Below are 54,471 nucleotides of genomic sequence, written 5' to 3'. Positions count from 1 at the left end.
GCAGATGCGGACGTCGACCGCGCGGTGGCGCTCGCGCTTCTCGACCACGCCACCGGACCGGACATGCGGCTGACCCTTGTCGAGGGGGCGGATCACCGGTTCTCGGAGCCGGATTGCCTCGAGCTGATCACCGACAGCGTGGAGGAGGTGAGCGCCCGCGCCGCGCGCCGGCGTGGCTAGGGCGGTGGCCTGGGCGCTTCTTCTCGTCGCGACGGCGGCTGCGGCGTTCTGGTTTCTGGTCCCGCGCGAGACGGTGGCCGTTGCCGCGCCCGTGGCGCCCGAGGCGCTGGGCGATCTTGACCGGCATTTCGCCGATGCGGAGGCGCGCTTCGACGATATCGTGCCCGGCACGGAAAAGCGCGTGCTCTGGGCGGGCGCGCCGGGCGCGCGCACGGATCTGGCGATCCTCTACGTGCACGGGTTTTCGGCGACGTCCGAGGAAATCCGCCCGGTGCCCGACCGCGTTGCCGGGGCGCTTGGCGCGAACCTCGTCTTCACGCGGCTTCAGGGCCACGGCCGGGGCAGGGCGGCCATGGCCGAAGCCAGCGTCGCGGGCTGGATGTCGGACCTTGCCGAAGGCCTCGCGGCGGCGCGCGCCGCCGGTGACCGCGTGGTCGTGATCGCCACCTCGACGGGCGCCACGCTCGTCACGCTGGCCCTCGGCCGGCCCGAACTGGCCGAGGGCGTGGCCGGCGTCGTGTTGGTGTCGCCCAACTACGCCCTTCACGGGCGCTTCGCGGGTCTGCTCACCTGGCCCGCCGCCCGGATCTGGTTGCCCTGGCTTCTCGGACCGACGCGGGGGTTCGAGCCGCGCAACGAGGCGCATGCGCGCTACTGGACGCAGAGCTATCCGGTGGAGGCGCTCCTGCCCATGGCCGCGCTCGTCGCGCATGTGCGCAGGCTCGATCCGGGCGGTATCGGGGTGCCTGCGCTTTTCTGGTTCTCGGATGACGACCAGGTCGTGCGCGCGGACGCCACGCGCGCGGTGGCCGCGCGCTGGGGCGGCGCGGTAAGACTGCACCCGGTGTCCCCCGGCCCCACGGACGATCCCGCCGCCCATGTCCTCGCGGGCGATATCCTGTCGCCCGGACTGACGGACGCCGCCGCGACGGCGATCACGGCATGGATCCGCGCCTTGCCGGAGGGGTGAGCGCGGGCCTATGGCCCCTCCGTCCGGGGGCTGCTATCGAAACGGCCGCAGACAGGCGGGGGAACGGGATGAACGGGCAGACGGCGCAGGACGTCACGAACGGGCAGGCGGTGCATGGCTGAACCGCTCGTCCTTCTGCCGGAGTTCATGTGCGACGCGCGCCTCTTCCTGCCGCAGATCACCGCGCTCGGCCGCGATCGCCCTGTGACGGTAGCCCCGCTCGCGGGCGGGGAGCGGGTGGAAGAGATCGCCTCGCACCTCCTGCCGCAACTGCCGCAACGGTTCGCGCTGGGCGGTCTGGGCCTGGGCGGCATGGTCGCCATGGAGATCCTGCGCCGCGCGCCCGACCGGGTGGCGCGGCTGGCGCTCATGGACACCGAGCCGCTGGCCGAGACGCCCGCGCAGGCGGGCGAGCGCGATCCCCTCATCGTCCGGGCGCGCAGCGGGGCGCTCGACGCCGCGGTGGCCGAGGTGATCCGGCCGGATCACCTGGCACCGGGGCCCGGCCGTTTCGAGGTGATGGCGACGCTCGCCGAGATGGCGCGCGGGCTGGGCGTCGAGGCGTTCACGCGACAGATCCGGGCGCTTCAGCGCCGGCGCGACCAGCAGGCGACACTGCGCCGGTGCAAGGTGCCCACGCTGCTGTTGTGCGGGGCCGAGGACACGCTCATGCCGGTGAAGCGCCACGTCTTCCTGGCGGAGCTCATCCCCGGCGCCACCTTGCGGATCATCGACGGGGCCGGGCACTTGCCGCCTCTCGAGGTGCCGGAGGATACCACCGAGGCTCTGTCAGAGTGGCTGAGGGCGCCGTTCGTCCTGCGCTGAGCGCGCGACTCAACTGCCCGCCAGCAGGGCCTCCACCGGCTCGGTGATCCGGCCCGACATCGGCCGGGCGGTGGCGCCGAACGTCTCCACCACGCGGCCCTCACCATCCAGAAGCACCTTGTTGAAGTTCCACGACGGCTCGAACGTCGCGGTCTCCTTCAGCCAGGCGTAGAACGGGTGTGCCCCGCTGCCCCGCACGGGCGTGATGGTCGTCATCGGCATGTCGATGCCGAACGTGATCTCGCAGAACTCCTTCACCTCGTCGTCGGAGGCGAGTTCCTGGTTGAAGTCGTTCGACGGCACGGCAAGCACCACGAGGCCGGCATCGCGGTAGCGGTCGTAAAGCGCCTGCAAGCCCTCGTATTGCGGGGTGAAGCCGCACATCGAGGCCGTGTTGACGACAAGGACCGGCTTGCCGGCATAATCCGAAAGCCGGATCTGGCCGCCGTCGATGCTGTCGAAAACGAAGTCCTCGGCCGCGGCAGCGGTGGTGAAGACGGCGAGGATAATGGCGAGCAGCTGTTTCATGCGGGCCTCCCGTGGCTGATCGGAAAGATAGCTGCGTCATCCCCAAGTCAAGCGTCGCCGGGCTTGGCCCGAACCGGGCCGGCGCGGTATGCTTGATCTGCCATTCCGGAGGGACCCATGCCGCGCAACGATGAAGAGAAGCTGAACGGGCGCCTGCATGGCGCGCAGCCCCACGCGCCCAGGGAGTCCATGCCGCTGCGGCTGCTGCACGTGGTGCTCATCTGGATCATGCTGAGTCTGGCGCAGACCGTGCTGACGGTGGCCACGGTGATCCAGGCCGTGCTGATGCTGGTGAACAGGGGCGATCCCAACGCGCGGCTGGCGGAGTTCGGCACCGATCTCGGGATATGGATCGCGAAGGCCGCGCGCTTCCAGACCGGCGCCTCCGAGGTCAAGCCCTGGCCCTGGACGGAGCTTGACTGACCGGCGGGGAACGGGACGTCCGCGGGCAGCGCTGCCTTGACCGCGCCGCGCGTGGCGCCACGTTCGTGGCCCGTGCAAACAGAGGAGGATCCGATGTCCGACACCCCCGCCATCCCGCAGAAAGCCCCGTTCCCAGCCGAGGTATCGGCTGGCAAAAGCTATTTCTGGTGCGCCTGCGGGCGCTCGTCGCGTCAGCCGTTTTGCGACGGAAGCCACAAGGGCACCGACATCGAGCCCGTGAAATACACCGCCGAGAGCGACGGCCGCGTCTTTTTCTGCGGTTGCAAGCAGACGGCGCGCGGGCCGCTTTGCGACGGCACGCACGCAGGGCTCTGATCCGCGCGGCGCGCCCGTCCGGCGCGGCGCGCGGCAGATATCCTAGCCCTCCATCGCCTCGAGCTCGTCGATGAGCCCGGCGATCATGGAAAGTCCCTTGTCCCAGAAGGCCGGGTCGGAGGCGTCGAGCCCGAAGGGCGCCAGAAGCTCCTTGTGGTGCATCGACCCGCCCGCCTTCAGCATCTCGAAGTACTTCTCCTGGAAGTCGGGATCGCCCTCCTCGTAGGCGGCGTAGAGCGCGTTCACCAGCCCGTCGCCGAAGGCATAGGCGTAGACATAGAAGGGCGAGTGCACGAAATGCGGGATGTAGGCCCAGAAGGTCTCGTAGCCCTCCATGAAGGTGAAGGCGGGGCCGAGGCTCTCGCCCTGCACGCTCATCCAGATCTCGTTGATGTCGTCCGGCGTGAGCTCGCCGCCACGCCGGGCGTCGTGCAGCTTGCACTCGAAATCGTAGAAGGCGATCTGGCGCACGACCGTGTTGATCATGTCCTCGACCTTGCCGGCCAGCAGCACCTTGCGCTCGTTCTGCGTCTTCGCGTTCTCCAGAAGCCGCCGGAAGGTCAGCATCTCGCCGAAGACCGAGGCCGTCTCCGCCAGCGTGAGCGGGGTGCGCGACAGGAGTTCGCCCTGCCCGGCGGCGAGGCGCTGGTGCACGCCGTGGCCGAGCTCGTGGGCGAGCGTCATCACGTCGCGCGGCTTGCCGAGGTAGTTCAGCATCACGTAGGGGTGCACCTCGGTCACCGTCGGGTGCGCGAAGGCGCCCGGCGCCTTGCCGGGCTTCACGCCCGCGTCGATCCAGCCGCTGGTGAAGAACGGCTCGGCGAGCTCGGCCATCCGCGGGTCGAATTCCGCGTAGGCCGCGCGCACCGTCTCGCGCGCCTCGTCCCAGCCGATGGTGCGCGTCTCCTCCATCGGAAGCGGGGCGTTGCGGTCCCAGACTTCCAGCGTGTCGAGGCCGAGCCAGCGGCGCTTGAGCTCGTAGTAGCGGTGGCTGAGGCGCGGATAGGCGGCCACGACCGCGTCGCGCAGCGCCTCGACCACCTCGGGTTCGACGTCGTTGGCCAGGTGGCGCGCGGTCTGCGGCGTGGGCATGCCGCGCCAGCGGTCCATCACCTCCTTCTCCTTGGTCTGCGTGTTGTGCACGCGGGCGAAGGTGCGGATGTTCTCGGAGAACACTTCGGCGAGCGCCCGCGCCGCGGCCTCGCGCGTCGACCGGTCGTGATCCGTGAGCAGCGTGAGCGTCGATTCGAGCCCGAGCGCCTCGCCCTTCACCTCGAAGCTGAGCCCCGCCATCGTCTCGTCGAAAAGGCGCTCCCACGCGTCGCCCACGACGCCCAGGTCGTGCAGGAACTTCTCCAGCTCGTCCGAGAGCTGGTAGGGCTTCATCGCGCGGATGCGCTCGAACACGGGGCGATAGCGGGCAAGCTCTGCGTTCTCGCCGAACAGCCGCTCGAGGTGGTCGTCCTCCAGCCGGTTGAGCTCGAGCGTGAAGAAGACCAGCGGCGTGGTGAAGTTGGTGATCTTCTCCTGCATGTCGGAGAGGAACTTCGCCCGTCCCGCGTCGGTGGTCTGCTGGTAGTAGCGCAGCCCCGCATAGGACATGATGCGTCCCGCCACCGTCTCGATCCGCTCGTTGCGGCGTACGCAGTCCAGAAAACCCGCCGCGTCGAGTTCGCCGAGCCGGCCCTCATAATCCGCCGCGAAGGTGCGGCCCTCGGCCTCCAGCCAGTCGAGGTCGCGTGCGATCTCTGCCGCGTCGGGCGCGGCGTAAAGGTCCGAAAGATCCCATTCGGGAAGGTCACCAAGGCCCTCGGGGCCGGAAGCGGAACCGGCGCTGGCGTCGAAGACGGGGCGGGGGGCGTGGCGCATGGGGATCTCCTGCGAAATTGGATGCCTGCGAGAGATAGGCTGGCGCGGCGGGGCGGATCAAGGCCGCGCGCCGAGGCGCCGCGGGTGCCCCAGGGGAAGGCGGCGCGCTCAGGGCCGGCCGAAAAGACGCATCAGTACGTAGACCGCCGCGCCCGCGATCAATGCCACGACCGCCGCCTTCAGCAGAAACGAGGCGATGGGGATGATGATCATGAGCCCGAAGACGATCGCGGCGGTTACGATCGCGATCCAGAGCGAATCCTGCATGGGTAAATCCCGTGTTTTCCGGCCTCGGCCGATGTGTCGCCCAGTCTATCCGCGCGCGCCGGGAAAATCAGCCCTGCGCGTCCGTCTGTCCGTAAGCGGCGAGCATCTTTTTCAGATCGTCGAGCGTGTTGGCCTCGGCGGTGGGCTTGTCGCGGCGCCAGCGCGCCATGCGCGGGAAGCGCAGTGCGAGGCCCGACTTGTGGCGGGGGCTTTCGTGGATGCCCTCGAAGGCGATCTCGAACACCTGCTCGGGGCGCACCTGCCGCACGGGGCCGTAGCGCTCCAGCGTGTTGCGCCGCACCCAGCGCGTGATCTCGGCGAATTCCGCGTCGGTCAGGCCGGAGTATGCCTTGGTGAAGGGGACAAGGGCGTTGCCCGACCAGACCGCGAAGGTGAAATCGGTGAAGAGATTGGCGCGCCGCCCGTGCCCGGCCTGCGCGTAGATCATCACCGCGTCCACGGTCAGCGGGTCGAGCTTCCATTTCCACCAGTCGCCGCGCTTGCGGCCCGCGAGGTAGGGGCTTTCGCCGCGCTTCAGCATCACCCCCTCGGCGGCCCGCGCCCGCGCCTGCGCGCGTGCATCCGCGAGCGCGGCCCAGTCGTCGAAGTCCAGAAGCGGCGGAAGAACCAGCGGCGCCTCCGGCGGAAGATCGGCGAGCAGGCGTTCGAGCCGCGCGCGCCGCTCGTCGAAGGGACGGGCACGAATGTCCTCGCCACCCTCTTCCAGCAGGTCGTAGGCCGCGAGCGCGACCGGCGCCTCGGACAGAAGCTTCTTCGGCACGGTCTTGCGCCCGATTCGCTTTTGCAGCGCGTTGAAGGACAGCGGCCCGTCGCGCCAGGCCAGCAGCTCGCCGTCGATCACCGTGCCGGGCGGCAGGAAGTCGCGCGCGCGGGCGAGTTCGGGAAAGCGATCCGTCATCAGCTCCTCGCCGCGGGACCAGACGAAATGCTGGCCGTCGCGCAGGATAAGCTGGCCGCGGATCCCGTCCCATTTCCACTCCGCCCGCCAGCCGGACGGATCGCCCAGCGTTTCCGGCCCCGCGTCGAGCTGGTGGGCGAGGTAGAACGGGTAGGGACGCGAAAGATCCGCCGCGCCCGCCTCGGAGTGCACGAGCTCCTGCCAGCTCGTGGTCGCGGGATCCCAGGCGCCCATCAGCCGATGCGCCATCTCGGCCTCGTCCCGGCCGAGCGCGCGGGCAAGCGCGCGCGTCATCAGCTTCTGGCTCACCCCGATGCGCCAGCCCCCGGTCAGAAGCTTGTTGAAGAGGAAGCGTTCCGCGGGCTCCAGCGCGTCCCAGGCGTCGAGAATCGCGGCGCGCCGGTCCGGCAGCGGCCGGTCAGCAAGCGCCCTGAGCGTTGCGATCCACTCGGCCAGCCCGCGGTCGCGCGGGTGCGCGGGCGGCGGCAGGATGAGCGCGATGGTCTCGGCCAGATCGCCGACGATCCCGTAGCTTTCCTCGACGATCCAGAGCGGCAGGCCCGCGCGCTCCGCCGCCCATTCGCGCAGCTGTGTCGTCGTGATCGCGCGCCGCGGCCGCCGGCCCGAGAAAAGCGCCACGGTCCAGAGCCGGTCCGCGTCTGGCGCGGTCGCGAAATAGTCCGACAGCGCGTCCACCTTGGCCGATGTGCGCGTGGTCTCGTCGACCCGGGCGATGAGGCGGGCGAAGTCCTTCACGAGACCTGCGCGCGCCGGAGGTTGGAAGCTGAACGGCCGGGAATCGCGACGGACCTCCGGTTTTCCACAGCCATGTCCACAGGCGGACGGCGGCCGGGGCCCCGGTATGCGAGGATCAAGCCGCAAGTCGTTGACCGGACACGGATCATGGCGCCACCTCGGCCTCGTCTTCGGCCTCGCCGCCGAACTGCGTGGGCACGATGCGGGCATCGAATCCCTCCGCGCTCAGCCAGCGTGAGAATATTTCGGTGTAACCGTGCGTCACGAATATCTTTTCAGCACCCGTCCCCCGGATTGCCCACAGCAGCCCCTCCCAGTCCGCGTGATCCGAGAGCACGAAGCCGCGGTCGACGCCCCGGCGCCGCCGCACGCCGCGCAGGCCCATCCATCCGCTGGCCACGGCGGTGGACGCCGGGCCGAAACGTCGGGCCCAGGTGCTGCCAAGCGCGGCGGGCGGCGCGAGGACGAGCGCCCCCGGGAAATCCTTCGGGTCGAGCTCCGGCGTCACTTGCCGCGTCTCGGGCAGGGGCAGGCCGGCTTGTCGCAGCACGTCCGTGACGCCCTCGACCGCGCCGTGAGTGAGGATCGGGCCGATGCCGGTGTCGAGCATCGACAGCAGCCGCTGCGCCTTGCCCAGCGCGTAGGCGCCGAGCATGGCGGTGCGCCCGTCGCGCGCCGCGCCCGCCCACCAGTGGTTCAGCGCGCCGGCGACCTCGTCCTGCGGCGCCCAGCGGAAGACCGGCAGCCCGAAGGTGCACTCGGACACGAAGGCATGGGCGCGGAGCGGCTCGAACGGCTCCGACAGCCCGTCCGCCGCAATCTTGTAGTCCCCCGAGACGACCCAGACCTCGCCGGCGACCTCCACCCGGATCTGGGCCGAGCCCGGCACGTGGCCGGCCGGGTGGAAGGAGACGACCGCATCGCCGATCCGTCGTTCCTCGCCGTAGCGCATCGTTTCGAGCGCCACGTCGCCAAGCCTGTGGCGCAGGACCGGCGCGGTGCCGTCCGTGCAGAGGTAGCGGCGGTGCCCCGGACGCGCGTGGTCCGCGTGGGCGTGGGTGATGACGGCGCGGTCCACCGGCCGCCAAGGGTCTATGTGAAAGCCGCCCGCCGGGCAGCGAATGCCGCGGTCGGTGAAATCGAGAACCGGGGGCCGTGTCATGCGCGCCAGTATAGGGCCGGCCGGCCGCGTGGCCAGCTCAGGCAGGTGCGCCCGCCTGCTCGAGGAAGAAGGACGCCGTCACCCGAAGGATGCGGTCGCGTATCTCGGCGCGCTCCATCAGCACCTCGTGCTCCGCGCTCTCGAGCAGTTCGAGCCGGCCCAAGGGCCAGCCCCGCATCCGGTCATGGACGCGCGCCTGGTCGACGATCCGCTCCCGGCTGCCGAGCCAGGCGATGGCGGGCAGGTCCGGCGCGGGCCGGCGGGCGAGCGCGCGGCACTCCGCCAGCGCCTCGTGCAGCCAGTGGAGGCTGGGTCCACCCAGTTGCAGCTCGGGCCGCGCGTGCAGGTGGGACTGCATCGTCGCCCACATCCCGGCATCGGTGGTGAGCGTGTTGCCCTCGAAGGGGGCCGTCGCGATATAGGATTGCGGGCCGGTTCCCGGCGCCACGACATGGCCGAGGCCGAGGCGCGCGCCGCTCCAGCTGATCGCCCAGGCGGCGGGCCGCATCAGCGCAGAGATCCGGATTCCCCACATCGGCCCGGTGAAGGCCGCGCCCGCCACGTCGAGCCCGTCCATCAGCGCGCGCAGGCCGATGCAGCCGCCCATGGAATGCGCCAGCAGGAAGACGGGCGCCGGAAGGGCCTCGGCACGCGCGACGGCCAGCATCGCGGCCACGTCGCGCTGGTAGTCCGAGAAACGCCCGACATGGCCGGTAAGCGGCTCTCCCAGAAGCCGCTCCGAAAGGCCCTGGCCGCGCCAGTCGACCGCCAGGACGGCGAGGCCGCGGTCCAGAAGCCGCGCGGCCACATGCGCGTATTTCTCGATGTACTCGGTGCGGCCGGGAAACACGAGCACCGTGCCGCGCGCGGCATCGTCGGGTCGCCAGAGCCCCAGCCGAAGCCGCGCCCCGTCCTCGGCGTGCACCCAGACGGCCCGCGCCGCGGGCCAGCCGTTCACCAGGTCGTCGAAGAAGGGCGCATCTTCCATCAGCCCAGCGCGGAGCCGAGCTTCATCGCCATGCCCATGTCGCCGTCCACGCTCAGCTTGCCCGACATGAAGGCCGAGGTCGGGTCCATCTCGCCGTGCAGGATCTGCTGGAACGTGTCGGCCGAGGCGGTGAGCGTCACGTCGGCCTCCTCGTCGGCCGCACGCACCCCCCCGGCGTCGAGCATGATCGCGCCCTCGCCCTCGATGACGAATTTTGCAATCCCGTCAAATCCGCCCGAAAGCTTCTCGTTCAGGGCGTTCACGGCCTCGTTGATCATGTCGCTCATCACATCGCTCCTTCGAAACGCCACGCGCCTCTGGATTCGGCGCGGGTAACAGCTATTCTAGGATTTATGGTCACAAGCGACTTCCCGATCAAACATCTCGTCGCGGCATTCGCCGCAGCTCTCTCCTTCGCGCCGCCCGCGTGGTCCGAGGACGGCGCGACGGACGAGATGCTTGGCGAACTCCGCTCTGCCTCTCCGCAGCAGGCCGAACAGGTCGCCGGCGAGATCCGCAATCTCTGGTCGAAGTCGGGCTCGTCTGCGATGGACCTTCTCCTGCGCCGCGGCCGCGACGCGCTCGAGAAAGAGGATTACGCGGTCGCGGTGGAGCATTTGACCGCGCTGACGGATCACGCGCCCGATTTCGCGGAAGGATGGGCCGTGCGCGCGATGGCGTTCTTCCGGCAGCAGGAATACGGCCTCGCCCTTGGCGATCTGCGCCGCGCGCTCGCGCTCAACCCGGACCACTTCGGCGCGCTCTACGGCCTCGGCGTCATCATGGAACAGCTCGAGGAGCCGCGCCTGGCCTGGCGCGCCTACGAGGAAGTGCTTGCCATTCACCCGCATCATCCCCAAGTGGGGCCGGCGATGGAACGGCTCGAGCGCGAGGTTCTCGGCGCGGAACTCTAGCCGCCGCGCCCGGCCGCGGGGAGTAGCGAATGACACGGCAAGGCAGGACCCTCGCGGTTCTGGGCCCCACCAACACGGGCAAGACCCACTACGCGATCGAGCGGATGCTGGGCTACCGGACGGGGGTGATCGGGCTGCCGCTCCGGCTTCTGGCACGAGAGGTCTATGACCGGATCGTCGCCGTGCGCGGCCCGTCCGTGGTGGCGCTGGTGACCGGCGAAGAGCGGATCGTGCCCCCGCGCACGCAGTACTGGGTCTGCACCGTCGAGGCGATGCCCGAGGGCATGGGCGCCGATTTCGTCGCCGTGGACGAGATCCAGCTTTGCGCCGATCCCGAGCGCGGGCACGTCTTCACCGACCGCCTGCTGCGGATGCGCGGCCAGCACGAGACGATCTTTCTGGGCTCCGACACGATGCGCGCGCCCATCGCCGCGCTGGTGCCCGGGGTGGAGTTCGTGCGCCGCGAACGCATGAGCGAACTCACCTACACCGGCTCGCGCAAGATCAGCCGGATGAAGCCGCGCAGCGCCATCGTGGGCTTCTCGGTCGAGAACGTCTACGCCATCGCGGAGCTGATCCGCCGCCAGAAGGGCGGCGCCGCGGTGGTGATGGGCGCGCTCAGCCCACGGACGCGAAACGCGCAGGTGGAACTATATCAGAACGGCGACGTGGATTACCTCGTCGCAACCGACGCCATCGGCATGGGGCTCAACCTCGACATCGACCATGTGGCCTTCTCGGGGGTGTCGAAATTCGACGGGCGGCGGGTGCGGCCTCTGGCGCCCAACGAATTGGCGCAGATCGCCGGCCGCGCCGGGCGCGGCATGGCCAACGGCACATTCGGCGTCACCGGGGAGGCGCCGCCGCTGCCCGACGAGGTCGCGCTTGCCATAACCGAGCACCGCTTCACCCCTTTGCGCCGGCTGCAATGGCGCAACGCGGCGCTGTCCTTCGGATCCGTCGAGGCGCTCATCGCGTCGCTCGAGGCCCCGCCGGAGAGCGAGATCCTGGCCCGCGCGCGGGAGGCGGACGATCTTCGCGCGCTCCGCGCGCTCTCCGCGCAGGCGGAGGTGCGCGCCCGCGCCTCGGACGGGCCGTCGGTGCGGCTTCTGTGGGATGTCTGCCGGATTCCCGATTTCCGGGGCATCAGCCACGCCGAGCACGCGAGCCTTCTCGAGGCGATCTACGGCCACCTGCACGAGCGCGGGCGCGTTCCGGACGAATGGCTCGCTCGCCACGTGGCGCGCATCGACCGGACCGAAGGCGACATCGACACGCTCTCGCGTCGGCTGGCCTTCATCAGGACTTGGACGTATGTGGCGCAACGCGCCGGCTGGGTGGCGGACGAAACCCATTGGCGCGAGGCCACCCGCGCGGTAGAAGACCGCCTGTCGGATGCGCTGCACGCGCGGCTGACGCAGCGTTTCGTGGATCGGCGCACCTCGGTGCTGATGCGCCGGCTCAAGCAGAAGGAGGCCCTGTTGGCCGAGGTGAACGAGAAGGGCGAGGTGGCCGTCGAAGGCGAATTCGTCGGTCGGCTGGAGGGGTTCCGGTTCCGTCAGGACCAGGCGGCGGCCGGGCAGGAGGCCAAGACGCTGAAATCCGCGGGTCTGCAGGCGCTTGCGCCGCATTTCCACCTGCGCGCCGACCGGTTCTACAACGCGCCCGACACCGAGATCGACTACACAGAGCAGGGCGGCCTGATGTGGGGCGACCAGGCGGTGGGCAAGCTGGTCGCGGGCGATGAGCCGCTCAAGCCCCGGGTCAAGGCTTTCGTCGACGAGGAGGCGGGTGCGGAAGTCGTCCAGAAGGTCGAGCGCCGCCTGCAGCATTTCGTCGATCGCAAGATCGCCACGCTCTTCGAGCCGCTCCTGGCCATGAGCCGCGACGAGGCGTTGACGGGCCTCGCCCGCGGCTTCGCGTTCCGCCTTGTCGAAGGGCTCGGCATCCTGCCGCGCGGGCAGGTCGCCGCCGAAGTGAAGGACCTCGACCAGGCTGCCCGCGGCGCGCTGCGCAAGCACGGCGTGCGGTTCGGCCAGTTCACCGTGTTCATGCCGGCGCTGCTGAAGCCCGCGCCCACGCGGCTTCGCCTGATGCTGTGGAGCCTCGCGCAGGGCCTCGACACCTTTCCCGAGGCGCCGCCGCCGGGCCTCGTCACCGTGCCCGTGGATCGAAGCGCGCCGCGCGGCTACGATGCCATGGCGGGCTATCGCAACGCGGGCGAGCGGGCGATCCGCCTCGACATGCTGGAGCGCCTCGCAGATCTCCTGCGCGCCGAAGATGGCCGCGCGGGGTTCGAGGCCAAGCCCGAGATGCTGTCCATCACCGGCATGACGCTCGAGCAGTTCGCGGACCTGATGCAGGGGCTCGGCTACCGTGCCGAGCGCGGCGAACGGCCCAAGGCGAAACCGGCCGCGGCGCCGGCGGGCGCACCGGACGCCGCCGGGGTTGAGGCTGCGTCCGCGCCCGAGGCCGGAACCGACGAGGCGAGCGCGGCAGAGACGCCACCGGCGACAGGGCACGACGCGGCGCCCGCCCCGGATGCGCCGGCCGCCGCGACCAGCGAAGAGACGGTGCCCGGGGCCACCGACGAGGCCGTGCCCGATACCGGCGACACGGCTCCGCCCGACGATGCGGCAGCGCCCGATGCCGCAACGCCCGAAGGCGCCGAGACCGAGGTCTTCTATACCTTCACCTGGATCGGACGGGGCGCGCGGGCGGGCAATCAGCGCGGCCGTGGCGCGGGCGCCGAGGGCCGCGGCAAGCCGAAGGGCAAGGGCAAGCCCAAGGCGAAGGGCAAGCCGCGCCGCGAGGAGGGCGAGAAAACCTTCAGCTCCGGGCCCCGCAAGTCGGACCGGATCGATCCGGACAACCCGTTCGCGGCCGCGCTCATGGGCCTCAAGACACGGGACTGACGGCGTGAACGGGCCGCGGCCGACCCAGCGCCTCGACAAGTGGCTCTGGCAGGCGCGTTTTTTCAAGACGCGCAGCCTGTCGGCGCGGGAGATTTCCGCCGGGCATTGCCGGGTGAACGGCGCCCGGGTGACCAAGCCCGCCACCGGCGTGGGCGCGGGCGACGTGCTGACCTTTGCGCAGGGCCGTCGCATCCGCGTGGTGCGCGTCGCGGCCCTGCCCGAGCGGCGCGGGCCCGCCGCCGAGGCGCAGACGCATTATGACGATCTCGACCCGGTCGGGCCTGACGCCGAGGACGCGCCAGGAGCCGCCGCCGCCCCGCGTCCAGAGCCGGGCGGGCGCCCCACCAAGCGGGCACGCCGCGCCTTCGACCGGACGCGCGGCCCCGGCGCTTGAATGTCCCCCCCGGCTGGATTAGCTGGGAGCCGGAAGAGACAAAGCCGGAACCGCCCCATGACCTATGTCGTCACCGACAACTGCATCGCCTGCAAGTACACCGACTGCGTGGAAGTCTGCCCGGTGGACTGTTTCTACGAGGGCGAGACGATGCTGGTGATCCATCCCGACGAGTGCATCGACTGCGGCGTCTGCGAACCCGAATGCCCGGCCGATGCGATCCGCCCCGACACCGAGCCGGACATGGACAAATGGGTCGAGTTCAATCGCAAGTATTCCGACCTCTGGCCGGTGATCATCACCAAGAAGGACCCGCTGCCCGAAGCCGACGCGCGCGACGGCGAGGAGGGCAAGCTCGACAAGTATTTCACGGAAGCCCCCGGCGAGGGCGGCTGACCGGCCGATTCGCCCCTGCGGTCGCGTGGCGGCCGCCTATGGGACACGAAGTTTCCACGTTAAGTATTTGACGTGGCGCTGCTTATTCGATGCTGCACATGCACGCGCTGGAATTCTGCGCCCAAAGGTGCTATATTTCTGTCACATTGAGTTGCCCGGCCTGCGCCCCGCAAGGGTTTTCAGTAGGTCACGGCAGCGCATATGACGCTTCGGGCTCGGGAATATACCCATATTTCCGACCGTTTTTTGTCGCTCGTTGCCCGGGCGGCGCGCGAGGAAGGACCGCATGAGCAAGACCAAGAAAATCGAATTCCGTCCCAACGATTACGTCGTGTATCCCGCGCATGGAGTCGGGCAGATCCTTTCGATCGAGGAACAGGAAATCGCCGGCCTCAAGCTTGAGCTTTTCGTGATCTCGTTCGAGAAGGACAAGATGACCCTGCGTGTGCCGACGAACAAGGCCACCGAGATCGGGATGCGGTCGCTGTCGACGCCGGATGTCGTGTCCAAGGCAATGTCCACGCTGAAAGGCAAGGCGCGGGTGAAGCGGGCCATGTGGTCGCGCCGCGCACAGGAATACGAGCAGAAGATCAATTCGGGCGACCTTATCGCCATCGCCGAGGTCGTGCGGGACCTTCATCGCGCCGACGATCAGCGTGAGCAAAGCTACTCCGAGCGCCAGCTCTACGAGGCGGCGCTGGAACGCCTGACCCGCGAAGTGGCCGCCGTTGCGGGCGGCGACGAGGTGGCCGCCGCGCGCCAGGTGGACGAGGTGCTGCTTTCGCGCGCGGCCTGACCAGGCCTTGCAGTGCACGTCGAGGGCCGCGGGAGACCGCGGCCCTTTTTCGTGCCGGGGCGACGGAAGGCGCGGGGCCGGTCAGGCCACGTCCTGCTTGGGTTCGAGCAGTTCCGTGAGCTGGGTTTCTAGGTCGCGCTCGAGCTCGCGCGCGCGGGCGATGTAGGCCTCGTTCTCCGACGGCGGGATATCCGGATCCCAGACCTTGGCGAGTTCCCGCACCGCCTCGCGGTCGTGCCGGTAGAAGGTCTTCTCGGCTTCGGCCGCCTCGAATTCGGTCAGGCCGATGTTTTCCAGCACGTAGCGCCCGGCCCGCAGCGAGCCGTCGAACATCTCGCGCACGATGTCGTTGGCCCCGGCGCGGTAGAGGTGGAAGACGTGGGTGCGGTCGCGCGCACGGGCGATGATATGCAGGTCCGGCCGCTCGCGCCGGGCATAGGCGACAAGGCGCGTGGATGCCTCCGGATCGTCGAGCGCCGCGACCAGCACCTTGGCGTTCTTCAGCCCCGCGGCATGCAGAAGCTCGGGCCGGGTCGGATCCCCGAAGAACCCCTTGAAGCCGAAGCGCCGCATGAGTTGGATCGTCTTCATGTCGTGATCGAGCACGACGGTGTTGTAGCCGGTGGACTGCACCAGCCGGTTCACGATCTGCCCGAACCGTCCGATCCCGGCGATGATGACCGGCCCGCTCTCGTCGATCTCGTCGGGTTCGACCGGCTCGCGCCCCTCGGCATGGCGTTTCGCCAGCCAGTCATGGAGGAGAAACAGAAGCGGCGTGGCCAGCATCGACAACGCGATCACCAGCAGCACCTGTTGCGAGAGCGTCCGCTCCAGCACACCCGTCTGCACCGAGAAGGAGGTCAGCACGAAGCCGAATTCCCCCGCCTGGGCGAGGCTCAGCGTGAAAAGCCACTGCTCGCGGCCCTTGAGGCGAAAGGCGAGGCCGAGGCCGTAAAGCACCGCGCCCTTCAACACGATCAGGCCCAGCGTGAGCCCCAGAATGAGCGCGGGCGCGCCGAGCAGGACCTCGAAGTTGATCCCGGCCCCGACGGTGATGAAGAAAAGCCCCAGCAGCAGGCCCTTGAAGGGCTCGATATCCGACTCGAGCTCGTGGCGGAATTCCGAGTTGGCGAGCACCACGCCGGCAAGGAACGTGCCCAGCGCAGGCGACAGCCCCACGAGCGTCATGAGCGAGGCGATCCCGACCACGATGAGAAGCGCCAGCGCGGTGTACATCTCGCGCAGTCGTGCGGCGTGGATGAAGCGAAAGACCGGCCGCGTCGCGTAGACGCCCGTGAGGATGATCGCGCCGACGGCGCCCAGCGTGACCAGCGTCGATGCCCATCCGGGCAGGTCGGCGACGAGAGACATGCCGCCGGCGTGTCCGAGGGCCTCGCCATGCTCGACCGAGGCGTGCTCCGCCCCGCCTGCGGCGCCCTGCAGTGCGAGAAGCGGCAGCAGCGCCAGCATCGGGATCACCGCGATGTCCTGCATGAGCAGGACCGAGAAGGCCGAGCGCCCGCCCGCGGTCTGGATCAGGCCCTTCTCCGACAGCGTCTGGAGCACGATCGCGGTGGAGGAGAGCGCGAAGATCATGCCGAGCGCGATCGCCACGTTCCATGCAAGGCCCGCGGCCATCGCGCCGCCCGCGACCAGCGCCATGGTGATGGCGATCTGCAGCCCGCCGAGCCCCAGAAGCTTGTGGCGCATGTTCCACAGCGCCCTCGGCTCGAGCTCGAGCCCGATGAGAAAGAGCATCATCACCACGCCGAATTCGGCGAAATGCTGAAGCTCCTCGGTATCCGCCCCGACGAGACCCAGCGCGGGTCCGATCACGATGCCCGCTGCGAGGTAGCCCAGCACGGAGCCGAAACCGAGCCGAGACGCGATGGGTACCGCGATGACCGCCGCGGCAAGGTAGATCGAGGCCTGGAGCAGGAAGTGTTCCATTCGGGTGCGGGTCCCGTTGCGGTTCTCAGGTCGGTAGCGGCGCGTCGCGCTTCAGCTGGTCCATGACGATCTGGCTGCGCACCCGTGCCACGGCGGGGTGGGCGAGAAGCACGTCGTGGATGAGTCGGTTCAGCGCGTGAAGATCGGGGCAGTATACCCGAAGAAGGTAGTCCGCTTCGCCGGTCAGTGTCCATGCGCTCACGATTTCGGGCCGGGTGGAGACGAGGCGCGCGAAGCCCGCCGACTGCTCGGGGCCGTGGCGGGCGAGTTCCACCTGCACGAAGGCCTGCACGATCAGTCCCAGCCGTTCGGCGTCGAGACGAGCCGCGTAGCCCCGAATGTAGCCTTCCGCCTCCAGTTTCTGGCGCCGGCGGCCGGCCTGGCTGGGCGAGAGGTTAAGCCGTTCGCCGAGCTCCTGCGCGGTCAGGTGCGCGTCGGACTGAAGCGCGTCGAGAAGGCGTAGATCGGTTCGGTCCAGCATATGCGTGGCCCCTGCATTTCAAGGCAGCATAATGCGGGTTTCGCGCGAAATGAAGGCGCGAGAACTGGCAGAATGCGCAGAAGCGGCGTTCGTGGTGCGATACTGTGCGACGAAACGCGACAGGATCGATCGAGGAGGAGACGCAGATGGGACCTTTCCCGCACGACGCGCCCAAGGCGCAGATCACCGAGGCGAACCCTGCCGGCACCGACGGGTTCGAGTTCGTGGAATTCGCGCATCCCGACCCGCAGGCGCTTCGCGACCTCTTCGCGAAAATGGGCTACGCGCTCGTCGGCCGGCACAAGTCGAAGAACATCGAGCTCTGGCAGCAGGGCGACATCACCTACATCGTCAACGCCGAGCCCGGCAGCTTCGCGTCGCGCTTCGTCGAGGAGCACGGCCCCTGCGCCCCCGCGATGGGCTGGCGCGTGGTGGACGCGCAGCACGCCTTCGAGCACGCGGTGAAGATGGGCGCCGAGCCCTACGAGGGCCGCGACAAGACGATGGACGTGCCGGCGATCAAGGGCATCGGGGGCTCGCTCATCTACTTCATCGAGGATTACTACGAGACCTCGCCCTACAACGCGGAATTCGAGTGGCTCGCCCCGTCGAAGCCGCGGGGCGTGGGCTTCTACTACCTCGACCACCTGACCCACAACGTCTACCGCGGCAACATGGACAAGTGGTTCGAGTTCTACGGCAAGCTCTTCAACTTCCGCGAGATCCGCTTCTTCGACATCGAGGGCAAGTTCACCGGCCTCTACAGCCGCGCGCTGACCTCGCCCGACGGCAAGATCCGCATCCCGATCAACGAGGACCGCGGCGAGACCGGGCAGATCGTGTCCTACCTCAAGAAGTACAACGGCGAGGGCATCCAGCACATCGCCGTGGGCACGGAGGACATCTACGGCTCGACCGACGTCATCGCCGAGCGCGGCATCCGCTTCATGCCGGCGCCGCCGGACACCTACTATGACCTCAGCCACGACCGCGTGCAGGGCCACGAGGAGCCCGTGGACCGGATGAAGACGCACGGCATCCTGATCGACGGCGAGGGCGTCGTGGACGGGGGCGAGACGAGGATCCTGCTGCAGATCTTCTCCAGGACCGTGATCGGCCCGATCTTCTTCGAGTTCATTCAAAGGAAGGGCGATGACGGCTTCGGCGAGGGCAACTTCAAGGCGCTCTTCGAGTCGATCGAGCGCGAGCAGATCGAGTCCGGCGAGATCCAGGCGGCGGAATAAGCCGCCGGAGCACCGACCTTGCGGGCCGCGTTCCTTCCGGGGGCGCGGCCCTTTTTCGTGCCGGCGCGAAGCCAGGGTCTGGCTCACCCCCCCCCTCGTGACGCTCCAGCCGGCGGGCGCCGGAAGCCGCTCGCCGGCGTGGAGTGTGCAAAAAAATGCAAAACAGTTGTGCAAGGCTTGCGCGTCGGACGTATTAATGCACTATAAAGCATAATTCGATTCTGCGTCAGACAGGGAGGAGAGCCATGTCAGCTGCGGATTTCGCCGAGGTGGTGGGCCGGGTCGCCCGCGACATCGAGGGTCGCCCTCTGGACGATGCGCTCGCCGCATATCTCAACGAAACCTATCCCGCCGGCGGCGAGACCTTCGCCCGGCTCAAGACGCTTTGCGCCGAGGGCGAGGCCGAAGGGTGGCTGATGGGGCGCGAGGCCGGCGGTATCAAGTTCGGCCGCGCGATCCGCCCCGGCGCCGAGGCGGGCGGCTTCTCGGTGGACGTGGTGCGCATGAAGGACGTGAAGGGCCCCCACCACGTGCACCCCAACGGAGAGATTGGCGCGGTGATGGCCATCGACGGCGCGCCCGCCTTCGATGGCTGGACCGAGGGCTGGTACGTCTACGAACCGGGCACCGACCACCATCCGACCGTCCGGGGAGGCGACGCGCACGTGCTTTACCTCCTGCCCGAGGGCGCGATCGAATTCACCGGAAACTGACGCGCCCGTCATCCGGGCGCCGCATCGGCAGGGGAGGGCCGAGGCATGAGCGCAAACGAGAACGCCGCAAGCTGGTTCGTGGACCGGCACGTGACGGAGGGCCGCGGCGCGAAGACCGCCTTCCGCGAGGCCTTCGGCACGGGGCGCAAGCTCAGCTATGGCGATCTCGCCGAGGCGTCGGGGCGGGTCGCGGCGGCGCTCTCGCGCGCCGGACATCGCCGCGAGGAGCGGGCCGCCATGCTGGTCCTCGACCAGATCGAGTTTCCGCAGATCTTCTGGGGATGCCTCAAGGCGGGCGTGATCCCGATCCCGCTCAACACGCTGCTTGCGCCGGATGTCTACAACGTGATCCTGCGCGATTGCCGCGCCTCGGTGCTCTTCGTCTCGGCCGAGCTTCTGGAGACGGTGTCGCCCGCGCTCTCCGGCAATCCCTACCTGCGCCATCTGGTCGTGCTGGGTGATGCGCCCGCCGGGGTGGAGACCGGCCCGGCCCGGAGCGAGTCCTGGGACAGCTTCCTCGGCGATGCCGCGCCGGTGCCCGCGGTGGAGGCAGACGCGGACGAGGTCGCCTTCTGGCTCTATTCCTCGGGCTCCACGGGCCAGCCCAAGGGCGTGCGCCATGTCCATCACAGCCTGCGTTACACCGCGGATACCTACGGCGCCGAGGTCCTCGGGATAGAGGAGGCCGACACGGTCTATTCGGTGGCCAAGTTCTTCTTCGCCTACGGGCTGGGCAACGCGATGACCTTCCCGATGTCGGCGGGCGCGACCACGGTGCTTTTCAACGGCCGCCCGACGCCGGAGGTGGCGGTGCGCATCCTCTCCGAGGAAAAGCCCACCGTCTTCTGCGGCGTGCCCACGCTCTACGCCGCCACGGTCGCGCATCTGGAGGGGCAGGGGGGCGCGCCCGAGGTGCCGCTCCGGCGCTGCATCTCCGCCGGCGAGGCGCTGCCCGAGGAGATCGGCAAGCGCTGGCGCGCGCTCTTCGGGGTGGACATCCTCGACGGCGTGGGCTCCACGGAGATGCTGCACATCTTCCTGTCGAACCGCCCCGGCGACGTCGTCTACGGCACCTCCGGCCGGGCCGTGCCGGGATACGAGCTCAGGCTCGTGGACGAGGACGGGCGGGAGATCACCGCAACCGGCGAGATCGGGGAGCTTCTGGTCTCCGGGCACTCCGCCGCCGAGGGCTACTGGAACAAGCGCCGCAAGTCGCGCACCACCTTCGAGGGCGAGTGGACGCGCACCGGCGACAAGTACGAGGTCACGTCGGAGGGGCGCTACGTCTACTGCGGGCGCACCGACGACATGTTCAAGGTATCGGGCATCTGGGTCTCGCCTTTCGAGGTGGAACAGGCGCTCGTCGCGCATCCGGGCGTGCTGGAGGCCGCGGTGGTGGCGGGGCGTGACGAGAACGGGCTGGAAAAGCCCCGGGCCTTCATCGTGCCGAAGGCCGGGCAGGACGGCGCCGCGCTCGCCGAGGAGCTCAGGGAGTTCGTCAAGGCGCGCATCGGCAAATGGAAATACCCTCGCTGGATCGAGGTGGTGGAGGACCTGCCCAAGACCGCGACCGGCAAGATCCAGCGCTTCAAGCTGAGGGAGGTGGCGTGATGGCGGATTGGACGCGCGGGCCCGCGACGCTGGAGGCGGGCGGCAAGCGGCTGGAATACGCCTGCTGGGGGCCGCCCCCCGGCGAGGCGCCCACCATCGCGATGCTGCATGAGGGCCTGGGCTGCCTCGCGCTCTGGCGCGACGTCCCCGAGGCGCTGGCCGCGCGGACCGGCTGGGGGGTGATGGCCTGGTCGCGGGCGGGCTACGGCCAGTCGGACCCGGCGGATCTGCCCCGCCCGCTCGACTACATGACGCGCGAGGCGCAGGACGTGCTCCCGCAGGTTCTGGACGCCATCGGCTTTCGCGAGGGCGTTCTGCTGGGCCACTCCGACGGGGCCACCATCGCGGCGGAATACGCGGGCGGGGTAGAGGATTTCCGCGTCCGGGGCCTTGTCCTGATGGCGCCGCATTTCTTCACCGAGGAGCCCGGCCTGCGTGAGATCGCGCGCGCGAGGGAGGCGTTCGAGACGGGCGATCTTCGGGCGCGCATGGCCAAGTATCACCGCGATCCCGACGCCGCCTTTCGCGGCTGGAACGACGCCTGGCTCGATCCCGGTTTTCGCGCGTGGAACGTGGCCGAGTGCATCGATTACCTGCGCATTCCTGCCCTCGCGATCCAGGGGCGCGAGGATCCCTATGGCACCCTCGCCCAGATCCGCGAACTCGAGGAGCGGGCCTATTCGCCGGTGGACACGGTGATCTTGGACGAGTGCCGCCACGCCCCGCATCTCGAGCGGCCCGAGGCCACGCTCGACGCGGTGGCCGAGTTCTGCGCGCGGCTTGCGCGGATCGAGGCCGCCGAGGTCGAGACGGCCTGAGGCCATGCGGCCCGCGCACGCCTATGTGCCAGGCGAGACGCCGCGGCACCCAGAGGGCGCGTTCGACGCGATCCGCGACAGCGTGATGCCGGGCCTCGCGCCCGAGGCCCTGGCCGCGACCGAGGCCTGGCGGACGGGTCTGCGCTGGCTGGAGGAGGGCTATTACTGGGAGGCCCACGAGGTGCTGGAGCCGGTCTGGATGGCTGCGCCGCCCAACGCGCCCGAGCGGCACCTGGTGCGCGCGGTGATCCAGTGCGCGAACGCGCGTCTGAAGCGGCGGATGGGCCGGGAGAACGCGGCGCGGCGGCTCGAGGCGCTGGTGGCGGGGCTTCTCGACGAGTGCGCGCTCTCGGGCCGGTCGCGGGTGATGGGGCTCGATCTCGCCGCGGCGCGGGCGACCCTGCTCGGCGGCGGACGATTCGATCACGAATATGCAATATAGTGCACTTATAGGAGTAATAAAAATCAGTAGATTGGTAAAATGCTGATTCAACATGACTCTTTTATACGCATTATAACGCATAAAGCTGTTTACCAAGTGGCAGACGCGCAGTATGTTGCATTCCAACCTCGAGGAGACCGAGCGTGACCAAGCTGATCGACTTCCAGACCGACCCTTCGAAATACCGCCACTGGCGGGTCGAGTATGACGGCCCGGTTGCCTATGTCTCGATGGACGTGGACGAGGATGGCGGGCTTTTCGAGGGCTACAAGCTCAAGCTCAACTCCTACGACCTCGGCGTGGATATCGAGCTCAACGACGTCGTCCAGCGCATGCGCTTCGAGCATCCCGAGGTGCGCGCCGTCGTGATGCGGTCGGGCAATCCGGTCGTGTTCTGCGCGGGGGCCAATATCCGGATGCTTGGCGGCGCCTCGCACACGCACAAGGTGAACTTCTGCAAGTTCACCAACGAGACCCGCAACAGCTACGAGGCGGCCGAGGCGGACTCCGGGCAGACCTGGATCGCGGCCGTGCGCGGCTCCTGCGCGGGGGGCGGCTACGAGCTCGCGCTTGCCTGCAACCACATCATGCTGACCGACGATTCGACGTCGAACGTGGCGCTGCCCGAGGTGCCGCTTCTGGCGGTGCTGCCAGGGACGGGCGGGCTGACGCGCGTGACCGACAAGCGCAAGGTGCGCCGCGATCTTGCCGACGTCTTCTGCTCCATCGAGGAGGGGGTGAAGGGCAAGCGCGCCGTCGAGTGGCGGCTCGTGGACGAGGTGGTGCCGAACTCGAAGTTCGACGAGGCCGTGCGCGAGCGCGCCCACGAGATCGCCGCGCGGCATCCGAGAGAGGGGGCGACGGGCATCGCGCTCACCCCGCTGGACCGCCGCCTCGGCGAGGACGGGTCCGTCAGCTACTCCACCGTCGAGGTGGAGGTCGACCGCGCCCTGCGCCGCGCGACCGTCACGGTCAAGGGCCCCGAGGAGGACGCGCCCGGCGCGATGGCCGACCTGCACGCGGAAGGCGCCCAGGGCTGGATGCTGCGCGCCGCCCGGGAACTCGACGACGCCATCCTTCACCTGCGGCTCAACGAGCCCGAGCTGGGCCTTCTGGTGCTCCGCACCCAGGGCGACCCGGAGAAGGTGACCGCGCACGAGGCGCTTCTGCTCGCCCACGAGGACGAGGACTGGCTCGCCGCCGAGATCCTTCACTACTGGAAGCGGGTGCTGAAGCGGCTCGACGTCACCTCGCGCTCGCTGGTCGCGCTGGTCGAGCACGGTTCCTGCTTCGCCGGAACGCTGGCGGAGATCCTCTGGGCCGTGGACCGCTCCTACATGATGGAAGGCGAGTTCGAGGGCGACAACCGCCCGCTCGCGACGGTGACGCTGGGCGCGTCCAATTTCGGCCGCTACCCGATGGCGAACGGTCTCAGCCGGCTCGAGACGCGCTTTTGGGGCGCGCCCGAGGCGGTGGAGGCCGCCCGCGGACATGCAGGCAAGGCGCTCGAGGCGGAAGAGGCCGATGATCTGGGCCTCGTCACCTACATCCTCGATGACATCGACTGGGAGGACGAGGTGCGCATCTTCATGGAGGAGCGCGCGAGCTTCAGCCCCGACGCGATGACGGGGATGGAGGCAAATCTGCGCTTCGCGGGCCCCGAGACGATGGAAACGCGGATCTTCGGCCGGCTCACCGCCTGGCAGAACTGGATCTTCCAGCGCCCCAACGCGGTGGGAGAGGCCGGCGCGCTGAAGCGATACGGCACCGGGCATCGCGGCGAATACGACATGGAGCGCGTGTGAGTACACGCGGGAAACGGAACAAGGGCGGGCCATACCGCGCGCCCGGACACCTGGGAGGACGGACCCCATGCTGGATCTCATAAACGTAAGCTACGACACGCAGATCCCGAACAATGTCGGGCTCAGCTCGGACAAGCGGGTGCTCAAGGCGCTCGAGAAATGGCACCCCGGCTACATCAACTGGTGGAACGACCTGATCCCGGAAAACTTCCAGAAATCGCTGGTCTATCTGCGCACCGCCGTCAGCGTGGACCCCAAGGGCTGGGCCAAGTTCGACTACGTCAAGATGCCGGAATACCGCTGGGGCGTGCTTCTCGCGCCGGAGGTCGAGGGCCGCACCATTCCCTGCGGCGAGCACGCGGGCGATCCCGCCTGGCAGGAAGTTCCGGGTGAATACCGCAACATGCTCAAGCGCCTCATCATCATCCAGGGCGACACCGAGCCCGCGAGCGTCGAGCAGCAGCGCAGCCTCGCGCTGACCGCGCCGTCGCTCTACGACATGCGCAACCTCTTCCAGGTGAACGTGGAGGAGGGGCGCCACCTCTGGGCCATGGTCTACCTGCTGCACAAGTATTTCGGACGCGACGGCCGCGAGGAGGCCGACGACCTGCTGATCCGGTCCTCGGGCTCGGAAGAGGCGCCGCGGATGCTGGGCGCCTTCAACGAGGAGACGCCCGACTGGCTGTCGTTCTTCATGTTCACCTACTTCACCGACCGTGACGGCAAGATGCAGCTCGAAAGCCTTGCGCAATCGGGCTTCGATCCGCTCAGCCGCACCTGCCGCTTCATGCTGACCGAGGAAGCGCACCACATGTTCGTGGGCGAGACCGGCGTGGGCCGCACGATCGAGCGCACCTGCCAGGTGATGAAGGAGAACGGGATCGAGGATCCCTACGACATCGACAAGATCCGCAGCCTGGGCGTCATCGACCTGCCGACGATCCAGAAGAAGCTGAACCTGCACTACACGCTCAGCCTCGACCTTTTCGGGCAGGAGGTGTCGACGAACGCGGCCAACGCCTTCAACGCGGGCATCAAGGGCCGCTACATGGAAAGCCGCATCGACGACGATCACAGGCTGCAGGATGCCACCTACGAGGTCACGACCATCGAGGACGGCGAGATCAGGCGCATCGCGGCGCCCGCGCTCACCGCGATCAACATGCGCCTGCGCGACGATTACACCCGCGACGCGGCCGGCGGCATCAAGCGCTGGAACAAGATCATCGAGAAGGCCGGCGTGCAGTTCGAGCTCAAGCTGCCGCACGAAGGCTTCAACCGAAAGATCGGTGTCTTCGCCAACCAGCTGATCGACCCCGAGGGCAAGTTCGTTTCGGGCGCGGAGTATGACGCCAAGGTCAATGACTGGCTGCCGACCCATGCCGACGGCGACTTCATCCAGTCGCTGATGACGCCGGTCTACGAGCCCGGGCAATACGCGGGCTGGATCGCGCCGCCGAAAGTGGGCATCGACAACAAGCCCGGCGACTTCGAGTATGTGAAGCTGCACATGGCCTGACGGGCCTCTCCGGGCCGGGGGCACCCCCGGCCCGCGTCAACAGGGAGAGAGACCATGGAAATCGAACGCAAGGCAGGCGCGGCGCCCCGCACGGCGGCCCTTTCGAAGACGCTTTCGGCGGTGCAGGGCCCCTGCGTCGGCTGCCATAACTGTCGTGGGCTCTGCGCCGCGATGATCGAGGCGATGACCGTGCCCGACATCGTGCTGGGCCAGCGACAGGCCCGCTAGGAGTTGCGGTCGCCTAGGTTCAATAGGCGCGAGGCGGCTTTTCTCGCGCGAGCGGCATCCGAGCGTCGCGTTGTAACTTATGGCGAATTTGCAAAAGAGTTTGGGCGCGCAAACCAAGGCTGCGGTCAGATCCTTACCGAAATGGGCGAACGCCTTCGCCAGGAAAAGTTGCCGCTGCTGCCTGTCCTAGTTGTGAACAAGGAAACCGGTGTTCCTTCGGAGGATGCCGACTTCTATCGCAGGCTTGGGCTGGATCGCGACGGCATAGAGCTGGAGCAGCAAAACTGCTTCGAGCATGACTGGACAAACGCCCCATTCTGGAGCGACGAGCGATGAACAAACCCTTCAAGCAGCACCTGATCGACCCCGAGATCTGCATCCGCTGCTACACCTGCGAGATGACCTGCCCGATCGGCGCGATAGAGCACAACGACGACAATGTCGTGGTGGATGCGGACAAGTGCAATTTCTGCATGGACTGCATCCCGGTCTGTCCCACCGGCTCCATCGACGAGTGGCGGGTGGTGAACGAGCCCTATTCCCTCGAGGAACAGTACGAGTGGATGGAGCTGCCCGAGCAGGCCGACATCGCCGTGCCCGAGGGCGAGGACGCGAGCGTGGAGGCGCTCGACGAGGCGATGGCGGCGCTGCTGGCCGAGGCTCATGCCGGCACGGGCGGCAAGCCCAGGGCGCCCGCCACGGCGGCCAAGCCCAGCGTGAACCTCTACAATCTGGGCAAGCCGGCCGAGGCCACCGTGCAGGGCAACTACCGCCTGACCGCCGAGACGAGCGACAGCGACGTGCGCCACATCGTGCTCGATTTCGGCGGCCAGCCGATGCCGGTGCTCGAGGGGCAGTCCGTCGGGATCATCCCGCCCGGCACGGACGCCGCGGGCAAGCCGCACCTGCCGCGGCTCTATTCCATCTCGAGCCCGCGCGACGGCGAGCGCCCCGGCTACAACAACGTGTCGCTCACCGTGAAGCGCGAGGAGCGGGGCATCTGCTCGAACCACCTGTGCGATCTGAAGCCTGGCGACAAGGTGCAGGTCACGGGCCCCTTCGGCGCGACCTTCCTGCTGCCATCCGACCCCGAGGCGCATCTGATGATGATCTGCACCGGCACCGGATCGGCGCCCTTCCGCGCCTTCACCATGCGCCGCCAGCGCGAGATGCCCTCGCGCGAGGGCACGCTGACCCTGGTCTTCGGCGCCCGCCGACCCGAGGAGCTGCCCTATTTCGGCCCGCTCAAGAAGGTGCCCGAAAGTTTCATGGCCAAGCATTACGCCTTCTCGCGCGACGGCGATCGGCCAAAGCAGTACGTGCAGGACAAGCTCCGCGAAGAGGCCGCGGCCGTGGCCCGCCTTCTGAAGGATCCCCGGGGCCACATCTACATCTGCGGGCTGAAGGCGATGGAGGCGGGCGTCGAAGAGGCGCTTACCGAGGTCGCGGCCGAGGCGGGGCTCGCCTGGCCGGAGGTCCGCGACGCGATGCGCGAGGACGGGCGCTACCACGTGGAAACCTACTGATGAAGGACCGCGCGGCCGGCGCCGGGGTCTTCGAGCACGAGATCGCCGTGCGCTGGGGCGACTGCGACCCGGCCGGGATCGCCTATACCGCCCGGCTGCCGGCCTTCGCGCTCGACGCCATCGACGCCTGGTGGGAGCGCCATCTCGGCGGGGCGGGCTGGTATCAGCTCAACCTCGACCGCAATCTCGGCACGCCCTTCGTGCGCATGGCGATCGATTTCCGGTCGCCCGTCACGCCGCGCCATCGCCTCGTCTGCCGGACATGGCCGGCGCGGCTCGGGACCAGCTCCATCGACTTCCGCGTGGATGCCAGTCAGGACGGGGAGCTTTGCTTCGAGGGGCGCTTCACCTGCGTCTTCGTCGTGGCCGACCGCTTCGCCAAGACCCCGCCGCCCGAGGACATCCGCACCGTGGTAGAGGCGCATCTGCGGCCCGATGAGGCAACATAGTGCGGCGCTTCTTGGTGACGCGGCTTGAAAAGCCGTGCGATCCGGACAAGTTTCTTGCACTATTGTTCATGTTGCGAGGCCGGGAAGGGTGCGCGGTCGGATGGGCGAGATCACCAATTTCCGGGGCGAGGCCACCGGGGCCGAGGCTGTCGATGGCGATGGTCCCGAGGCGCTCATCGCGCGGGTAGGCGAGCGTGTGCGCCGCGCGCGCGAGCGCAAGGGTATACCGCGCCGGGTGCTTTCGGACATCTCCGGCGTTTCGCCGCGCTATCTCGCGCAGCTCGAATCCGGCGCGGGCAACATCTCCATCGGGCTCCTGAGCCGGGTGGCCGCCGCGCTCGATCATCGCATCGAGTGGCTGATCGGCGAGGAGGATCCGTGGAACTCCGACGCGCTGCGGGTGGCCGACCTTTTCCGGCAGGCCGACGGCGCGACCCGCGCCCGCGTGCTGGAAGTGCTCGCGCCCGAGGCGGCGGGCGTCGCGCGCGCGCGACGGATCGGCCTTGTCGGTCTGCGCGGGGCGGGCAAGTCCACGCTCGGCGAATTGGCCGGCGCGGCGCTCGACCTGCCCTTCGTGGAACTCAACCGCGAGATCGAATCCGCCTCGGGGATGCCGGTGGACGAGGTCATGGCGCTGTACGGACAGGAGGGTTATCGCCAGCTCGAGGCGCAGGCGCTGGAACGGATCGTCGCGACCCATGACGCGATGATCCTCGCCGTGGCCGGGGGGATCGTCGCCGAGCCGGAAACATACCGCACACTCCTTTCCAGATTTCACACGATCTGGCTCAAGGCCGGGCCGGAAGAGCACATGGCGCGGGTGCGCGCGCAGGGGGACGAACGCCCGATGGCCGGCAACCCGGAGGCGATGGCGCAGTTGCGCACGCTGCTCACCGCGCGCGAGCCGCTCTATCGCCGCGCCGAGGCGGTGGTGGACACCTCCGGCAAGACGCGCGAGCGCGCGCTCGATGAACTTCTGGCCGTGATCCGCGACCGCGGCTTTCTCCACTGACCCCCGTGACCGGTGCAAGCGACCGCATCGGCGGCGAGAGGCCGGACGCCGCGGCGCGCGACGCCGCGAAGGCGCATCTCGCGCGGGCCGAGGCCGCGGCGCGGGCCGAGCCCGCCATCGCCGCAGGGGGCAAGCCCGCGCTGTCGCGGGTCGCGGTGGCCGGAAGCGGCCCGGCCGCGGTGTCGCTCGTCGGCGCGCTCGTGTCGGCGGGACATGCGGTGCTGCTCTTCGACCCCGATCGGGACGACGCGACGCGCGCCTTCGACATGGCCCGGCGATTGCTGGGGCACCTCGGCGCGGACGCGGACGGCGCGGCGTGGCGTGTCTCCTCCGATCCGGCGGCGCTTTCGGATGCCGGGATGCTGCTCGATCCAGGCGAGATCGAGGGCGGTGTGTCCCCCTTCGCCGCGGAGCTGCCGCCGGGCGCGATCTTCGCCATCGCCGCCTTCGGGCCGGAGCTCGCGGCGCGGGCGGCCGGCCTGCCCGATCCGGGCCGCGTCGTGGGGCTGGAGTTCGAACCGCCGGCGCACGCCACGCGGCTGGCCGAGATCGGCCCGGCGCCGGGCTCCGCGCCCGAGGCGCTCGCCGCGGCCTACGCGCTCGCCGCGCGTCTCGGGCGGATCCCGGTGCCCGCCGGTGGCGCGCCGCTCGGCGAAGCGCTGATGCTCGCCACTCTCGCCGCGGCCGACGAGATGCTGATCCGGGGCGCGCTGCCGTGGGAACTCGACGAGGCGATGGTGGCGTTCGGCTTCGCCACCGGCCCGCTGGAGGCACAGGATCTTTCGGGCCTCGCCCGCACGCAGGCGGCACGGGCGCGCGCCGGCGCGGCCCAGCAGCCGATCCAGCCCCGCATGGTGGCCGAAGGGCGGCTCGGCAAGGCGGCGGGCGTGGGCTGGTATCGTTATCCGGGCGGCGGCGGCGCGGTCGTCGATCCGCTGATCGAGGACCTCATCCGCGAAGAGGCGTATTTCGCCGGAATCGCCACCCGAGACTGGTGCGCCGCGGAGATGCGCGAACGCATCCTGCTCGCCCAGATCGCAAAGGCCGCACGGCTGCTGGAGAGCGGCGCGGCCCGGCGCGCCGCCGATCTCGATCTGGTGAGCGTGCACGGGCTCGGCTTTCCGGCCGCCCGCGGCGGGCTTTTGCACTTCGCGGACAGCGTGGGGCCAGCGCGCATCGTCGCGCGCTTCGCCGCGCTGGCCGAAGCGGACGGACGTCGCCCGGAGATCCCGCCGCTTCTGGCCCGCCTCGCCGAAACCGGCGGGCGTTTCGGCGCCCCGGGGTAGGCGCGGCTTCGCTTTCCGCCCGTCCCGCGCCGCATTCGTCCCTGCGCCGGGCGCCCGTGTCTGGCATCATCCCGGAGCATCGCCGCTTTCGGAGAATCGTCCATGAGGCTTTATCCCGCCATCGAGTTGCAGAATGGCCGCTGCGTGAGCCTGCGCCGCGGCCGCCTCGACGAGCCGCATGTCTGGCACGTCGACCCGGTCGAGAAGGCGCGCGCCTTCGCCGCCGCCGGGGCAGAGTGGATCCATGTCACGGATTTCGACGCCGTGGCGGGCGTGGGCGACAACGCCGAACTGATCGAGCGGATCATTCGTGCCGCCCGGATCCCGGTGCAGGTGGGCGGCGGCATCCGCTCCGTCGAAGCCGTGTCGCAGTGGATGGATCGTGGCGCGGGCCGTGTCGTGGTGGGCACCCTCGCCGTCGCCCGGCCCGACCTGGTGAAGCAGGCGGCGAAATACCATCCCGATGCGGTGGTGCTCGCCGTCGACGTGTTCGAGGGCTTCGTGACCTCGGACGGGTGGCGCCAGCCGAGTTCCTTCCGCCCCCGGGACTTCATCGCCCGGTTCGAGGACGATCCGCTGGCCGCGTTCCTCGTCACCGACATCGGCGCCGACGCGGGCGACGTGGAGGAGCCGCTCTCGCTTGTCACCGAACTCGCCGGGCTCGCCCGTGCCCCGGTGATCGGCTCGGGCATGGTGCACACGCTCGACGACCTGTCGCGGCTGAAATACGTCCCCGACGTTCACGGCGCGCTGGTCAGCCGGGCGCTCTTCGCGAAGACCTTTACCATCGAGGAGGCGCTCGCGGTGGCCGGCGAACCCGAAAGGGAGCGGGCCGCGTTCATCTGACGGCGGTCTGATGCCGGGTGAAGCGGTCCCACAGCCCGTCTGGCCGCTCGCGCCGTTCGTAGCGATAGGGCGATGCGTTCCAGCAGGTCAGCTGCGGCGCAAGGTTGTCGAGCACCCAGGTGCCGTGTGTCGTTTCCGCAAGCAGCACGGCATGCGCGAAGAACCGTTCCCTGTGGTGGACGATCGCCATGGTGAGCGACGCGCCGGGCAATCCCAGGGCCACGAGGCGGCGGCGCTTCTCGAGCGCGAAATCCTCGCAGTCGCCCACGCCTTCCCGGGGGAAGTCCCAGAGATCCTCGAGGCCGAGGCACTCCTGATCTGCGAGAAGGCGGACCTGCGCGTTGACCTCACGATTGACCCGCGCCAGCGCGGCACGGGTCTCGGGCGTCCACTCGAGCCGTGCCGCGCCGCCGAGGCGACAGGCGTCCGGGTGGTGCCCGCAGAAGGCCGCGTATTGCGAGGGCGGAGGCTCGGTTCGTGCCACCGCCAGCGCGAGCGGCGGGCAGCCCCGCGCGTCCGACCCTGCGGCGGTGGAGCAGGCCGCCAGCAGCGCGGCCGTCGCGGCGGCGCGCCAAAGGATCACAACTCGATCGGCGCGAGCACCTCGGGCTCGATGACGTCGACGCCGGGTAGAGCATCCACGAGCGCCTGGGCCGATTGTTCGAGGATCGGAAACGTCTTGTAGTGGCAGGGGATGACCGTCTTGAAATCGAAGAAGGTTCTCGCCGCATAGGCCGCGCGCGCCATGTCCATGGTGAAGTGCCCGCCGGCGCAGAGGATGCCGATCTCGGGCGCGTGCAGATCCTGGAAGACCTTCATGTCGGCCATCACGTCTGTGTCGCCCGAGACGTAGATCGTGCGCCCGCCATGGGAGATCATGAAGCCCGCCTCGGTGCCGGTGTAGACCGGCCGGCCCTCGTCGTCGGCGAGCGAGGAGGAATGCGTGGCCTGCACCATCGTGACCGCGACGTCGCCCAGCATCACGGTCCCGCCCTTGTTGAAGCCCACGGTCTCGATCTTGTCGCGTTTCTCCAGCCAGCTCGCGAGATCGAAGATCGTCACCAGCGGGATGCCAAGTTCCCGGGCCACGCCGGGCGCGTCGTTGACGTGGTCGAAATGCCCGTGGGTGACGAGCACATGCGTCGCGCCGGCGATCGCCTCGTCGCGCCGGTCCTCGGGGAACATCGGGTTGCCGGACAGCCACGGGTCGACGAGCAGGATCTGGTCCCCGATCTCGATGCGAAAGCCTGAATGGCCGAGCCAGGTGAGTTTCATCGGTCTCCTCCGCGCGTTGAATGTGTTTAGCGAGCCTAGCATCGCGGGCGGCGAGGGAAAGCGCCGCGTGTCAGGGCGGAGCACGCGCGTGGCGCGCGCGGCCATGCGGGCCTTGGGGGCGCTGCCCCCGCCCGCGCCCCGGGGGCGCGGCCTCCCCCGGAGTATTTCTTCCAAGAAGAAGGGGGTGTGCGCGGTTGGACGCGGGAGGCGCCGCGCTTAGCTTGCCACGGTGACGGCGGCGGAGGGACGGGCATGGACTGGACACGGCAGATCGACGCCTACTGCGAGCGGCTCGACGCGGGCTACTGGGCCGAGCCGGTGAACGCGGTCACCAACGCGGCGTTCCTGGTCGCGGCCTTCGTGATGTGGCGGCGTGTTCGCGGGGAGGGCCTGCCGCTCGCCATGGCGCTGGTCTGGGTGCTCGCGGCGATCGGGGTCGGGAGCTATCTTTTCCACACCCACGCGCAGGCCTGGTCGGCGCTTGCCGACGTCGTTCCTATCCTGCTCTTCATCCTGATCTACATCTACGCGGCGAATCGGCATTACTGGGGGCTGTCGCGGCTCTGGTCGGGTCTCGGGGTGGCGGCCTTCTTTCCCTATGCCGCCGCCACCGTACCGCTCTTCCAGATGGTTCCAGGGCTCGGCTCCTCGGCGGGCTACGCGCCGGTGCCGGTGCTGATCCTGGCCTATGCCTGGGCGCTGCGGCGCCGCGCGCCGGAGACGGCGCGCGGGCTGACGCTCGGCGCGGGGGTGCTGGTGCTGTCGCTCGGCTTCCGCACGGCCGACATGGCGCTCTGCCCGGCGGTGCCCGTGGGCACGCATTTCATGTGGCATGTCCTGAACGCGGTCATGCTGGGGTGGATGATCGAGGTCTATCGCCGGCACATGCTTGCGGGCCACCGGGCCCCGCGCTAAACGGCGGGGCAGTCCGAAAGGGAGCGCCGACGATGTCCATCGACACCCGCACCGCCGCCCATGTGGCGCATCTGGCCCGCATCCGCGTCGAGGAGGAGGATCTGCCGGCGCTCGCGGACGAGTTCAACCGGATCCTGCGCTTCATCGAGGAGCTGGGCGAGGTCGATGTGGAGGGCGTGGAGCCAATGGTGAGCGTCACGCCCATGCGGCTGAGGCGTCGCGAGGACGCGGTGACCGACGGCGGCATGTCCGAGAAGGTCCTCGCCAACGCGCCCGACGCGCGCGAAGGGTTCTTCGCCGTGCCCAAGGTGGTGGAATGATGACGGATCTCAACGCGCTGACGATAGCGGAGGCCCGCGACAAGCTGCGGGCGGGCGAGGTCACGAGCGTCGCGCTCGCCGAGGCGTGTCTTTCGGCGATGGAGGGGGCGGGTGCGCTGGGCGCGGTGGCGCACATGACGCCGGAGATCGCGCTCGAGCGGGCGCGCGCCGCGGATGCGCGCCTTGCCGCCGGCGAGGCGCCAGCGATGTGCGGCGTGCCCGTCGGCATCAAGGATCTCTTCTGCACCGAGGGCGTGGCCAGCCAGGCGGCGAGCCGGATCCTCGACGGATTTCGCCCGGAATACGAGAGCACCGTGACGGCGCGGCTGCGCGAGGCCGGCGCGGTGATGCTGGGCAAGCTCAACATGGACGAGTTCGCCATGGGCAGCTCCAACGAGACCTCGGTCTACGGGCCCGCGGTGAACCCCTGGAAGGTGGACGAGCGCGAGCTCACCCCTGGCGGCTCTTCGGGCGGGTCCGCGGCGGCGGTGGCGGCCGATCTCTGCCTCGCGGCCACCGGCACCGATACCGGCGGCTCGATCCGCCAGCCTGCGGCGTTCACCGGGATCGTGGGCCTCAAGCCCACCTACGGGCGCTGCTCGCGCTGGGGGATCGTGGCCTTCGCCTCCTCGCTTGACCAGGCCGGGCCGATGACCAAGACGGTGCGCGACGCGGCGATCATGCTGCAGGCCATGGCGGGGCACGATCCGAAGGATTCCACCTCGGCCGAGCGCGCGGTGCCCGATTTCGAGGCGATGCTCACGGGCGACGTGAAGGGCAAGGTGATCGGCATCCCGCGTGAATACCGCATGGAGGGGATGCCGGAGGAAATCGAGGCGCTCTGGGCCCGCGGCGCGGAGATGCTGCGCGACGCGGGCGCGGAGGTGCGCGACATCACGCTGCCGCACACGAAATACGCGCTGCCCGCCTACTACGTCATCGCCCCCGCCGAGGCGTCGTCGAATCTCGCGCGCTACGACGGTGTGCGCTACGGCTACCGCGCCAGGCTCGCTCAGGGCGACGGCATCGTCGACATGTACGAGAAGACCCGCGCCGAGGGCTTCGGCGCCGAGGTGAAGCGCCGGGTGATGGTGGGCACCTATGTCCTTTCGGCGGGCTTCTACGACGCCTATTACAACCGCGCGCGCAAGGTGCGCACGCTCATCAAGCGCGACTTCGAGCAGGTCTTCGACGCGGGCGTGGACGCGATCCTGACGCCGGCCACCCCGTCTGCCGCCTTCGGCATCGGCGAGATGGCCGAGGCGGATCCGGTGCAGATGTATCTCAACGACGTCTTCACGGTCACGGTGAACCTGGCCGGGCTTCCGGGCATCTCGGTGCCCGCGGGCCTCGATTCCAAGGGGTTGCCGCTCGGGCTTCAGCTCATCGGGCGGCCCTGGGAGGAAGGCGAGCTTCTGAACGCGGCCTTCGCGCTGGAGCGGGCCGCGGGGTTTGTGGCGAAGCCGTCGAAATGGTGGTAGCGTCGACGCCGGCGAGATGAGGCAGGGCTGATGATGGTGCGTGCGTTTGCAGTCGCGCTGGGGCTTTCGGCCCTTGCGGCGTGTTCCCCGGCGGTGCCCGACAGCGGACCGGGTTTCGACGATTACGATGTCTACGAGGCGCGGCGCGCAGCGCGCGACGCGGCGCTGGAGGCGCCCGTCACGGTGCGTCCGCCGGCCGCCGCCGAAAGCCCGCTCGACGCCGCAAGGGCCGCGCTGGCCGAGCCCGGCGCATCCGGGGAGGCCGCCGCGGCACCGCCGCGCAGCGCGCGCGAGGATCCGATGCAGGCGTCTCCGTCGAACCCGCCGCCGGTCGTCGTGAACAATCCGGGGCTATCGGACGAGAACGACTTCGAGGCCGTCTCGGAACGCCGCGGCATCGAGAGCGACGCGGAGCGGCTTGCCCGTGCGCAGGCCCAGTATCAGGTCATCCAGCCCGAGGCGCTGCCGGAAAGACCGGGCGCGCGTGAGCCCAATGTCGTGGCCTTCGCGCTGCAAACCACCCATCCCGTGGGCACGCGCGTCTGGAGCAGGGCCGGGATCAATGCCGAGGCCCGGTTCCGGCGTAACTGCGCCGAGTACGCCTCTTCCGACAGGGCGCAGGCGGACTTCCTCGCCCGGGGCGGGCCCGAGCGCGATCCGCGCGGGCTCGATCCCGACGGTGACGGCTATGCCTGCGCATGGACTCCCGCGCCGTTCCGGGCGGCCGTGCGCGACTGAGCGCGCCGCGCTGGCATCCGTCGCCCAATTTCGGGCCGCGCCGCGATGGCGCGCGGCCCGACATGGTGATCCTGCACTACACGGCGATGGAGGGTGCCGCGGCCGCGCTCGAGCGGCTTTGCGAGCCGGGGCCGGAGGTTTCGGCGCATTATCTTCTCGGGGCGGACGGCGCGGTCTGGCAACTCGTGGCCGAGGAGGCGCGGGCGTGGCATGCGGGCGCGGGGGCCTGGGGCGACGTGGATGACGTGAACTCGCGCTCCATCGGGATCGAGCTTGCCAACCGGGGCGATCATCCCTTCGCCGCGGCCCAGATGACGGCGTTGGAGCATCTTCTCGCGGGGGTGATGGCGCGCTGGGCGATCCCGCCCGAGCGCGTGTTGGGCCACTCCGACATCGCGCTGGGGCGGAAGATCGATCCGGGCCCGAGATTCGACTGGCGGCGGCTGGCGCGCGGGGGGCTCGCCGTCTGGCCGGCGCCGGCCGCGCCCGGCGATTTCCTGGCCGACGCCCGGCGCGCGGGCTACCGCTGGGCCGGCACGACCGAGGACGCGGAAACGCTTGTGTGCGATGCCTTTCGTCTGCGGTTCCGGCCCTGGGGGCGCGGACCCGTCGGCGCAGCCGACCGCGCGATGATGGCGGGGCTCGCCGCGGGCTGGCCCTGCCTGGGTGGGGATTGACCGGCGGCGCGCGCGTGCCTATTTCCACGTGGCGCGGAGGGCCGGATGGCCGCGGCCCCTCGGGGTCGAGGAAAGTCCGGACTCCAGGAAGCGACGGTGCCGGGTAACGCCCGGGCGGGGCAACCCGACGGATAGCGCCACAGAGAACAGACTGCCCGCGTCCGACGCGGGTGAGGGTGAAACGGTGGGGTAAGAGCCCACCGGGCCTCCGGCAACGGCGGCCGCATGGCAAGCCCCACCGGGAGCAATGCCGAATAGGGACCTCGCGCGGGGCGATCCCCCGCAGGGCGCGCTTCGGCCCAGAGGTCCGGGTTGGCAGCTCGAGGCGCGCGGGCAACCGCGCGTCCAGATGAATGGCCATCCAGGGGGCGCTCGCGCCCCTGGACAAAATCCGGCTTACAGGCCCTCCGCGCAAGTTTTCCGGCCCGATGTCCCGGCTGTCGTCAGGCGCCGGGATTCCGGTTGACACGACGGGCCGCGCCGGTAAAAGGCGGGCTTCAGGAATTCCACGGGGGCTCGCCCTCCGTTGCAGGAGTAGGACCATGGCGAAGCCGACGACCATCAAGATCCGCCTGAACTCCACGGCGGGGACCGGGCATTTCTACGTCACGAAGAAGAACGCCCGCACCATGACCGAGAAGTTCACCATCCGGAAATTCGATCCGGTGGCGCGCAAGCATGTCGAATACAAGGAAGGCAAGATCAAGTGATCTGAGCCGACCACCGAAGAGACCAGGGGCCACGCCGCGCGCGTGGCCCTTTTCGTATCAGCCCCGTCGCGATTGAGTTGCAGTAAAGACAGCGATGCCGAAGGAAGGTCACTACGTCACCCGGACCGGCTGGTTGCGCGCGGCGGTGCTGGGCGCGAATGACGGCATCGTCTCGACCGCGAGCCTTCTCGTGGGCGTGCTCGCGGCCGGCATGGACCGTCCCGCGGTTCTGTTGACGGGCCTCGCGGGGCTTACGGCGGGGGCGTTCTCGATGGCGGCGGGCGAATACGTGTCGGTCGCCGCGCAGTCGGACTCGGAGGCCGCCGATCTCGAGCGTGAACGCCGCGCGCTGGCGCAGGATCCCGACTACGAGCTGGAAGAGCTTGCCGGCGGGCTCGAGGCGCGCGGCGTGGCGGAGGATCTCGCGGTGGAGGTCGCGCGGCAGATGACCGATCACGACGCGCTCGACGCCCATGCGCGCGAGGAACTGGGCCTGAGCTATTCGGCGCCGCCCGAACCGTTGCGTGCGGCTGTGGCGTCGGCGGCGGCCTTCGCGATCGGGGCCGGCCTGCCGCTCGGGGCCGCGGTCCTCGCGCCTCAGGGCGGTGCCGCGCTGGGCATGGTGGCCGCGGTGACGCTTGTCGCGCTCGCGCTTCTCGGCGCCGCGGGCGCCCTGGCGGGCGGTGCGCCAGTGGGACGGGCGGTGATCCGCGTGCTGCTCTGGGGTGGGCTGGCGATGGCGGTCACGGCGGGCGTCGGGCGGATCTTCCACATGGCGGTGTGACGGCGGTCCCGCCGCGCTCGCGGCACGAAAAAGGGGCCGGTCTGATGACCGGCCCCTCGCGCGTTTCCGTTAAACGATCGGGCTTATTCCTGCTGGCCCATGAACATGAGCAGGAACTGGAACATGTTCAGGAAGCTGATGTAGAGCGCGAGCGCCCCGTCATAGGCCGCCTTGTCCAGCCAGTCCTGATCGCCATGCGCGGCGTGCGCGACGTAGGTGCTCTTGATCTCCTGCGTGTGGAACGCCGTCAGGCCGGCGAAGATCAGCACGCCGAGCGCCGAGATCGCGAACATCATCGCGGGCGACTGCAGGAAGATGTTGATGACCATGGCCACGATCAGGCCGATCACGCCCATCACCAGGAACGATCCCCAGCCCGACAGGTCCCGCTTCGTGGTGTAGCCCCAGAGCGAGAGGCCCGCGAAGGCGATCGCGGTCACGAGGAAGGTCTGCGTGATCGAGTAGGACGTGAACACCAGGAAGATCGAGCTGAGCGACAGCCCGATCAGTGCAGCGAAGCCGAAGAAGGCCAGTTGTACCGCCGCCGCGGGCGCGCGGCGCAGGAGCGAGCCCCAGCCGAAGAAGATGAATGCCAGCGGCGCGAGCATGATGACCCAGCGCAGCGGCGACATGTAGATCGCCTGCCCGAGACCGGTCAGGTACTCGCCCTCGCGGAGCATGACGCCCGTCGGCTCGGTCGTCGTCGCGAGACCCGAAATCGCCCAGGCGGCCAGCGCGGTGATGAGCATGCCCACGGACATGGTGCCGTAGACCTTGTTCATGTGGGCGCGCAGCCCCGCGTCGATTTCCGCGCTGCGGACACCGGTCGCCGTCCGCATCGTGTTGTATTCAGCCATTTTCCGTCAAGCCTCCGTCCAAGATCCCTGCTGAGACGCAACCGCATGCACGCGGGCAGCGGTCCTCACGGAGAATATCGGTAGGACAGGGGCAGTTTTCAAGGTTTTCCGGTGCTGGATCGCGCGATATGCGACGCCGTGCCCCGTTTCAGCGCCGCCAATACGCCGGCACGTCCCAGATCGGGCGGCAGGCCTCCGCCAGCGCCTCATCGCGGGTGAGGCCGATGTCCCTCAGCCGGCTTGCGTCGAGCTTGGCCAGCGCGCGGCGCTGACGGGCGAGTGCGAACATGTCGCCAAGCCGGGCCAGGCGGATGCGCGGGGCGGGACGCGCACGCCCCAGCGTGGTTTCGGAGTGCATGAGTGTCATCCTTGTTTCGTGATCAAAGGGGTCGGTGTGATTTCAAGGGTTGATGTAGGGGCGCCCAAAGAATATTGGAAACGAATGTTTTTGAATAATCAGATCAACAGGAGTGATTGATGCGGAACCTGGACATCGGCGTTCTGCGCTCCTTCGTCGCGGTGGCCGAAACCGGCGGCGTGACACGGGCGGCGGGACTTTTGAACCTGACGCAATCGGCCGTCTCCATGCAGCTCAAGCGCCTCGAGGAGGTTCTGGGCCTTGCCGTCCTAGAGCGGTCGGGCCGGGGGGTCGCGCTGACCGGTGCGGGCGAGCAGCTTCTGGGCTACGCGCGGCGCATGGTGGAAACCAATGACGAGGCGTTCAGCCGCCTGACCCACAAGGCGTTCGAGGGCGAGATCGTGCTCGGCGTGCCGCTCGACATCGTGAACCCGGTGATCCCGCAGGTGCTGCGCCGGTTCGCCACCGATTTCCCGCGCGTGAAGGTGCAGCTTCTGTCGCTTTACACCGATATGCTGAAGGACATGCTCGCGCGCGGCGCGTGCGATTTGATCCTGACGACCGAGGCGCGGGCCGACGCGGGCGCCGAGACGCTGCGCGAGGTTCCGTTGCGCTGGGTCGGCGCGCCGGGCGGCAGCGCGGCGCGGTCGCGGCCGCTGCGGCTGGGCTATTGCCGCCACTGCACGTTCCGTCGTGGCGACATCGCGCGGCTCGACGCGGCCGGCATCCCCTGGGAGATGGCGGTGGAGTCGGATTCCGACCGCACGATCGAGGCCACGGTGAGTGCCGATCTCGCGGTGACGACCATGCTCGAGGGCACCGAGCCCGGGCACCTGGAATGCCTGCCCCCGGGCACGCTGCCCGATCTCGGCGTGCAGAAGATCAACCTTTACCGGAACCCGACCGCGACCCCCGAGGTGGCCGACGCGCTTTGCGAGCTCCTGCGGCAGGGGTATGGCGGGCTCTAGCCCGGCGCGTCGCCGATGCGCACCACGACCTTGCCCGTGGCGCGACGCGTGCGCAGAAGCTCCAGCGCCTCGCCCGCCTCGCAGAGCGGCAGGACATGGCCGACATGCGGGGCGAGCCGTCCCTCGCCATGCCAGCGCAGGAGTTCCGCGAGGCTCGCGGTGACCGCCTCGGGGCGGAAACGGAAGTAGCCGCCCCAGTAGAAGCCCATCACCGACAGGTTCTTGACCAGCAGATGGTTGGCGCGGATCTCTGGCATCTCGCCGCTCGCGAAGCCGATGGAGAGGATCCGCGCCTCGGGCCGCGCGGCGCGCAGCGCCGCCGCGAAAAGCGGCCCGCCCACCGGGTCGTAGACGACATCCGCGCCGCCCAGGGCGTGCACGCGCTCGCGCAGCTCGCCCGCCTCGCTGTCCACCAGATGCGCCGCGCCGGCGCGGCGCGCGATCTCCAGCCGGTCGGCGCCGCGGGCGCAGGCGACGACCTCGGCGCCCATCAGCGCCCCGATCTCCACCGCCGTAAGCCCCACGCCGCCGGCCGCGCCCAGCACCAGCAGCCTTTCGCCCGGTTCGAGCCGCGCGCGCCGCGCGAGCGCGAGGTGGCTGGTGCCGTAGGCCACGAGAAAGCCCGCCGCGGTCACGTCGTCCATCGAGCCGGGCAGGGGAACCGCCCGCTCGGCCGGAAAGCAACCCAACTCGGCAAGCCCGCCATGGCCGCCGAAGACGGCCACGCGGGTGCCGGGGGCGGGCCCGCGCGTTCCGGGCCCGAGCGCCTCGACGCGGCCCGCGACCTCCATCCCCGGTGTGAAGGGGGCGTCGGGCATGTCCTGGTAGGTGCCGCGCAGCATCAGCAGATCGGCGAAATTCAGTCCGCAGGCCGAGATGCGCACCAGCACTTCGCCCGGGCCCGGCCGGGGCCGGGCGATCCGGACGAGCCGGGGCGTCGCGCCCTGCGCCTCGACGCGGAAGGCGCGCATTTCGGTGTCGTCTGCGCTCATGTGTCCCGTCCTTTCGATCCTGCCGCCGCTTCGCAAGCCGTCTTGTGGTTTACCCAACGTCAAGAAAAAAACGACTCCTCCAAGAATCGGGATTTGCTATATCGCGCCGCTATCTGCGGTCCCGGCCGTGATCCACCTCGAACGACCCGCGTGTGCGAGCGAGGCGCCGGGTCCGCGAGGTGGTCAGACGAGACTGTGACGAGTGGTCCTTCCTGTCGGAGGTTTTCATGGTTCATCCCGTTGACGTTCATGTTGGCCGACGGATCCGCCAGCGGCGTTTGCTGATCGGCATGACGCAGCAGCAACTGGCGCAGGCCGTCGGCATAAAGTTCCAGCAGATCCAGAAATACGAAACCGGCGCGAACCGCGTCAGCGCGTCCCGGCTCTGGGACATCGCCGACGCGCTCGACGTGCCGGTCAGCGTTTTCTTCGAGGGGATCGACGGCGGCGCCGACACGTCCGGGGGGACGGCCTCGCGGTCGCGCGGCGTGCCCGCCAGCCTGCTCGATGACAAGGAGGCGCTGGATCTCGTGCGATCCTACTACGCCATCCCCGCGAACCAGCGCCGGCGCCTCTTCGAGTTGGCGCGCGTTCTCGGCGACGTGGTCTGAACCGCGGTGACGTCGGACCGGCTCAGCCGCCCACCCCTCCCGCAGGACGAGCAGGCCGCGATCGTCGCGACCGCCGACGCGCTCGCGGAGACGGCCCGGCGTGCCGTGCTGCCCCATTTCCGAAATCCCGCGCTTGGCGCCGACAACAAGGCGGCCCGGGGCTACGATCCGGTCACCGAGGCCGACCGCGCCGCCGAGACGGCGATGCGCGCGCATCTGGCCCGCGCCCGGCCCCGCGACGCCATCCTCGGCGAGGAGTTCGGCGAGGTTGCGGGCGAGAGCGGCCTGACCTGGATGCTCGATCCCATCGACGGCACGCGCGCCTTCATCGTGGGCGCGCCGACATGGGGGGTGCTGATCGCGCTCTGCGACGCGGGCGGGCCGGTCTACGGCGTGATCGACCAGCCCTACACCGGGGAGCGTTTCGCGGGCGGGTTCGGCGCGGCGCGCATGACCGGCCCCGCAGGCGCCCGGACCCTCGCCACGCGCGCCACCCGCAGCCTGGACGAGGCGATCCTTCTGACGACCTTCCCCGAGATCGGCAGCGCGGACGAGCGCGCGGGCTTTGCGGACGTGGCGGCGCAGGTGCGGCTGGTGCGTTATGGCCTCGATTGCTACGCCTACGCGCTTCTGGCCGCGGGGCATGTCGACCTCGTGATCGAGGCCGGGCTCGCACCCTACGACATCGCCGCGCCCATCGCGGTGATCGAGGCGGCCGGGGGATGCGTCACGGACTGGCGCGGGGGCCCCGCGCATGGCGGCGGCCGCGTGCTCGCCGCCGCCAACGCCGACGTGCACGCCGCCGCGCTGCACATCCTCGCGCGGGTGCCCTGATCGGTGCGCGGCCCCTGTCGCTTGCGACCGGCTTCGCATAGATATCCGCCCATCGGCAGGAGGGGCGCGGCATGAACGACGACACGGACCAGATCGAGCCCGAAGCGGACCTCGAGGACGAAGACGCATACGCTCTCGATCGACGCAAGGTGGCAGCGGTCCTCGAGGCCGTCGACCGCGACGACGCGGGCGAACTCGCCGACCTGCTGGAGCCGCTGCACGCCGCCGACATCGCGGACCTGATCGAACAGATCAACCCGTTCGACCGCCGGCGCCTCGTGGCGCTCGCCGGGTCGGCGATCGACGGCGAGATCCTCAGCGAACTCGAGGAGAGCATCCGCGAGGACGTGATCGCGCTGCTGCGTCCCGAGGTGCTGGCCGACGCCGTGCGCGACCTCGACAGCGACGACGTCGTGGACCTGCTGGAGGATATGGAGGCCGACCAGCAGCAGGCGCTTCTGGGCGCGCTGTCCGCCTCCGAGCGCGCGGCGGTGCAGCAGTCGCTCACCTATCCCGAGCAGTCGGCCGGGCGTCTCATGCAGCGCGAGGTCGTGATGGCGCCCGAGCACTGGACGGTGGGGCAGTCGATCGACCACATGCGCGAGCGCGAAGACCTGCCGGAGCAGTTCTACCACGTCATCCTCGTGGATCCGAAGCTGCATCCCGTCGGAAACGTCACTCTGGGCAAGATCATGTCCTCGCGCCGGAACGTGCCGCTGCGCGATCTCGTGGAAGACTCGTTCCGCGTGATCCCGGCCACCCAGGACGAGGGCGACGTGGCCTACGCCTTCAACCAGTATCACCTCATCTCGGCCCCGGTGGTGGACGAGAACGAACGGCTCGTCGGCGTGATCACCATCGACGACGCGATGGCGGTCCTCGACGAGGAGCACGAGGAGGACATTCTCCGCCTCGCCGGCGTGACCGAGGAGGCGAGCCTCGCCGACACGGTGCTCGAGGCGGCGCGCGGCCGCGCCACCTGGCTTTTCGTGAACCTTCTGACGGCGATCTTCGCCTCCGTGGTGATCGACCTTTTCGCCGATACCATCGAGCAGATGGTCGCGCTCGCCGTATTGATGCCCATCGTGGCCTCGATGGGCGGCAATGCGGGCACGCAGACCATGACGGTGGCGGTGCGCTCCATCGCCACCCGCGACCTGACCTCGCAGAACGCCTTGCGCGTGGCCTGGCGCGAGCTGTCGGTGGGCGCGCTCAACGGCGCGCTCTTCGGGCTGCTCATGGCGGGGGTGGCGGCGGCCTGGTTCGGGGTGCCGATGCTCGCGGCCGTGATCGCGCTGGCGATGCTGCTCACGCAACTCTCGGCCGCGCTTGCGGGGATCGCGATCCCGATCCTGCTGGACCGGCTCGGCATCGACCCGGCGCTCGCGTCGGGGCCATTCGTGACCACGGTGACCGATGTCGTCGGCTTCTTCGCCTTCCTCGGCCTGGCGACCGTGGTGCTGCTGTGAGCGCGCTCGAGGAAGAGAAGAGGGCCGCGCGCGCGGCGGCCTTCGCGCGCCGCAAGGCGGCCTTCGAGGCGCAGGGCCCGGACGCGGCGGCGCATCTCTCGGCCTTTCTCGCCGGTCACCGGGGCGTTGCCGTCTCGGGCTACCTGCCCATCCGGACCGAGATAGACCCGCGCCCCGCCATGGCCGAGGCCGTGGCCCATGGCCCGGTCGGCGTCCCGGTGATCCGCGGCCCCGGGAGGCCGCTGGTGTTCTCGCGCTGGCGACCGGGCTGCGTGCTCGTGCCGGGCCCCTTCGGCGCCGAGGTGCCGCAGGACGAGGAACTGATCGAGCCCCGCATCGTGATCGTGCCTCTGGTGGCCTTCGACCGGAAGGGCGGGCGGCTGGGCTACGGGGGCGGTTTCTACGACCGGACGCTCGCGCGCCTGCGCGCGGCGCGGCCGACGCTGGCGGTGGGCTTCGCCTTCGCCGCGCAGGAGGCAGAGGCGCTGCCGCTGGAGGAGACCGACCAGCCGCTCGACCTCGTGGTGACCGAGGCGGGCCTCATCGAGGTCTGAAACCCGCGTTTCGCCCTTGCCGAGCGGCCCATGCCGCCCTAGGCCCAACACGCATGAAGATGCTTTACCTGGGAGACGTCGTCGGCCGCGCCGGCCGGGAGGCGGTGACCGCGCGGCTGCCGAAGCTGCGCGAGGATTGGCGGCTGGATTTCGTCGTGGTGAACGGCGAGAACGCGAGCCACGGCATGGGCCTCACGGGCGCGCATGCGAAGCTCTTCCTCGATGCCGGGGCGGACGTGGTCACGCTGGGCGACCATGCCTTTGACCAGAAGGACATGCTTCAGTTCATCGAGACCGAGCCGCGCATCATCCGCCCGCTGAACTACGCCAAGACCGCGCCGGGGCGCGGGCAGGGCGTCTTCGCCGCGCGGGGCGGGCGGAAGGTGCTCGTCGCGCAGGCGCTCGGGCGGGTGTTCATGAACCGCGCCTTCGACGACCCGTTCTCGGCCGTGGACGCGACGCTGCGCGCCCATCCGCGCGGCGGCATGGTGCAGGCGGCGATCGTGGATATCCATTGCGAGGCCACGTCGGAAAAGATGGGCATGGGCCATTTCTGCGACGGTCGCGCGAGCCTCGTGGTCGGAAGCCACACGCATGTCCCCACGGCCGACGCCCAGATCCTGCCCGGCGGAACCGCCTTCCAGTCCGACGCGGGCATGTGCGGCGACTACAACTCGGTGATCGGCATGGACCGCGCCGAGCCCCTGCGCCGTTTCGTCACCGGCATGGGCAAGGGCCGGTTCGTGCCGGCCGAGGGGGAGGCCACGCTCTGCGGCACCTATGTCGAGACCGACGACCGGACCGGCGCGGCCACCCGCGTCGCGGCGGTGCGCCTCGGCGGGCGGCTCGCGGAGGCGCACCCGTGACCATGTCCGAGCGGGTGGGCCTCGTCCTCGCGCTGGTCGTTCTCGGGGCAGGGTGGGGGCTGACGCAGCCGCTGGCCAAGATCGCGGTGACGGGCGGCTACCGGCATTTCGGGATGATCTTCTGGCAGCTCGCGATCGGCGCCGTGGCGCTTGGCGCGCTCTGCCTCGCGCGGGGGCGGCGGCTGCCGCTCGGGCCGCGCCACCTGAAGCTTTACGCGCTCGTCGCGCTGATCGGGACGATCCTGCCCAACTCGGCGAGCTACCAGGCCGCGGGGCACCTGCCGGCGGGGGTGATCTCGATCCTGATCTCGCTGGTGCCGATGTTCGCCTTTCCCGTCGCCCTCGCGCTCGGGATCGACCGCGTGTCCTGGCTGCGCCTCGCCGGGCTTTCCGCCGGGCTTCTCGGCGTCGTCCTTCTCGTCGCGCCCGAGACGAGCCTGCCCGATCCGGCGATGATCCTCTGGGTGCCGGTGGCGCTGGTCGCGCCGTTTTTCTACGCGCTCGAGGGCAATTACGTCGCCCGGTGGGGCACCGAGGGGCTGGACGCCATCCAGACGCTGTTCGGCGCCTCGGTGATCGGCTGCGCGCTGGCCTTGCCGCTCGCCGTCGGGTCGGGCCAGTGGATCGATCCGCGCCCGCCCTGGGAGCTGCGGGACCTGGCCGTGGCGGGGATCGCGGTCGTGCATGCCGGGGTCTACGCGGGCTATGTCTGGATGGTGGGCCGCGCCGGGGCCGTCTTCGCGGCGCAGGTCAGCTATCTCGTCACGCTCTGGGGCATCGTCTGGGCCAAGCTCATTCTGGGCGAAAGCTATTCGGGATGGGTCTGGGGCGCGCTCGCGCTGATGATGGTGGGCCTCTTTCTGGTGCAGCCGCGCCCCCGCGGCGCGGCTCTTGCCCCGGTGCTGCCGGTGGAGCAGACTGGCCGCCGCGCCTGAGGCCGGCCGGGGACCGTCATTGATCGAATTACTGCACCTCAGCCCGTCCGCCGAAGCGGCGGTGGCGCTTGCCACGGTGGGCGTGATGTTCGTGCTGTTCGTGCGCGAGGTCTACCCGACCGAAGTGGTGGCGCTGGGCGGCGCGGCCTTCCTGCTCGTCACGGGCATCCTGCCCTACGAGGCGGGGCTCGCCGTTCTTTCGAACCCCGCGCCCTGGACCATCGCGGCGATGTTCATCGTCATGGGGGCCCTCGTGCGTACCGGCGCGCTCGACGCCTTCACGTCGCTCGCCGCCGCGCAGGCCACCACCCGCCCGCGCCTCGCGCTCGCGCTGCTGCTGGCCTTCGTGATCGCCGCCTCGGCGGTGGTGTCCAACACGCCCGTGGTCGTCGTGATGATCCCGGTCTTCGTCCAGCTCGCCCGGTCGATGGGGCTGCCGGTCTCGAAGCTGCTGATCCCGCTCTCCTACGCGGCCATCCTCGGCGGCACGCTCACGCTGATCGGCACCTCGACGAACCTTCTGGTGGACGGGGTCGCGCGCTCGCAGGGGCTTGCACCCTTCACCATCTTCGAGGTCACGCCGCTGGGCCTTGCGCTGGTGACGTGGGGAATGATCTATCTTCGCCTCTTCGGAGTGCGCCTGCTGCCCGAGCGCGGCAGCCTGGCCGACCTGCTGTCGGACAGATCGCGGATGAAGTTCTTCACCGAGGCGGTGATCCCGCCCGAATCGAACCTGATCGGCCGCGAGGTGCTCGGCGTGCAGCTCTTCAAGCGTGAGGGCGTGCGGCTCGTCGACGTGATCCGGGGCGACGAGTCGCTGCGCCGCGATCTCGACGGCGTCACGCTTCAGGTCGGCGACCGGGTGGTGCTGCGCACCCAGATGACCGAGCTTCTGAGCCTACAGAACAACAAGTCGCTCAGGCGCGTCGATCAGATCTCGGCCAAGGAGACGACGACGGTGGAAGTGCTGATCACCCCGGGCGCCCGCATGGTCGGCCGTCGGCTGGGCGACCTGCGCCTGCGCCGGCGCTACGGGGTCTACCCGCTCGCCGTGCACCGCAGGAACCAGAACATCGGCCGCAAGATCGACGACCTGGTGGTGCGGGTGGGCGACACGCTTCTTCTGGAAGGGGCGCCCGAGGACATCAACCGGCTGGCGCAGGACATGGGGCTCGTAGATGTCTCGCACCCCTCGGCGCGCGCCTTCCGGCGCGGACATGCGCCGCTCGCGGTGGCGGCGCTGATCGGTATCGTGGCGCTTGCCGCGTTCGGTCTTGCGCCGATCCTCATGCTGGCGATCGTGGCGGTCGCGCTCGTGCTGCTGACGCGCTGCATCGACGCGGACGAGGCGTTCTCCTTCGTGGACGGGCGGCTTCTGGCGCTGATCTTCTCGATGCTGGCGGTCGGCGCGGCGCTGGAGTCGTCCGGCGCCGTCGCGCTGATCGTGGAGACCGCGGCGCCCTGGCTTCACGGCCTGCCCGCGCCGCTGGTGGTCTGGGCGGTCTACCTGCTCACCTCGGTGCTGACCGAACTCGTCTCCAACAACGCGGTAGCGGTGGTGGTGACGCCGATCGCCATCGGCCTGGCCGAGGCGATGGGCGTGGACCCGCGCCCGCTCGTCGTGGCGGTGATGGTCGCGGCCTCGGCCAGCTTCGCAACGCCCATCGGCTACCAGACCAACACCATGGTCTACGGCCCAGGCGGCTATCGCTTCACCGATTTCCTGAAGGTGGGCATCCCGCTCAACCTGACCATAGGGATGCTCGCCTCGGCGCTCATCCCGCTGATCTGGCCGCTCTGAGCCGGCGTGACCGGCGCAGCCCGATCCAGTTGCTGATGGCGAGCGCGCCGAGAACCATCGCCCCGCCCGCGAGTGTCCAGGGTCCAGGCGCCTCGTCGACGATCGCCCAGACGAGCAGGGGCCCGAGAATGGCCTCGAGCAGCATGATCAGGCTCACATCCGCCGCGGGCAGGTAGCGCGGGCCCGTGGCGAGGCAGGCGAAAGCCACCGGCACCACGAAAAGGCCCATGGCCGCCATCCAGATCCGGTCGGGCGCGGGGACGGCCACGCCCGGCGCCACGAGCCCCGCGAAAAGCCCCGCGGCGAGCGCGCCGAGCCCGGTGAACGGCACCGCGCTGCCCGAACTCCGCGTGGCGCGTGCGAGAGAGAAGACGACCGCGAGGCAGACCGCCGCGACGAGCGCCGCCGCGTCGCCGGCAAGCGACCCGGTCGCGCCGCCGCCCTTCGCGCTGCCCGCCGCGATCACGGCGATGCCGACCAGTGTCGCGGCGATGGTGATCCAGGTGCGCCGGCCCACCGTCTCGCCCAGCACAAAGCGGGCGATGAGGGCCGCGAAGACGGGCGAGGTGGACAGGATGAAGAGCGTGTTGGCGACGAGCGTGTTCGTCGCGGAATAGACGAAGGCGATGTTGCCGATGCCGTAGGCCACCGCGATCCCCAGCCCGGTGGGGCCGGCGCGCAGGAGGCTGCGCAGTCCGCGCGCGCCGGTCAGGGCGAGGTAGACGCCGAGGATCAGCGCGCCCGACAGCGTGCCGCGCCAGAAGGTCTGCGTCCAGGCCCCGGCGTCGATCAGCCGGATGAGGAGGGTGTCGGGCGATATGACGATCACGCCCGCAAGCGTGATCGCCAGCCCCTTGGCGTAGTCGCTCGAGGTCATGCGGCGCCGTCGGGCCCGTGAGGGCGCGTCGCGGGAGTGAGCAAGATCTGGGCCATGGGACGACGTCCTTCGTTTCGATGTGTCTTCGGGCAGAAACGCCCACGCGGCCGCGCGGCGACGGGTAGGGCCGCCGGCAGCGCGGCCTCGCCCGTGCCCCGCGCCGGGCCATGTGGTGTGGGCGATGTCCGTTCGGCCGGGAGCCTAGGGTGCGGGGCACGCCCCGGCAATCCCGCTCAGACCCAGACCAGCAGGATGACCGGCACGGCCACGGCCACCACGATCACCTCGAGCGGCAGGCCCATCTGCCAGTAGTCGCCGAAGCGATAGCCGCCCGGGCCCAGGATCAGCGTGTTGTTCTTGTGCCCTATGGGGGTGAGGAAGGCGCAGGACGCGCCCACCGCCACCGCCATCAGGAACGCATCGGGCGACACGCCGAGCGCGCGGGCCATCTCGATCGCCACGGGCGCGGCCACGACCGCCGTCGCGGTGTTGTTCAGCACGTCCGAGAGCGTCATCGTCACCACCATGAGCGCGGCCAGAACGGCCCAGACCGGCCAGCCCGCGGTGAGGCTCGTGAGGTTTTCCGCGATGAGCCGCGTGCCGCCCGCCGCGTCGAGCGCGCCGCCAAGGGCGATCATGCTGCCCAGAAGCACCAGCACCGGCCATTCCACGTGGTCGTAAAGCTCGCGCGCGGGGAGGATGCCGAGCAGAACGTATCCGACCACGACGATGCCGAGGCCGATGGGCAGGTAGACGAGCCCCACGCTCGCCGCCGCCACCGCCGCGGCGAAGAGCCCGATGGCCGCCCAGGTCTTGGTGTTCTGCGTCACCGTGAGGCCGCGGTCGGCCAGGGGCAGCACTCCAAGCCACTCCACGACGGTCGTCGCGCTTTCCTTCGGCGCGAGCAGAAGCAGGATGTCGCCCGGCCGCACCTTGGTGCGCCGCATCTGTTCGGTGATGCGCCGGCCCTGCCGCGAGATGCCCATGAGAACCGTGTGCTGGCGCCAGAGAAGCCCGACGGAGTGCACGGTCTTTCCCGCGATCCGTGCGCCTTCGGGCACCACGACCTCGATCAGGGTCAGGCCCGATCCCTCCGCCTTGAGCTTGTCTTCGTGCCCCTTGTCCGCGAAGCCGAGCGAGAGCGCGCTGCGGAACTCCTCGAGCGCGGCGGGCGTGGCCTCCAGCACCAGCGCGTCGCCCGCTTGCAGTTTCGTGTTGGCCGAGGTGCCGTAGCGCCGCTTGTCGTCCCGGATCAGGCCGATGATCGCGACATCGGTCTCCTCCGCCGTGACGTAGAGTTCCCGCACGCGCTTGCCGATCACCTCGCTGTCGTCGGGCACGGTCAGTTCGGCGACGTATTCGGTGACCTTCTCGACATGCTCGGCGACGTCGCCGCGCGCCGGGATCAGGCGCCAGCCCACCAGGGCCACGAAGGCCAGGCCCGCCACCGCGGTCGCCACGCCCACGGGCGCGAAGTCGAACATGCCGAAAGGCGCGCCGAGGCTCTCTTCGCGGATGCCCGCGATGATGATGTTGGGCGGGGTTCCGATCAGCGTGACCATGCCGCCGAGGATCGTGGCGAAGGACAGCGGCATCAGGGTCCTGCCGGGCGGCCGGCCCGCCTTGCGCGCGGTCGTCACGTCCACCGGCATCAGGAGCGCCAGCGCCGCCACGTTGTTGATGAAACCCGAGAGCGCGGCGCCGATCCCGCCCATCACGGCGATATGCCCCTGAACGCCGCGTGCGCTGTCGGTCACGGTCCGGGTCAGAAGATGCACCGCGCCCGACCGGACGAGCCCCGCCGAGACGATGAGGACCAGCGCGACGATCACCACCGCCGGGTGGCCGAAGCCCGCGAACGCCTCGTCCTCGGGAACGACACCCAGCGCAACGCCCGCCAGCAGCGCCGAGAAGGCCACGATGTCGTAGCGCCAGCGCCCCCAGACCAGCAGTGCGAACACCGCGCCGAAGAGCGCGAAGAGGATGGTCTGCTCGAACGTCATGGCTGCGACCATAGCCACCGCCACGCCGGGGCGGAAGGTGCCGCGCCGCTTTCGCGTGCGCCGGGCGGCGGGATTGCTCCGGCCCGGCGCATTGCCTATAGACGCGGGCAGTCGTCAGACGAGACACAGATCAGAGGTCCCTTCATGGCCGGCCATTCCAAATGGGCCAACATCCAGCACCGCAAGGGGCGCCAGGATGCGGCACGCTCCAAGCTCTTCTCCAAGCTCTCCAAGGAGATCACCGTCGCCGCCAAGATGGGCGACCCCGATCCCGACAAGAACCCGCGGCTGCGCCTCGCGATCAAGGACGCGAAGGCGAGTTCCATGCCCAAGGACAACATCGAGCGCGCGATCAAGAAGGCCGCGGGCGGCGAGGGCGACGCCTACGAGGAGATCCGCTACGAGGGCTACGGCCCGGGCGGCGTGGCGGTGATCGTCGAGGCGATGACCGACAACCGCAACCGCACCGCCTCGAACGTGCGCGCGACCTTCGGCAAGCACGGCGGGAACCTGGGCGAGACGGGCTCGGTCGGGTTCATGTTCGAGCGCAAGGGCGAGATCGTCTACCCGGCCTCCGTGGGCGACGCCGAAGCGGTGCTGGAAGCCGCGATCGAGGCGGGCGCCGAGGACGTGGAAAGCTCGGGTGACGGGCACGTGATCTGGTGCGTGGACACCGACCTCAACGACGTCGCCTCGGCGCTCGAGGAAAACCTGGGCGAGTCGGAGACCACGCGCCTTGTCTGGAAACCCGCCACCACCACGGAACTCGACCTGGAGGGGATGCAGAAGCTGATGAAGCTCGTCGACGCCCTCGAGGACGACGACGACGTGCAACGCGTCACCACCAACTTCGATGCCTCCGACGAGGTGATGGAGCAACTCGCCTCCTGATCGGCCTCGGGGCGCGGGCAGCGGGGCCTTGCCCCCGCCCGCGCTTTGCGGTCCCTTGCGCGGCATGGCAACGCCCGCACCCCTTCCTGAACCGCGCCCCGTCGCGGGTGTCCTCTGGATGCTCCTGACAGGCCTCTGCTTCGTGGCGGTCATCGCGCTCGTGAAATACCTGGGCGACGGCATCCCCGCGGCGCAGTCGGCCTTCCTGCGCTATCTGCTGGGCCTCGTTTTCGTGCTGCCGATGCTGCGCCCGCTCCTGCGCGCGCGGCCGACGCGGCGCGAGCACGGGCTTTTCGCCGCGCGGGGGCTTCTCCATGCGCTGGGCGTGATCCTGTGGTTCTACGCGATGACGCGCATTCCCATCGCCGAGGTCACGGCGATGAACTACCTCTCGCCGGTCTACGTCACGCTGGGCGCGGCGATTTTCCTTGGCGAAAGGCTGGCGGTCCGGCGGGTGGCGGCGGTGGTCGTCGCGCTGATGGGCGCGCTGCTGATCCTGCGGCCGGGCTTTCGCGACCTCGATCCGGGACACCTCGCCATGCTGGGCACGGCGGTGATCTTCGGCGGGTCCTACCTTCTTGCCAAGGCGCTGTCGGACGCGGCGAGCCCGGCGGTGGTGGTGGCGATGCTGTCCTTCTGGGTGACGGCGGGGCTCGCCCCGGTGGCGCTCGCCGTCTGGGTGCCGCCCAGCATGCATGACCTCGCGGTGCTTCTGGGCGTGGCCTTCTTCGCCACGGCGGGGCACTTCACCATGACGCTGGCCTTCCGCGCGGCCCCGATCACCGTGACCCAGCCGGTCACCTTCCTTCAGCTCGTCTGGGCGGTGACGCTGGGCGCGGTCGTCTTCGGCGAACCGGTCGATCCCTTCGTGATCCTGGGCGGGCTCGTGATCGTGGGCTCGGTGGTCTTCATCTCCTGGCGCGAGGCGGTGCTGAAACGCCGCTCCATCACGCCGCCGGCTCCGGCCACCAAGCTCTGAGCGCGGCGCGGCTCAGGTGCCGCGCGGGTCGATCAGGCGGGAGAGGATGCCGTTCCGGGTGATCCGCCCGACGAGACGGCCATCCTCCATGACCCCGACCGGCGTCTCGTGGCCTTGCGCGGCCTCCATGACCTCGTGGATTGTGGCGCCAGGGGAGACGGTGATCTCCGGCATGTGGCCGGTCGCCGGTTCCATCACGTCGCGGGCGGTCAGAACGCCGAGCGGGTTCATGTGGGCCACGAACTCGGCCACGTAGTCGGTGGCGGGATCGGTGAAGATCTGCTGCGGCGTGCCGCACTGGACGATCCGCCCGCCCTCCATGATGGCGATGCGATTGCCGATCTTGAACGCCTCGTCGAGATCGTGGGAGACGAAGACGATGGTGCGGCGCAGGCGCTCCTGCAGCTCCAGAAGCTCGTCCTGAAGCCGCGTGCGGATGAGCGGGTCGAGCGCGGAGAAGGGTTCGTCCATCAGCAGGATCGGCGCATCCGTCGCGAAGGCGCGGGCGAGGCCCACGCGCTGCTGCATGCCGCCCGAAAGCTCGCCCACCTTGCGGTCGGCCCAGTCCGAAAGGCCGACGAGCTCGAGTTGCGCGGCGACCCGCTCGCGCCGTTCCGCCCTGGAAACCCCCGCAAGCTCGAGCCCGAGCCCCACGTTCTCGGCCACCGTCCGCCAGGGCAGGAGGCCGAACTGCTGGAACACCATCGCGACGTGGCGCTGGCGCATCCGGCGCAGCGTCGCCGCGTCGGCGTGGGTCACGTCCACCATGTGCTCGCCGTCGTTCACCCGCACCTGGCCGCGCGCCACCGGGTTGAGCCCGTTGACCGCCCGCAACAGCGTGGACTTGCCCGAGCCCGACAGCCCCATCAGCACGACGATCTCGCCGGTTTCGACCTCGAGCGTGCAGTCGTGCACGCCGAGCACCTGTCCCGTGGCCGCCTGCACCTCGGCGCGGGTCCGGCCCTCGTCCATCAGCGGCAGGGCGCGCCCGGGCGCCTCGCCGAACACGATGGAGACATTGTCGAACTCGACCGCGGCGGTCATTTGCGTTCCACCCGGAGCATGCGGTCGAGGATGATGGCCACGACCACGATGACGAAGCCCGACTCGAAGCCGAGCGAGGTGTTGACCTGGTTGAGCGCGCGCACCACCGGCACGCCGAGCCCGTCCGCGCCCACCAGCGCCGCGATCACCACCATGGAGAGCGAGAGCATGATGGTCTGGTTGAGCCCGGTCATGATCTGAGGCAGCGCGTAGGGCAGTTCCACCTTCCAGAGCGTCTGCCCGTCGGTCGCGCCGAAGGCGCGCGCGGCCTCCAGAAGCGCCGTGGGCGTGGACGAGATACCGAGATGGGTCAGCCGGATCGGCGCGGGCAGCACAAAGATCACCGTGGCGATGAGGCCGGGAACCATCCCGATGCCGAAGAAGACGATTGCCGGGATGAGGTAGACGAAGGGGGGCAGCGTCTGCATCAAATCGAGCACCGGCCGGAGCCACGCGTAGAAGCCCGGGCGATGCGCGGCCGCGATGCCGACGGGAACGCCCACCCCCATGCAGACCACGCAGGCCGAGGCGACGAGCGTGATGCTTTCCAGCGTTTCCTCCCAGTAGCCCTGGTTGAGGATGAAGAGGAAGCCGAGGAAGGTGAAGAGCGGCGCCTTCCATGTGCGCTGCAACGCGAAGGTCAGCGCGGTGAAGGCGGCCACGACGATCAGGGGGTGCGGCGTCTCCAGCACCCAGAGGATCGCGTCGATGAGCGCCTCCATGGCGCCGGCGAGCCCGTCGAAGAACCATGCGCCATTGACCTGAAGCCAGTCGAACATGGTCCCGGCGACATCGCCGACCGGGATCTTGCGCTCGGTGAGCCACTCCATATGCCGTGTTTCCCTGTCCTGTCGGGCCTGTTCTGGCGGCCGGGGCGCGTGTGCGCGCGGCCCGATACGGATCGCACCGCCGCCCCTGCCGACCTCTCCCCGTGGGCCGGGGGCGCGGCGCCTCGCGGCGCCGC

At 69.6% G+C, this 54,471-nt stretch carries 59 protein-coding genes and 1 other RNA gene (1 of these 60 running past the window's edge); 42 read left to right on the top strand and 18 right to left on the bottom strand.

Going from position 1 to position 54,471, the window contains the following annotated elements; all coding sequences use genetic code 11:
- The 3 genes from AB6A69_RS14290 to AB6A69_RS14280 form a co-directional block, all read left to right on the top strand.
- On the top strand, positions 1-180 hold the 3' end of the coding sequence (locus AB6A69_RS14290) for an alpha/beta fold hydrolase (RefSeq protein WP_371054565.1). 585 nt of this gene lie to the left of the window's left edge; only the last 180 of its 765 coding nucleotides appear in the window; its start codon lies beyond the left edge, outside the window; it ends in the stop codon at positions 178-180.
- Entirely contained in the window at positions 173-1,150 is a 978-nt protein-coding gene (locus AB6A69_RS14285) for an alpha/beta hydrolase (protein ID WP_371061262.1), read from the top strand. The genes AB6A69_RS14290 and AB6A69_RS14285 overlap by 8 nt, the downstream gene beginning before the upstream one ends.
- Before the next feature lie 114 nt (positions 1,151-1,264).
- Complete coding sequence (locus AB6A69_RS14280; protein WP_371061261.1) at positions 1,265-1,975, top strand: alpha/beta fold hydrolase; 711 nt, start codon at positions 1,265-1,267, stop codon at positions 1,973-1,975.
- Positions 1,976-1,984: 9 nt separating this feature from the next.
- Here AB6A69_RS14280 and AB6A69_RS14275 read toward each other — a convergent pair whose 3' ends face one another.
- Positions 1,985-2,503 carry a glutathione peroxidase gene (locus AB6A69_RS14275; RefSeq protein WP_371061260.1) on the bottom strand — a complete coding sequence of 173 codons (519 nt, stop codon included), beginning with the start codon at positions 2,501-2,503 and terminating at the stop codon, positions 1,985-1,987.
- 117 nt (positions 2,504-2,620) lie between these two features.
- Here AB6A69_RS14275 and AB6A69_RS14270 point away from each other — a divergent pair, with 117 nt between their 5' ends.
- Positions 2,621-2,926, top strand: coding sequence for a DUF4389 domain-containing protein (locus AB6A69_RS14270; RefSeq protein WP_371037930.1), 306 nt, complete (start codon positions 2,621-2,623; stop codon positions 2,924-2,926).
- 93 nt (positions 2,927-3,019) lie between these two features.
- Positions 3,020-3,262, top strand: a complete 243-nt coding sequence (locus AB6A69_RS14265) for a CDGSH iron-sulfur domain-containing protein (protein WP_371061259.1) — start codon at positions 3,020-3,022, stop codon at positions 3,260-3,262.
- A 42-nt stretch (positions 3,263-3,304) separates the two neighbouring features.
- Here AB6A69_RS14265 and AB6A69_RS14260 read toward each other — a convergent pair whose 3' ends face one another.
- From AB6A69_RS14260 to AB6A69_RS14235, 6 genes are all read right to left on the bottom strand, one after another.
- Positions 3,305-5,131 carry a M3 family oligoendopeptidase gene (locus AB6A69_RS14260; RefSeq protein ID WP_371061258.1) on the bottom strand — a complete coding sequence of 609 codons (1,827 nt, stop codon included), beginning with the start codon at positions 5,129-5,131 and terminating at the stop codon, positions 3,305-3,307.
- A 108-nt stretch (positions 5,132-5,239) separates the two neighbouring features.
- The gene (locus AB6A69_RS14255; protein WP_371037927.1) at positions 5,240-5,398 is read right to left on the bottom strand and encodes a hypothetical protein; all 159 of its coding nucleotides are present in this window, start codon (positions 5,396-5,398) and stop codon (positions 5,240-5,242) included.
- A 67-nt stretch (positions 5,399-5,465) separates the two neighbouring features.
- A complete protein-coding gene (locus AB6A69_RS14250; RefSeq protein WP_371061257.1) occupies positions 5,466-7,073 on the bottom strand; it encodes an ATP-dependent DNA ligase in 1,608 nt (535 codons plus the stop codon).
- Positions 7,074-7,218: 145 nt separating this feature from the next.
- Positions 7,219-8,235 carry a ligase-associated DNA damage response exonuclease gene (locus tag AB6A69_RS14245; RefSeq protein ID WP_371061256.1) on the bottom strand — a complete coding sequence of 339 codons (1,017 nt, stop codon included), beginning with the start codon at positions 8,233-8,235 and terminating at the stop codon, positions 7,219-7,221.
- Positions 8,236-8,272: 37 nt separating this feature from the next.
- Positions 8,273-9,223 carry an alpha/beta fold hydrolase gene (locus tag AB6A69_RS14240; protein WP_371061255.1) on the bottom strand — a complete coding sequence of 317 codons (951 nt, stop codon included), beginning with the start codon at positions 9,221-9,223 and terminating at the stop codon, positions 8,273-8,275.
- On the bottom strand, positions 9,223-9,510 hold the full coding sequence (locus AB6A69_RS14235; protein WP_371061254.1) for an SCP2 sterol-binding domain-containing protein: 288 nt from the start codon (positions 9,508-9,510) through the stop codon (positions 9,223-9,225). The genes AB6A69_RS14240 and AB6A69_RS14235 overlap by 1 nt, the downstream gene beginning before the upstream one ends.
- A 66-nt stretch (positions 9,511-9,576) precedes the next feature.
- Between AB6A69_RS14235 and AB6A69_RS14230 the strand changes: the two genes are divergently transcribed.
- The 5 genes from AB6A69_RS14230 to AB6A69_RS14210 all read left to right on the top strand — a co-directional run bounded on the left by AB6A69_RS14230 (position 9,577) and on the right by AB6A69_RS14210 (position 14,638).
- Positions 9,577-10,137: a tetratricopeptide repeat protein gene (locus AB6A69_RS14230; RefSeq protein ID WP_371061253.1), complete on the top strand. Its 561-nt coding sequence runs from the start codon at positions 9,577-9,579 to the stop codon at positions 10,135-10,137.
- Between the two features lie 29 nt (positions 10,138-10,166).
- The gene (locus AB6A69_RS14225; RefSeq protein ID WP_371061252.1) at positions 10,167-13,052 is read left to right on the top strand and encodes a helicase-related protein; all 2,886 of its coding nucleotides are present in this window, start codon (positions 10,167-10,169) and stop codon (positions 13,050-13,052) included.
- A 4-nt stretch (positions 13,053-13,056) separates the two neighbouring features.
- Complete coding sequence (locus tag AB6A69_RS14220; RefSeq protein ID WP_371037920.1) at positions 13,057-13,446, top strand: RNA-binding S4 domain-containing protein; 390 nt, start codon at positions 13,057-13,059, stop codon at positions 13,444-13,446.
- Between the two features lie 57 nt (positions 13,447-13,503).
- Entirely contained in the window at positions 13,504-13,842 is a 339-nt protein-coding gene (gene fdxA / locus AB6A69_RS14215) for a ferredoxin FdxA (protein ID WP_371054551.1), read from the top strand.
- A 286-nt stretch (positions 13,843-14,128) separates the two neighbouring features.
- The gene (locus tag AB6A69_RS14210; RefSeq protein WP_371037918.1) at positions 14,129-14,638 is read left to right on the top strand and encodes a CarD family transcriptional regulator; all 510 of its coding nucleotides are present in this window, start codon (positions 14,129-14,131) and stop codon (positions 14,636-14,638) included.
- Between the two features lie 81 nt (positions 14,639-14,719).
- Here the strand turns inward: AB6A69_RS14210 and AB6A69_RS14205 are convergent, their stop codons facing one another.
- Entirely contained in the window at positions 14,720-16,588 is a 1,869-nt protein-coding gene (locus AB6A69_RS14205) for a monovalent cation:proton antiporter-2 (CPA2) family protein (protein ID WP_371061251.1), read from the bottom strand.
- A gap of 25 nt (positions 16,589-16,613) precedes the next feature.
- The gene (locus AB6A69_RS14200; RefSeq protein WP_371061250.1) at positions 16,614-17,069 is read right to left on the bottom strand and encodes an Lrp/AsnC family transcriptional regulator; all 456 of its coding nucleotides are present in this window, start codon (positions 17,067-17,069) and stop codon (positions 16,614-16,616) included.
- A 146-nt stretch (positions 17,070-17,215) separates the two neighbouring features.
- Between AB6A69_RS14200 and hppD the strand changes: the two genes are divergently transcribed.
- The 14 genes from hppD (at position 17,216) to AB6A69_RS14130 (ending at position 30,568) form a co-directional block, all read left to right on the top strand.
- The gene (gene hppD / locus AB6A69_RS14195) at positions 17,216-18,313 is read left to right on the top strand and encodes a 4-hydroxyphenylpyruvate dioxygenase (RefSeq protein WP_371061249.1); all 1,098 of its coding nucleotides are present in this window, start codon (positions 17,216-17,218) and stop codon (positions 18,311-18,313) included.
- Positions 18,314-18,558: 245 nt separating this feature from the next.
- Positions 18,559-19,026: a DUF4863 family protein gene (locus AB6A69_RS14190; protein WP_371037914.1), complete on the top strand. Its 468-nt coding sequence runs from the start codon at positions 18,559-18,561 to the stop codon at positions 19,024-19,026.
- A 45-nt stretch (positions 19,027-19,071) separates the two neighbouring features.
- The gene (locus AB6A69_RS14185) at positions 19,072-20,637 is read left to right on the top strand and encodes a benzoate-CoA ligase family protein (RefSeq protein ID WP_371061248.1); all 1,566 of its coding nucleotides are present in this window, start codon (positions 19,072-19,074) and stop codon (positions 20,635-20,637) included.
- A complete protein-coding gene (locus tag AB6A69_RS14180) occupies positions 20,637-21,455 on the top strand; it encodes an alpha/beta fold hydrolase (protein WP_371054546.1) in 819 nt (272 codons plus the stop codon). The genes AB6A69_RS14185 and AB6A69_RS14180 overlap by 1 nt, the downstream gene beginning before the upstream one ends.
- Before the next feature lie 4 nt (positions 21,456-21,459).
- Positions 21,460-21,897: a DUF309 domain-containing protein gene (locus AB6A69_RS14175; RefSeq protein WP_371061247.1), complete on the top strand. Its 438-nt coding sequence runs from the start codon at positions 21,460-21,462 to the stop codon at positions 21,895-21,897.
- A gap of 143 nt (positions 21,898-22,040) precedes the next feature.
- Positions 22,041-23,702 (top strand): 2,3-epoxybenzoyl-CoA dihydrolase, encoded by a 1,662-nt coding sequence (gene boxC / locus AB6A69_RS14170; protein WP_371061246.1) that lies wholly within the window; start codon positions 22,041-22,043, stop codon positions 23,700-23,702.
- Between the two features lie 67 nt (positions 23,703-23,769).
- A complete protein-coding gene (gene boxB, locus AB6A69_RS14165; protein WP_371037909.1) occupies positions 23,770-25,221 on the top strand; it encodes a benzoyl-CoA 2,3-epoxidase subunit BoxB in 1,452 nt (483 codons plus the stop codon).
- A gap of 54 nt (positions 25,222-25,275) precedes the next feature.
- The gene (locus AB6A69_RS14160) at positions 25,276-25,449 is read left to right on the top strand and encodes a hypothetical protein (protein ID WP_371037908.1); all 174 of its coding nucleotides are present in this window, start codon (positions 25,276-25,278) and stop codon (positions 25,447-25,449) included.
- A gap of 141 nt (positions 25,450-25,590) precedes the next feature.
- Positions 25,591-25,785 (top strand): hypothetical protein, encoded by a 195-nt coding sequence (locus AB6A69_RS14155; protein WP_371037907.1) that lies wholly within the window; start codon positions 25,591-25,593, stop codon positions 25,783-25,785.
- Positions 25,782-26,975, top strand: a complete 1,194-nt coding sequence (boxA, locus tag AB6A69_RS14150; protein ID WP_371061245.1) for a benzoyl-CoA 2,3-epoxidase subunit BoxA — start codon at positions 25,782-25,784, stop codon at positions 26,973-26,975. The genes AB6A69_RS14155 and boxA overlap by 4 nt, the downstream gene beginning before the upstream one ends.
- Complete coding sequence (locus AB6A69_RS14145; RefSeq protein WP_371037905.1) at positions 26,975-27,424, top strand: acyl-CoA thioesterase; 450 nt, start codon at positions 26,975-26,977, stop codon at positions 27,422-27,424. The genes boxA and AB6A69_RS14145 overlap by 1 nt, the downstream gene beginning before the upstream one ends.
- Before the next feature lie 100 nt (positions 27,425-27,524).
- A complete protein-coding gene (locus AB6A69_RS14140; protein ID WP_371054540.1) occupies positions 27,525-28,436 on the top strand; it encodes a helix-turn-helix transcriptional regulator in 912 nt (303 codons plus the stop codon).
- Positions 28,437-28,441: 5 nt separating this feature from the next.
- The gene (locus AB6A69_RS14135; protein ID WP_371061244.1) at positions 28,442-29,722 is read left to right on the top strand and encodes a 3-hydroxyacyl-CoA dehydrogenase family protein; all 1,281 of its coding nucleotides are present in this window, start codon (positions 28,442-28,444) and stop codon (positions 29,720-29,722) included.
- A 102-nt stretch (positions 29,723-29,824) separates the two neighbouring features.
- Positions 29,825-30,568, top strand: a complete 744-nt coding sequence (locus AB6A69_RS14130; protein WP_371061243.1) for a HisA/HisF-related TIM barrel protein — start codon at positions 29,825-29,827, stop codon at positions 30,566-30,568.
- Here the strand turns inward: AB6A69_RS14130 and AB6A69_RS14125 are convergent.
- Together AB6A69_RS14125 and AB6A69_RS14120 are read right to left on the bottom strand one after the other, a co-directional pair.
- Positions 30,561-31,151, bottom strand: a complete 591-nt coding sequence (locus AB6A69_RS14125) for a transglutaminase-like cysteine peptidase (protein ID WP_371054538.1) — start codon at positions 31,149-31,151, stop codon at positions 30,561-30,563. The genes AB6A69_RS14130 and AB6A69_RS14125 overlap by 8 nt on opposite strands.
- Positions 31,148-31,843, bottom strand: a complete 696-nt coding sequence (locus AB6A69_RS14120) for a metal-dependent hydrolase (RefSeq protein WP_371037900.1) — start codon at positions 31,841-31,843, stop codon at positions 31,148-31,150. The genes AB6A69_RS14125 and AB6A69_RS14120 overlap by 4 nt, the downstream gene beginning before the upstream one ends.
- Before the next feature lie 252 nt (positions 31,844-32,095).
- Between AB6A69_RS14120 and AB6A69_RS14115 the strand changes: the two genes are divergently transcribed.
- The 8 genes from AB6A69_RS14115 (at position 32,096) to AB6A69_RS14080 (ending at position 37,468) form a co-directional block, all read left to right on the top strand.
- A complete protein-coding gene (locus AB6A69_RS14115; protein WP_371061242.1) occupies positions 32,096-32,758 on the top strand; it encodes a ceramidase domain-containing protein in 663 nt (220 codons plus the stop codon).
- A 32-nt stretch (positions 32,759-32,790) separates the two neighbouring features.
- Positions 32,791-33,078 carry an Asp-tRNA(Asn)/Glu-tRNA(Gln) amidotransferase subunit GatC gene (gene gatC / locus AB6A69_RS14110; protein WP_371037898.1) on the top strand — a complete coding sequence of 96 codons (288 nt, stop codon included), beginning with the start codon at positions 32,791-32,793 and terminating at the stop codon, positions 33,076-33,078.
- Complete coding sequence (gene gatA / locus AB6A69_RS14105; protein ID WP_371061241.1) at positions 33,078-34,559, top strand: Asp-tRNA(Asn)/Glu-tRNA(Gln) amidotransferase subunit GatA; 1,482 nt, start codon at positions 33,078-33,080, stop codon at positions 34,557-34,559. The genes gatC and gatA overlap by 1 nt, the downstream gene beginning before the upstream one ends.
- A 30-nt stretch (positions 34,560-34,589) precedes the next feature.
- Complete coding sequence (locus AB6A69_RS14100; protein WP_371037896.1) at positions 34,590-35,297, top strand: hypothetical protein; 708 nt, start codon at positions 34,590-34,592, stop codon at positions 35,295-35,297.
- Complete coding sequence (locus AB6A69_RS14095; protein ID WP_371061240.1) at positions 35,258-35,974, top strand: N-acetylmuramoyl-L-alanine amidase; 717 nt, start codon at positions 35,258-35,260, stop codon at positions 35,972-35,974. Before AB6A69_RS14100 ends, AB6A69_RS14095 begins: the two co-directional genes overlap by 40 nt.
- A gap of 33 nt (positions 35,975-36,007) precedes the next feature.
- Positions 36,008-36,389: RNase P RNA component class A (gene rnpB, locus AB6A69_RS14090), an RNA gene on the top strand.
- A gap of 127 nt (positions 36,390-36,516) precedes the next feature.
- Entirely contained in the window at positions 36,517-36,684 is a 168-nt protein-coding gene (rpmG, locus tag AB6A69_RS14085) for a 50S ribosomal protein L33 (RefSeq protein ID WP_371037894.1), read from the top strand.
- A 94-nt stretch (positions 36,685-36,778) separates the two neighbouring features.
- A complete protein-coding gene (locus AB6A69_RS14080; protein ID WP_371054530.1) occupies positions 36,779-37,468 on the top strand; it encodes a VIT family protein in 690 nt (229 codons plus the stop codon).
- Positions 37,469-37,551: 83 nt separating this feature from the next.
- Here the strand turns inward: AB6A69_RS14080 and AB6A69_RS14075 are convergent, their stop codons facing one another.
- On the bottom strand, positions 37,552-38,325 hold the full coding sequence (locus AB6A69_RS14075) for a Bax inhibitor-1 family protein (RefSeq protein ID WP_371054529.1): 774 nt from the start codon (positions 38,323-38,325) through the stop codon (positions 37,552-37,554).
- Between the two features lie 148 nt (positions 38,326-38,473).
- Positions 38,474-38,692 carry a DUF1127 domain-containing protein gene (locus AB6A69_RS14070; RefSeq protein WP_371061239.1) on the bottom strand — a complete coding sequence of 73 codons (219 nt, stop codon included), beginning with the start codon at positions 38,690-38,692 and terminating at the stop codon, positions 38,474-38,476.
- 107 nt (positions 38,693-38,799) lie between these two features.
- Here AB6A69_RS14070 and AB6A69_RS14065 point away from each other — a divergent pair, with 107 nt between their 5' ends.
- Positions 38,800-39,651: a LysR family transcriptional regulator gene (locus AB6A69_RS14065; protein WP_371061238.1), complete on the top strand. Its 852-nt coding sequence runs from the start codon at positions 38,800-38,802 to the stop codon at positions 39,649-39,651.
- Here the strand turns inward: AB6A69_RS14065 and AB6A69_RS14060 are convergent.
- A complete protein-coding gene (locus AB6A69_RS14060; protein ID WP_371061284.1) occupies positions 39,648-40,622 on the bottom strand; it encodes an NADPH:quinone oxidoreductase family protein in 975 nt (324 codons plus the stop codon). The two genes, AB6A69_RS14065 and AB6A69_RS14060, sit on opposite strands and share 4 nt — an antisense overlap.
- A 248-nt stretch (positions 40,623-40,870) precedes the next feature.
- On the opposite strand from AB6A69_RS14060, the gene AB6A69_RS14055 reads away from it, so the two are divergent.
- The 7 genes from AB6A69_RS14055 (at position 40,871) to AB6A69_RS14025 (ending at position 47,713) form a co-directional block, all read left to right on the top strand.
- Positions 40,871-41,254, top strand: a complete 384-nt coding sequence (locus tag AB6A69_RS14055; RefSeq protein ID WP_371054527.1) for a helix-turn-helix domain-containing protein — start codon at positions 40,871-40,873, stop codon at positions 41,252-41,254.
- Between the two features lie 6 nt (positions 41,255-41,260).
- Positions 41,261-42,088 (top strand): histidinol-phosphatase, encoded by an 828-nt coding sequence (gene hisN / locus AB6A69_RS14050; protein ID WP_371061237.1) that lies wholly within the window; start codon positions 41,261-41,263, stop codon positions 42,086-42,088.
- A 71-nt stretch (positions 42,089-42,159) separates the two neighbouring features.
- The gene (gene mgtE / locus AB6A69_RS14045) at positions 42,160-43,557 is read left to right on the top strand and encodes a magnesium transporter (protein WP_371037887.1); all 1,398 of its coding nucleotides are present in this window, start codon (positions 42,160-42,162) and stop codon (positions 43,555-43,557) included.
- Positions 43,554-44,111, top strand: coding sequence for a 5-formyltetrahydrofolate cyclo-ligase (locus AB6A69_RS14040; protein ID WP_371061236.1), 558 nt, complete (start codon positions 43,554-43,556; stop codon positions 44,109-44,111). The genes mgtE and AB6A69_RS14040 overlap by 4 nt, the downstream gene beginning before the upstream one ends.
- Before the next feature lie 53 nt (positions 44,112-44,164).
- Entirely contained in the window at positions 44,165-44,977 is an 813-nt protein-coding gene (locus AB6A69_RS14035) for a YmdB family metallophosphoesterase (RefSeq protein WP_371061235.1), read from the top strand.
- A 2-nt stretch (positions 44,978-44,979) separates the two neighbouring features.
- Positions 44,980-45,912 carry a DMT family transporter gene (locus AB6A69_RS14030; RefSeq protein WP_371061283.1) on the top strand — a complete coding sequence of 311 codons (933 nt, stop codon included), beginning with the start codon at positions 44,980-44,982 and terminating at the stop codon, positions 45,910-45,912.
- Positions 45,913-45,997: 85 nt separating this feature from the next.
- Positions 45,998-47,713 carry an SLC13 family permease gene (locus AB6A69_RS14025; protein WP_371061282.1) on the top strand — a complete coding sequence of 572 codons (1,716 nt, stop codon included), beginning with the start codon at positions 45,998-46,000 and terminating at the stop codon, positions 47,711-47,713.
- Here the strand turns inward: AB6A69_RS14025 and AB6A69_RS14020 are convergent.
- Both AB6A69_RS14020 and AB6A69_RS14015 read right to left on the bottom strand, forming a co-directional pair.
- Complete coding sequence (locus AB6A69_RS14020; protein WP_371061234.1) at positions 47,688-48,590, bottom strand: DMT family transporter; 903 nt, start codon at positions 48,588-48,590, stop codon at positions 47,688-47,690. The genes AB6A69_RS14025 and AB6A69_RS14020 overlap by 26 nt on opposite strands.
- Before the next feature lie 233 nt (positions 48,591-48,823).
- Entirely contained in the window at positions 48,824-50,593 is a 1,770-nt protein-coding gene (locus AB6A69_RS14015) for an SLC13 family permease (RefSeq protein WP_371061233.1), read from the bottom strand.
- Positions 50,594-50,737: 144 nt separating this feature from the next.
- On the opposite strand from AB6A69_RS14015, the gene AB6A69_RS14010 reads away from it, so the two are divergent.
- Positions 50,738-51,484 (top strand): YebC/PmpR family DNA-binding transcriptional regulator, encoded by a 747-nt coding sequence (locus AB6A69_RS14010; protein WP_371037882.1) that lies wholly within the window; start codon positions 50,738-50,740, stop codon positions 51,482-51,484.
- 64 nt (positions 51,485-51,548) lie between these two features.
- On the top strand, positions 51,549-52,463 hold the full coding sequence (locus AB6A69_RS14005) for a DMT family transporter (RefSeq protein ID WP_371054523.1): 915 nt from the start codon (positions 51,549-51,551) through the stop codon (positions 52,461-52,463).
- Positions 52,464-52,475: 12 nt separating this feature from the next.
- On the opposite strand, the gene choV is transcribed toward AB6A69_RS14005, so the two are convergent.
- Positions 52,476-53,507, bottom strand: a complete 1,032-nt coding sequence (gene choV / locus AB6A69_RS14000) for a choline ABC transporter ATP-binding protein (RefSeq protein WP_371061232.1) — start codon at positions 53,505-53,507, stop codon at positions 52,476-52,478.
- Complete coding sequence (gene choW, locus AB6A69_RS13995; RefSeq protein ID WP_371037879.1) at positions 53,504-54,337, bottom strand: choline ABC transporter permease subunit; 834 nt, start codon at positions 54,335-54,337, stop codon at positions 53,504-53,506. Before choW ends, choV begins: the two co-directional genes overlap by 4 nt.
- Positions 54,338-54,471: the final 134 nt, after the last annotated feature.

The organism is Rhodosalinus sp. 5P4 (assembly GCF_041365695.1).
Taxonomy (GTDB): Bacteria; Pseudomonadota; Alphaproteobacteria; order Rhodobacterales; family Rhodobacteraceae; genus Rhodosalinus.
Note: the sequence above shows the minus strand (reverse complement) of the source record. Positions and strands in the feature narration are given on the sequence as shown.

Bases quoted from the DNA above. Each gene is read 5' to 3' on its own strand.
- AB6A69_RS14035 (WP_371061235.1), top strand. From the start codon at position 44,165: ATGAAGATGCTTTACCTGGGAGACGTCGTCGGCCGCGCCGGCCGGGAG.
- AB6A69_RS14025 (WP_371061282.1), top strand. From the start codon at position 45,998: ATGTTCGTGCTGTTCGTGCGCGAGGTCTACCCGACCGAAGTGGTGGCG.
- AB6A69_RS14075 (WP_371054529.1), bottom strand. From the start codon at position 38,325: ATGGCTGAATACAACACGATGCGGACGGCGACCGGTGTCCGCAGCGCG.
- AB6A69_RS14265 (WP_371061259.1), top strand. From the start codon at position 3,020: ATGTCCGACACCCCCGCCATCCCGCAGAAAGCCCCGTTCCCAGCCGAG.
- AB6A69_RS14225 (WP_371061252.1), top strand. From the start codon at position 10,167: ATGACACGGCAAGGCAGGACCCTCGCGGTTCTGGGCCCCACCAACACG.
- AB6A69_RS14030 (WP_371061283.1), top strand. From the start codon at position 44,980: ATGTCCGAGCGGGTGGGCCTCGTCCTCGCGCTGGTCGTTCTCGGGGCA.
- AB6A69_RS14185 (WP_371061248.1), top strand. From the start codon at position 19,072: ATGAGCGCAAACGAGAACGCCGCAAGCTGGTTCGTGGACCGGCACGTG.
- AB6A69_RS14095 (WP_371061240.1), top strand. From the start codon at position 35,258: ATGGACTCCCGCGCCGTTCCGGGCGGCCGTGCGCGACTGAGCGCGCCG.
- gatA (WP_371061241.1), top strand. From the start codon at position 33,078: ATGACGGATCTCAACGCGCTGACGATAGCGGAGGCCCGCGACAAGCTG.
- choV (WP_371061232.1), bottom strand. From the start codon at position 53,507: ATGACCGCCGCGGTCGAGTTCGACAATGTCTCCATCGTGTTCGGCGAG.
- mgtE (WP_371037887.1), top strand. From the start codon at position 42,160: ATGAACGACGACACGGACCAGATCGAGCCCGAAGCGGACCTCGAGGAC.
- AB6A69_RS14260 (WP_371061258.1), bottom strand. From the start codon at position 5,131: ATGCGCCACGCCCCCCGCCCCGTCTTCGACGCCAGCGCCGGTTCCGCT.
- AB6A69_RS14240 (WP_371061255.1), bottom strand. From the start codon at position 9,223: ATGGAAGATGCGCCCTTCTTCGACGACCTGGTGAACGGCTGGCCCGCG.
- AB6A69_RS14020 (WP_371061234.1), bottom strand. From the start codon at position 48,590: ATGACCTCGAGCGACTACGCCAAGGGGCTGGCGATCACGCTTGCGGGC.
- AB6A69_RS14255 (WP_371037927.1), bottom strand. From the start codon at position 5,398: ATGCAGGATTCGCTCTGGATCGCGATCGTAACCGCCGCGATCGTCTTC.
- AB6A69_RS14055 (WP_371054527.1), top strand. From the start codon at position 40,871: ATGGTTCATCCCGTTGACGTTCATGTTGGCCGACGGATCCGCCAGCGG.
- AB6A69_RS14235 (WP_371061254.1), bottom strand. From the start codon at position 9,510: ATGAGCGACATGATCAACGAGGCCGTGAACGCCCTGAACGAGAAGCTT.
- AB6A69_RS14070 (WP_371061239.1), bottom strand. From the start codon at position 38,692: ATGACACTCATGCACTCCGAAACCACGCTGGGGCGTGCGCGTCCCGCC.
- choW (WP_371037879.1), bottom strand. From the start codon at position 54,337: ATGGAGTGGCTCACCGAGCGCAAGATCCCGGTCGGCGATGTCGCCGGG.
- AB6A69_RS14205 (WP_371061251.1), bottom strand. From the start codon at position 16,588: ATGGAACACTTCCTGCTCCAGGCCTCGATCTACCTTGCCGCGGCGGTC.
- AB6A69_RS14005 (WP_371054523.1), top strand. From the start codon at position 51,549: ATGGCAACGCCCGCACCCCTTCCTGAACCGCGCCCCGTCGCGGGTGTC.
- fdxA (WP_371054551.1), top strand. From the start codon at position 13,504: ATGACCTATGTCGTCACCGACAACTGCATCGCCTGCAAGTACACCGAC.
- AB6A69_RS14245 (WP_371061256.1), bottom strand. From the start codon at position 8,235: ATGACACGGCCCCCGGTTCTCGATTTCACCGACCGCGGCATTCGCTGC.
- AB6A69_RS14200 (WP_371061250.1), bottom strand. From the start codon at position 17,069: ATGCTGGACCGAACCGATCTACGCCTTCTCGACGCGCTTCAGTCCGAC.
- AB6A69_RS14100 (WP_371037896.1), top strand. From the start codon at position 34,590: ATGATGGTGCGTGCGTTTGCAGTCGCGCTGGGGCTTTCGGCCCTTGCG.
- AB6A69_RS14175 (WP_371061247.1), top strand. From the start codon at position 21,460: ATGCGGCCCGCGCACGCCTATGTGCCAGGCGAGACGCCGCGGCACCCA.
- AB6A69_RS14230 (WP_371061253.1), top strand. From the start codon at position 9,577: ATGGTCACAAGCGACTTCCCGATCAAACATCTCGTCGCGGCATTCGCC.
- AB6A69_RS14190 (WP_371037914.1), top strand. From the start codon at position 18,559: ATGTCAGCTGCGGATTTCGCCGAGGTGGTGGGCCGGGTCGCCCGCGAC.
- AB6A69_RS14120 (WP_371037900.1), bottom strand. From the start codon at position 31,843: ATGAAACTCACCTGGCTCGGCCATTCAGGCTTTCGCATCGAGATCGGG.
- AB6A69_RS14060 (WP_371061284.1), bottom strand. From the start codon at position 40,622: ATGCGCGCCTTCCGCGTCGAGGCGCAGGGCGCGACGCCCCGGCTCGTC.
- AB6A69_RS14210 (WP_371037918.1), top strand. From the start codon at position 14,129: ATGAGCAAGACCAAGAAAATCGAATTCCGTCCCAACGATTACGTCGTG.
- AB6A69_RS14130 (WP_371061243.1), top strand. From the start codon at position 29,825: ATGAGGCTTTATCCCGCCATCGAGTTGCAGAATGGCCGCTGCGTGAGC.
- AB6A69_RS14015 (WP_371061233.1), bottom strand. From the start codon at position 50,593: ATGACGTTCGAGCAGACCATCCTCTTCGCGCTCTTCGGCGCGGTGTTC.
- AB6A69_RS14270 (WP_371037930.1), top strand. From the start codon at position 2,621: ATGCCGCGCAACGATGAAGAGAAGCTGAACGGGCGCCTGCATGGCGCG.
- AB6A69_RS14275 (WP_371061260.1), bottom strand. From the start codon at position 2,503: ATGAAACAGCTGCTCGCCATTATCCTCGCCGTCTTCACCACCGCTGCC.
- boxA (WP_371061245.1), top strand. From the start codon at position 25,782: ATGAACAAACCCTTCAAGCAGCACCTGATCGACCCCGAGATCTGCATC.
- rpmG (WP_371037894.1), top strand. From the start codon at position 36,517: ATGGCGAAGCCGACGACCATCAAGATCCGCCTGAACTCCACGGCGGGG.
- AB6A69_RS14140 (WP_371054540.1), top strand. From the start codon at position 27,525: ATGGGCGAGATCACCAATTTCCGGGGCGAGGCCACCGGGGCCGAGGCT.
- AB6A69_RS14280 (WP_371061261.1), top strand. From the start codon at position 1,265: ATGGCTGAACCGCTCGTCCTTCTGCCGGAGTTCATGTGCGACGCGCGC.
- hppD (WP_371061249.1), top strand. From the start codon at position 17,216: ATGGGACCTTTCCCGCACGACGCGCCCAAGGCGCAGATCACCGAGGCG.
- AB6A69_RS14145 (WP_371037905.1), top strand. From the start codon at position 26,975: ATGAAGGACCGCGCGGCCGGCGCCGGGGTCTTCGAGCACGAGATCGCC.
- AB6A69_RS14115 (WP_371061242.1), top strand. From the start codon at position 32,096: ATGGACTGGACACGGCAGATCGACGCCTACTGCGAGCGGCTCGACGCG.
- AB6A69_RS14010 (WP_371037882.1), top strand. From the start codon at position 50,738: ATGGCCGGCCATTCCAAATGGGCCAACATCCAGCACCGCAAGGGGCGC.
- AB6A69_RS14080 (WP_371054530.1), top strand. From the start codon at position 36,779: ATGCCGAAGGAAGGTCACTACGTCACCCGGACCGGCTGGTTGCGCGCG.
- boxB (WP_371037909.1), top strand. From the start codon at position 23,770: ATGCTGGATCTCATAAACGTAAGCTACGACACGCAGATCCCGAACAAT.
- AB6A69_RS14160 (WP_371037908.1), top strand. From the start codon at position 25,276: ATGGAAATCGAACGCAAGGCAGGCGCGGCGCCCCGCACGGCGGCCCTT.
- gatC (WP_371037898.1), top strand. From the start codon at position 32,791: ATGTCCATCGACACCCGCACCGCCGCCCATGTGGCGCATCTGGCCCGC.
- AB6A69_RS14155 (WP_371037907.1), top strand. From the start codon at position 25,591: ATGGGCGAACGCCTTCGCCAGGAAAAGTTGCCGCTGCTGCCTGTCCTA.
- AB6A69_RS14180 (WP_371054546.1), top strand. From the start codon at position 20,637: ATGGCGGATTGGACGCGCGGGCCCGCGACGCTGGAGGCGGGCGGCAAG.